We start from the raw sequence: 57,671 nt of genomic DNA, 5'->3' as shown, positions 1-57,671 counted from the left end.
CGATAAATTTACCTAAAGGAAAATCGATCGAAACATCTTTTAAATTGTGTCCGCTCGCTTTAATTATCGATAATTTATGACCATTACCTTTACGCCTTGTTTTTGGCGTTTGGATACTTTTTTTACCATTTAAATATGCGGCCGTAAGCGTATTCGATTTCAGAATTTGCTTCGCCGTACCTTCAGCAACGATCTGTCCGCCATGAATACCAGCTCCAGGACCAACATCAATTACCCAATCAGCCTCCAAAATCATATCCTTATCGTGTTCTACCACCAAAACGGTGTTTCCTAAATCACGTAAGTTTTTCAAAGCATTAATTAAACGTTCGTTATCTCTTTGGTGCAAACCGATACTTGGCTCATCAAGAATGTACATCACATTCATTAACTGCGAACCAATTTGCGTAGCCAAACGAATACGCTGTGCCTCGCCACCCGAAAGCGTTCTTGCCGTACGATCTAAAGTTAAATACGTTAAGCCTACATCGGTTAAAAAACCAATACGGGCTTTAATCTCCTTTAAAATCTCTTTTGCAATTATATTTTGCCTGTCTGATAAACGCTCATCGACATTTTCGAACCATTTAAACAGGTTGTTAATATCCATTGATGACAGCTCGAAAATATTCATGCCATCTACTTTAAAATGCAAACTTTCTTTCTTCAATCTTGCACCATTACACTCTGGGCAGGTTTTCAGTTTGCGGAAAGTATCCATATCATCAACTGCAGATTCGCTTCTCTTTTCGTTCTGCTCTTCGAGCATTTTTATAATCCCATCGAAAGTGATGTTATAATTCTGAACATTCCATTTGTTGTATTCTACTTCAACCTTAATTAAATCGGGCGAACCGTTTAATATAATATTGATGATGTCATCGCTTAGCTTTTCGATTGGCGTTGACAAAGAGAAGTTATATTTTTTGGAAAGCGATTTTAAAACCTGAAACATCCAGGTATCGCGGTATTCGCCTAAGGGCGCTAAGCCACCATTTAAAATGCTCAGTTTTGGATTCGGCATAACCGATTCCTTATCCACTACAAAAATATAACCCAAGCCGTCGCAACGTTCGCAAGCGCCATAAGGCGAGTTAAACGAAAAGCTGTTGGGCTGAGGTTCATCGTAAGAAATACCCGTAGTTGGGCACATTAAAAACTTACTAAAGTGCGCTACATTATTATCCTTATCGCTAATTTTAATAACACCTTTGCCCATTTTCATGGCCGTTTGTAAAGAATCTAAAAGACGTTTCTTATCTTTTTCATCAATAATTAAACGATCGATAACTACTTCTATATCGTGAATTTTATAACGATCGACTTGCATTTTAGCCGTTATGTCTTTGATTTCGCCATCTACACGCACCTTAACATAACCTTGCTTGCGGATTTGCTCAAAAAGCTCGCGGTAATGTCCTTTTCTTCCCTTAACTACTGGAGCAAGGATATTAACAGCAGCACCATCAAACTTTTTATAAATGTTTTGCAGAATCTGGTCTTCGCTCATGCGCTCCATTTTCTCGCCAGTGTTGTAAGAAAAAGCATCGGCAACACGGGCATAAAGCAAACGCATAAAATCGTAAATTTCGGTAATGGTACCAACAGTAGAGCGTGGATTTTTGCTCGTTGTTTTTTGCTCAATGGCAATAACTGGACTTAAACCCGAAACTTTATCAACATCTGGGCGCTCCATACCGCCCATAAACTGGCGACTATAAGCACTAAATGTTTCCATATAGCGACGTTGTCCTTCCGCATAAATGGTATCAAAAGCCAATGATGATTTTCCGCTCCCGCTCAATCCAGTAATTACGACCAGTTGATTTCGTGGAAAACTAACATCAATATTTTTTAAATTATGTACCCTCGCACCATATACTTCTACATCTTTTTGCTCGCCGAGGTCGATAGATTTATTGCTCATATTTGTTGAAAAGTTGGGAAGAAACTTCGCCTTAAAAAAACAGAATTTCAATCCGCAAAAATGCTAAAAATTTTATCAAAATGAAAGTCTAATCCAATCTGTATTAAGGATTAATTGTCATAATGTCGATGTCGGTTTCTAAGAAATCCAGACGATACTCCAAAACGCAAATAGCCATAATGGTCTTTAAAATAAATGTTGTAATTGTCTTCCCCATAATAGCCCGCAGCAGCCATTAAAAACACATTATTCATAAAAGGGAAACTATAATTAAAGGCAATTTCTGCGTTTAATCGTTTTTGAATATTGCCAATATTTTTTTCTGGGATTTTATTTATAGCGTAGCTGAATTCGGCATTCAATCGCCAGGTTTCTTTTTCTTCTTTACGGTTGCCTTTAATTTTCGATTTCTTTTCAATTTCATCATACCGCCTTAGCGAGAAATTATACAACAATCTGGTAAAACCGAAACCATCATCGAGAACTGGCTCGTACCTGAACCATTTATGCCAAAGTAAACCCACACGATGGTTTAAAGAATAATAACTTTCATCTGCTCTTATTGGCCTAAAGTCCCCAAATCGATAAGAAAGCGTTAAGTAATTCGCATTGAAATTGCCCGTTCTGGTGTTAATACTACCGTCCTCATTCCTTGCCGATACATCTTGCCCATTAGAGTGATGTGCAAAAGCGAGTTCTGCATATTTATAATGTTCGGGGTTGGCATTAAGACGGGCATAGCCAGAAAAGCCCAAACGATAACTTGGCGTACGTACACCTGCCGAAAACTCGTTACGTACACGAACCGTAAAATCGGGATTAATAGAAACTGCAACAGGCGATTTATAACTTCCCAGCAACATATATGTTGTAGTTAAGCGACCATTAATAACATATTTTGTGGGTGCTCCAATTTCGCCTCCTGGTGAAGTATAAGCCAAATCGGCGTTTTCTTTATATAATATCGTGAATGCTTTATTTGCAAATTCTCGCTTCCGAATCAGCGAATCCTGATCTGCAACCTGAGCAGAAACGAATAGTACAGCGCAATTAAAAAATAGTAGCGAGAGGAAATGTTTTTTCATTAACCAATAAACGTTGGTTATGGCATAACGGTTTTGTATTTTTAGAATTGATTTTACACAGACGATAATTAAGTTAAACATTTATATTCGTTTATAAATGTTTAAGAAATAATGTAGTTGCGTAAAGCTAGATGTTAGCCGTCAGTTTACAGAACGACAACCCATAGACAAACAATGACAGTAGAATTAATACCCGTAATAGAAATAGGATATAACAATCAGGACGTTCCGACACCTGGCAAATATCCGTATTGGGATTATGCTGAATTATGGGATAAATACAATTCTGACAGTTACAAGAAAGCAGGTTTTAAAGACGAATTAAAACCATATTTAGCGGGTTCATCATTTTACAGACTTTCTGAAATCACAGACAATAATTTGACGAAACTTGTAATTGACCACACTCAAGAAATGAGAGACGGGAAGTACGAACGTGAACAAGCAAGTGCATTATTTGGTGGTTATGTTCTTCGAATTGACGGACACGACAAATATTTTCCACAATGTTGTGGCGACCTTTCGGACATTCATTATTGGGAAAAACTCACAAATGGGAAAGACGGTTTTTATGCGGGACATCCACAACCACAAGTAAAAATTGAGGCTGATAAAATTATACTTGATTTTTCAGTAGATGAGTATGACGAACACTTTGTGCCGACACCAAAAGAAGTAGTAGTTTCACTTGAAATTCTATCTTTAAAGACAGCAATTGAAATTGCAAAAAAAGAGTTAGAAACTTTTGAAATTAGAATTGAAAAAATAAATCGGGACAACAACCTAAATATTGACAAAATATGCGAACTCTTAATATGGAATGACGAAAACTATCTCTAAACAAAACCGAACGGCTAACAAGGGTTTTGCAATAGTGGGGCGAAACTGCAAAGTTCAAGGGTTATTCTTCGTTTCAACTGTTGTACAAAATTGAAGATTTGTGCTTCGATTGCCCCACCATCGCAAAGCCCCGAAACGTTATCCGTCACTTTAAACGACAGACCGAAAATGATTAACTGGCTCAAAGGAAATAAACATTCAAAATATCGAGAAATACTTCTCAATGCTTTTCCACGGACTTTAAAAAAAGACGTAGAAAGCGTATTGAATATCCTACCCTTTGAAGTTAATAATGTAAAATTATCTGACGGGCAATTCCACAATGTAGAAAACTTAATTCATCCAGATTTTCAAATAGTCAATCTTGACGGAGAAGTTTTGAAAATACCTTACAGAGTTTATTTTAATGAACCCGAAATAGAAAAGGAACAAACGCTTACAAATCGACAAAAATTAATTCTTAACTGTATTTTTCTTCGACACCATAATGGATATTTAAGGCAAAGTCGCTTGGAAAAAATTGAAAATAACGAATATTGGTTAACACCTTTCACTTTTCAACTTTTAGGAGAATATGTTCTAGAAATAATAGAAGTATTAGACCACAAGATTGACAACAATAAATTGGAAAATTACAAGCGGTTTGTAAATGATAATCAAAAATATTATCAGCAGACTGAAAGTAGAATGATTAGCTATTGGAATGAATATTACAGGCGTAAATTTCCAAAACTGAAACTTTACATTGGAAGAATTATTTTCGTCCAATTACAAACCAAAGTAATTGGACAAATACTAGACGAAATTATTGAAGTTGGCATTGACAAAAATGAACAGCTTTTTATTAGACCGAAAAGAGAAAGATTTACTTTAATTCACAGAACCGCAACGGAAGTTCATTGGGACTGTGCACTTCCCAAAATTCAGACCATTTAAAAGTAGAATTCTAGACCGAGCGCAGCGAGGCTATTAGAAAAACTATTAATTTTAATTGGTAATATGAAAAGAATCAAGTTTACGGAATCCCAGATTGTAAAAGCAATCAAGGAACATGAAAGCGGCAAAAACGTTCATGATCTCTGCAGAGAGTTAGGAATTAGCACTGCAGCCTTTTACAAATGGCGCCAAAGGTATGGCGGAATGGAAGTCAAAGAACTATCGAAATTAAAGGCGCTGGAAGAAGAAAATGCACGTTTAAAGAAGATGTATGCGAATCTTAGCCTCGTGCATGAAGTTTTCAAGGAGGCTGTAGAAAAAAAGCTTTAACGCCTGACGAGAAAAGGGATCTAGTGGATGAAATGGTAAAAAGGATTAGCCACCGTCAGGCCTGTAAATGCGTTGGATTGAACCGAAGCAAACATTATTATCAACATAAACGACGCGATGACAGTGAAGTAGTTGATGCGCTTTCAGTTCTTGTTGAAAAGCACGTTTCCATAGGCTTCTGGCAGTGTTATTACCGATTGCGTCGAAAAGGGCTTAAATGGAACCATAAAAAGATTTATAGGATTTATACCTCAATGAGGCTTAATATCCGGCGCAGGGCAAAGAAGAGGCTGCCGGAAAGAGTCAAAAAACCCTTATTTGTGCCAGAAACGGTGAATGAGGTATGGTCTATGGATTTTATGAGTGATGCGCTTTGGAATGGAAGGAAATTTAGGTTGTTGAACATCGCTGATGATTACAACAGAGAGATGCTTACTATGGAGATAGATTATTCACTTCCAGCATTGCGAGTTATAAGAGCCTTGGATGAGCTAAAACAATATAGGGGGCTTCCAAAAAAAATAAGAATGGATAATGGGCCGGAGTTCATCTCGCATAAGCTCGATGAATGGGCAAAGGAAAACAATGTTGAACTGGTGTTTATCCAGCCAGGAGAGCCAACACAGAACGCATATATTGAAAGATTGAATGGGAGCATCAGAAGAGAATTGTTAAATGCCTACATATTTCACTCCCTGGATGATGTAAGGGAGAAAGTGGAAGAATGGATGGTGGATTACAATTACCATCGACCACACCAGGCATTAAACTTCAAATCTCCTATAGATCTATTGCAGGAAATTTGAGGACAAAATTATACTTTTGAATGGTCTGAAAAACAGGGGAGCTTACACCGAAACGTTATGGGCGATTTTAGAACGACACCTAAACAATCAAAGATTTGACAAATGAAATTTACATATTTAGCGGACTTGGAGCAGACGAAAGAGTTTTTCAAAAACTTGACTTTTCTGACTTCAAGACAACTTTTGTAAAATGGATTATTCCGAAAGACAAAGAAACTATCGAAAACTATTCGACACGGCTTCTTGCCCAAATCACGACAAAAAAACCGATACTAATTGGACTTTCTTTTGGTGGAATTATAGCGGTTGAAGTTGCAAAACAAATTGAGACTGAAAAAGTGATTTTAATTGCTTCTGCAAAAACTAAAATTGAAATTCCATATTATTATCGTTTCGCTGGACAACTTAGACTTCACAAACTTTTGCCGACACGACTTTTGAAAAGCTCAAACTTGTTTACAAACTGGTTTTTCGGGACAACTTCTACTTTTGACAAACAACTTTTAAAACAAATTCTTATTGACACTAACCCGATGTTTTTGAAATGGGCTATCGACAAAGTTGCAAGATGGACAAACCAAATTCAAATTAAAAATATCTTCCATATTCACGGAACAAGCGACCGAATTTTACCACTGAAATTTGTAAAATGCAACTTAACAATAAAAAATGGTGGACATTTAATGACACTTAATAAATCGGATGAATTGAACAATATTTTAAGACAACAAATTTGACGAACGAAAAAAACTGCGCATAACAAGGGTTTGGCAAAATTTGATGGAAATTCATACAACCCTTTTACTGACGAGAGATGCAAAGTTCGTATAATCGCCACTATGCCTATAAAAACTGTTTGGCCAAATGCTGGAATTTATCTACACCGTTCATATCTTTTAGTAAATTTATCTCGATTTCACCAATCCTCTTAACCCCAGCCTATTTAAAATCAACTAAATGAAAACAACGTTTGGAATACTTTTTATATTAAGCTTATCGCTCCATCTAACCGCACAAAAAAAACCAACACCACAAGATAGCATCCAGGTATTCTACAATGAGCTTTTTTCTACATTAAAAAAGAACTACTTACATAAGAAAACGGTAAACTGGCTAGGTGTTGAAGCCGAAACCAGGCAAAACTTAACTCCGTACGATAACTTTAAAAATTCGCTAAATGAGATAAAACCATTGTTTGATAAAATCGGCGCCACACACTGCAATATTTACTATAAGAAAAATAAATACGCGGCCACAGGAAAAAAAATATCCCTAGATGATTATTCGGAAAAATGGAAAAAGAAATATGCAACTAAACCAGTTTTTGAAGCAAAAGTAATCAACGAAAATTATGGCTACATTTTAATGCCAAACATCTTATTTTTTGATCTCAGCGCAGGCAACATTCATAAGATTGCTCAACCTTTATACGATCAAATTGCAGCTATAAAAACCAAAAACAATCCCGAAGGTTGGATTATTGACCTGCGCTTTAATTCTGGCGGCAACGAAGCACCAATGCTTTTGGCACTATATGATTTTCTTGGCGACAATGAATTATGGGGTTCGCTTGATGTAAATAAAAAGCCAATCAGTAAATCTAAATTTAGTAAAGGTAAATATCAATATAATGGCAAAACTACAGCCTCCATCAATCCTAATGGAGTATTGCTAGATCAAACCAAAGTTGCGGTAATTACAGGCATAACAACCGCGAGTTCAGGAGAAATTACCGCATTGGCATTTAAAGGCAGGCCTAACACAATTTTTATAGGCTCAAATACCTATGGCGCAACTACAGGAAATGTACCCTGGCCTTTACCTTTTGATATCACTATGGCTTTAACTACTTCGTACGACAGCGATCGAAATGGCAATTATTACGAACAGATTATCCCTGATGTTGCGGTTTCGAAGCAAGACAACTTTGATAATTTACTTTTAGATAAAAACATTCAGGAAGCGATAAAATTTATATCGAAAAAAGGATAAAATACTAAAGCTATGCCCGCAATTTTAGTTCCTTGAACTTTTAATCAAAATTATCGAGTTGAATTCTGCTTATCAATGGTGGCATTATTAAGAGCTATATATATGTTTTTTACTATAAGCTAAGCGTTGCTTTTAAATAGGTTATCAATTCCTTTTTTTATCAACAAATATCGATCTAAACCCAAATAGAAAGAGATAATAATGTCCAAATAAAAAAAAATAAAAATAATTACATTTATTGTTGTCGCATATACTATATTTGCGACAACTAAAATAAATAGAATGAGAAAATTAGATTTTGTATCTCTTCAGGTTAGAGATTTAGAAGCATCAAAGTCCTTTTATACAGAAAAGCTAGGTTTTGAATTATCAGAAATGTCAAACCCTCAGGCCTGCGTTTTCAAGTACAACCAAGGCGAGGCAAGCTTTGCAATTCGTACCCCGCTCGAACCATTAGAAGATAAAGATTTGGGCACTGGTGTAGCGCTTTGGTTTGCTGTTAACGAAAATGTAGATGAACTAAAAGAGAAATACATTGCGAGTGGAATAACAACTGCTGGGCCGATATTAGAAACACCTTTCGGTAGAGCATTTCATGTAAAAGACATCGACGGCTATAAACTTACTTTTTTGGAAACAAAATAACACCCAAATTATGGAACGGGAACCAAAATACTGGATAATTGTAGCTTCAAAAGATCATGTAAAAACAGGAATCGCTGAAGGAATTGCACAAACCTGCCATGGCAAGATAGCACCATTAAAAAGAATGAAAAAGGGCGATTACGTAATTTATTATTCTGGAAAGCAAACTTTGAATAGGCCCGAGAAATGCCAGCAATTTACAGCGGTAGGAAATGTTATGGATGATGAAATTTACCAGATTCAGGTTTCGGAAAACTTTTGCCCTTCAAGGCGCAATATCGAATTTATGCCTGGTATAGACGTTTCTATTCTACATTTAATTAATGATTTAGATTTCATCCAAAATAAAAAAAGCTGGGGTTATCCATTTCGATTTGGTTTCTTTGAAATTAAACAACACGATTTCGATCTAATTTCATCACAAATGCTTCAACATCATCATGTCTAAAGAAATTGAATTTCATTTTAAAAGCCCAGGCGATAGCCCAGGTTATTTACTCGGCCAGGTAACCCTATTGTGGCAGCGCAAATTAAAAAAAGTATTGGATCCCTTAGATTTAACTCAAACGCAATTTGTATTGCTGGCAGCATTGGGTTGGTTGTCTAAAAAAAACGATATCGTTACCCAGGTTGATATTGCCAATCAAAGTAATAGCGACAGGATGATGGTATCAAAAGTTTTAAGAGCCCTGGAAGAAAAAGGCTTTCTTTCAAGGCAGGAACATGACACAGATACCAGGGCAAAAACAATTAAACTAACCAGCAATGGCGAGCTTGTTTTGCAAAAGGCAATTATCGCAGTAGAAAACGCCGATTTAGTTTTTTTCGCAACTTTGAATACCAAACTTACTTCATTCAATAGCAATATGATGCAACTGATTAATCAAAATGCCGAGTAAAAGGATTTATTAAATTTATAATTAAAGCGGTTACCAATCTATAGTGGTTCCGTTTTCGGTTGGGTGGCCAGTGCAAACTAAAACCCTACCCCTTTCCAATTCATCATCGGTTAAAACTTCGTTATAATCCATACGAACATTCCCTTTTGTGCAGTTTGCAACGCAAGTGTTGCAAACACCACCTCTACAGCTATAAGGCAATTTGATTTTATTTTCAAGCGCAACATCTAAAATCCGTTTTGGCCACGGAATATCGAGATTATAGGTTTCGCTTTTAAAGTTTAAGATAACCGAATAGGTATTCTGATCTACTACTTTTTCCGTACTATCGTCTTCATCAACTTCATCCTCGGGTAAAACAAAAGTTTCGCGTTTTATCTGCGTAATATCAAAGCCCATCCCCAACAAGGTAATCCGGCATAAATCCATATATATTACTGGTCCACAGGTATAAAATAGCGCATCATTTCTATCAAAAACCAAATGTTCTTTTAGCAGTTTATCAATGTAAAACTTGTTTAACCTCGCGGTCATTAAATTTTTGCTGTTACTAAAAATCCAGATTACTTTTAACCTATCGGGATATTTTGCCTGCCATTCGCTGATCTCCTTGTAAAATAAAGTATCTTCTAAAGAACGATTACTATAAATTAATGTGATTTTTGATCGCTGTTCCGTTACGAGCGCAGTTTTCATAATCGAAAATAAAGGCGTTATACCTACGCCCGCAGCGAAGAGAAAAACATCTCGTTCAAGATTTTCTTGAGGCAAATAACTGAACAAGCCCTGAGGCTCCTGAGCAAAAAGAATATCACCCGCAGCAGTTTTGTGGTGTAATAACCTGGAAATCTCACCATTTTCTACCCGTTTCACAGTAATTGCCATTGGCTCATCAATATCAGGCGAACTATTAAAAGAATATGACCGCCTTATCTCACCATGTTTCCCCTGAAAAATTAGCGATATAAACTGACCAGCAAGGTATTTTGGATAATCACCTTCAACAGCTTTAAGCTGAATGGTAATATTATCGCCTGGCTGCGATGTTATTTTTTCTATTTGCAGTTTATACATATTGCAAAGAAAGGAATTTGAAAGGAAAGGAGAAAAACAAACAACGATAGACTAAAAACGAACAACTACCGTATAAAAGCATTAACCTGTTCCAATGGTAACCCTAGAAAATCACTTACATGATAAACAGTTACCACTTGATTTTTTTTAATACCGAAAGTATCACGGATTTGCTGAAATATGCGCTGACAAGTACGACCACTTTTTCCCGTGATTAATACTAAATCGGATGCATATAGTGTAATTCTTTTCATTGTTTTTTTTGAGTTCTTTAGTTTAACCAAATTCAATAATCCTAAATTAAGCAGTAAATTCTTCTTTTTAAACGAATTACAAAGATTTAGCATACTGTTAAGCAGGGGTAAATACCCTATTGCCATTTTCGTAAAGCTTACCGAATCACCCTTGCCAATTTTAAAAAAAATCACCAGCTAAGTCTATATTTTGAAGTTTACCTAAGCCCATAAAAAACTGAACTCAAGTTAAAAAAACTTTCCTGTTACCTATTTTACATTTTTTTTTTTGCGGTTCTAAACGGTATACGGACGGCATACCGACGGTATATCGAGCGTGAAACGACGGTGTTTTAAACAAATAAAAACGACAAAAGCAGACAAATGTGAGTATTTACGCCAAAACGGTACAAATGCGTCAGGCAATTTTCTGGCTATGCTCACCTTTGAATTGTGGAAGCAATAAAGCAGCTACAGAAATAAATGTTTCACTAAAAATTAAAGAAGATGGCAAAGTCAGAAAACAACGAAGTAATGTTTGGCGCCAGAGGCAAAATTGGCAATCTGGTTGTATTTAAAAATTTCGGCGAAAATCAAACGGTTATTGCAAAGCGAAGAAAAAAGATTATTAACCCCAAGTACACGATTGAACAGGAAAGAACAAAAGAGAAATTTAGAGATGGGGTTGTTTATGCGAAAGGTGTGATCGCCAATGCAGATTTAACAGTAAGATATAAAAGGTTGGCCAAGCCTGGAATTTCAGTCTATAATCTGGCACTTGCCGATTTTTGCAAAGCCCCGCAAATTAAAGCGGTAGATATTTCCGAGTACAACGGATTGGTTGGTGATTATATTAGAGTAAGGGCTGTTGATAATTTTGGAGTTACAGCCGTTAAGGTTTCGATTTATTCTGCATCGGGCAACCTAATTGAATCTGGAACAGCAATTGTACAATTCAATAATCTGGATTGGCGATACAATTGCACCATTGTTAACCCAGATTTTAGCGGTGGTTACCTTCGTGCAGAAGCTTCCGATTTCCCTGGAAACCTAACGGTAGAGGATGTAGAGATAGATTAAATCTCACAAAAAAAGCGTTCCGAATAATCGGAACGCTTTACCAAATGCTCTGTTTTTTATTTACTATTCGGCATTATATGCCAATAACTCTTTCGGTTTTGCATAACCGTAGCGAACAGGATGTTCAATAATCTGTTTCATGGATATTACTTTATAAACATAACCACCTGTTTCGGTGTTAAGTTTCATTTTGTAATAATTGTCTTGATTCTGATTATTAATCTGTTTGCGCAAACGGCCATCGCCAACATTGTATGCCGCAGCAACCAATGTCCAGCTTTCTAAACCAACATACATTTCTTTAATGTATTTGCAAGCTGCAACGGTAGATTTACGCAAATTATAGCGATCATCAGTTCTTCCGTTAACTTTTAATCCGTAAGAACGTGCAGTACCTGGCATAAATTGCCAAACACCAGCTGCGCCTTTTGGAGAAACTCCGCCTTGCATACCCGATTCTACTAAAGCTAAATACTTAAAATCATCAGGAATTCCATAAGCGGCTAAAATTGGCTCAATAATCGGAAACCATTCGGCAGCTTTTCGCTGCAAACGATGGGTTTGCGTATTGCCATAGGTATGAGCTGCAAGGATTTTTTTCATTTTGCGTTCTACCCTTTTATCGCCTAATGGCAAGGTTTCTTCGGCAAAATTTAACTGAGCCATTAAAGATTTTGGTTCTTCCTCTGGTTTTTCAGTTGGGGGTATTGTAGTGTTTAATTTTTCTTCTTTTAAAAGACTTTTTTGTGCTAAGGGCATTTGGTAAGCGAACACTTTTGCCATAATAAATAGTGCTGCCACTACCGAAAATGGTACTATGTGTTTCTTTAACATCTTCCTCCTTTTTTTGGTGAACTTATAAAAAACGTTCGCAAAGGTAAAAAATAATAGTCAGACTACCAAGCAGTTACAGAAATAACCGTAAAAATCGACCCCTAAACCGCTTTAAACGTGGATTTTAAATTTTGATTTTCGAAGCTTTTTCCCTATTTTAGAGGCTATTTTTTGACAAAATTTTATCAGCTCTTCTGATTGTTAATTTCAGCTATTTTACATAAATTTGCAGCCCGCATTTTAGGTGCGGTTAAAAGCGTATCATGATAAATAAAAACAACAGGAACAGTCGGGATGACAAGTCCAAACCGGGAAGCCGAAAAACCGAAGGCAGAAGCAGTGCTGGTGGTTCTGACAGAAAAAGATCAGAAGACAAAGACAGTAAATTCAAAAAATCATCCGATTCTAATACTGGCTTCAGACCTAGAAGCAACGACGGTAAAGATTTCAAATCAAAATCATTCGGAGACAAAAAAGATTTCAAACCAAGAGGCGACAGAGATTTCAAATCGAAAGATGGAGAAGCTAAAGGCTTTAAATTCGGAGATCGTGAATTCAAATCAAAAGATTCAACTTCAAGAGGTAGCGAACGCGAGTTTAAACCAAGAGAAGGTGGCTCAAGAGATTATAAGCCAAGAACTGGCGAGAGAGACTTCAAACCGAGAGAAGGTGGCTCGAGAGATTACAAACCAAGAACTGGCGATAGAGACTTCAAATCGAAAGATGGTGGTGCAAGAGATTACAAACCAAGAACAGGCGACAGAGACTTTAAATCAAAAGATGGTGGTGCAAGAGATTATAAACCAAGAGGAGAAGGCGATTTCAAATCTAAGGATGGAGATTCGAGAAATTTTAAACCGAGAACTGGCGACAGAGACTTCAAACCAAGAGAAGGTGGTTACAAAGATTTCAAATCAAGAGGCGGAAGAAATGACGACTTCAAACCTAGTGCAGGAAGCTCTAGGGATGTAAAACCTAGAGAGGGTGCAGATAGCAGACCTTTCAGGAAACGCGAAGAAATTAAGCCAAGAGATACAGAATTTAACCGCGAGGAAAGAACTGTAATTAAACAAGGCCGCAAAACTAATGAAGATAAAGGCTTAATTCGCCTTAACAGATATATTTCAAACGCTGGCATTTGCTCTCGTCGTAAGGCTGATGAGTTAATTGCAGCAGGTATTATTACCGTAAACGGCGAAGCGGTGACCGAATTAGGTCATAAAGTAGATCCAGCTAAAGATCAGGTTCGTTACAATGGCGAATTGCTTAAACGCGAAAAGAAAGTTTACGTATTATTAAATAAACCGAAAGATTATATTACAACTACCGACGATCCTCAGGAACGCCGTACTGTAATGCAATTGGTAGATAAAGCTAGTCGTGAGCGCATTTACCCAGTTGGTCGCTTAGATCGCAACACAACTGGCTTATTATTAATGACAAATGACGGTGATTTAGCAGATAAGTTATCGCACCCTAAAAACGGCATCACTAAAATCTACAATGTCGAATTAGATAAATCTTTATCACAAGGCGATTTAAACAAAATTCAGTTTGGTTTAGAACTTGAAGATGGTTTAATTAAGCCAGATAACATTTCGTATGTAGCTGGTGGTACTAAAAAAGAAGTTGGCATTCAGATTCATAGCGGAAAAAACCGTATCGTTCGTCGTATTTTCGAACATTTAGGTTATAACGTAGAAAAATTAGATCGTGTTGTTTATGGTAATTTAACCAAAAAAGATTTGCCTCGCGGAAGATGGCGCTATCTTGAAGAACATGAATTAATACAGATTAAACATCTTATTAAATAAATTACTAAAGGCAATCGAAAGATTGCCTTTTTTGTTAGGCGCAATTTTTGCCATATTTGTTATCAATCAAAATCACATCCATGAAAAAGTATAACCTTCTTTTATTACTTATGTCTTTATCTGTAATTGCTTTAGCACAATCTAATTATAACCTTTTAATTGGCACTTACACCAATACTGGAAAAAGTGAAGGCATTTATACTTATAATTTCAACACCATTAATGGTAACACCAAATTAAAACAAGTAACTAAAGATGTTGCCAACCCAAGCTTTTTAGTTCTTTCGCCCGATAAGAAGTTTGCTTACGCAGTTAATGAGACTGGGCCAACAAGTACCGTTAGTGCATTTAAGTATAATGCAGCTACAGGCGCATTTACCTTTTTAAATAAAGTAGATAGCGAAGGTGCCGATCCATGTTACCTAACAGCCGATAATGATAATGTAATTGTAGCAAATTATAGTGGTGGCAGCTTAGCTGTTTTTAAACGCAAGGCAAATGGTTCGCTATCAAATGCAGCATTGGTAATAAAACATACGGGTAAAAGCATCGATACTAAAGGCCGACAAGAAAGCGCCCATGTACACATGGTTAAATTTACGCCAGATAAGAAATTTTTAATTGTAAACGATCTGGGCGAAGACCGTGTATATACTTACAACTATAATCCGAAAAGCAAAGACAAGGTTTTAACCATTAAAAGTGTTTTAAAAACAAATCCTGGCACTGGCCCAAGGCACATTACTTTTAGTCCGAATGGTAAATTTGCATATTTAGCGCACGAATTTAATGGCAGCATTACAGGTTTTTATTATAAAAACGGAACTTTAAACAAAATACAGGAGATTGGTACCGCCCCTAAAGATTTTGCAGGCAAAATTGATGGCGCAGACATCCATGTATCTGCTGATGGAAAATTTTTATACGAAACCAATCGTGGCGATGCTAATAGCATTTCGGTATTTTCTATTCTACCTACTGGGATTTTGAAATTTGTTGAAACGGTAAGCACTCTCGGTAAAGGACCCAGAAATTTCGCCATAGATCCAAGCGGCAAATTCTTGCTGGTCGCACATCAATACACCAATAATGTTGTTATTTTTAAACGCAATGCAATAACTGGCAAACTTACCGATAGCGGAAAAAGAATTGAAGTTGGCGCTCCTGTTTGTCTGGTATTTACAAAATAGTTTTACTTATGGAAAATTTTGATTGGACTAGCTTCACCTTAAAAATAGCGATAAAAACAGATTGTAAAACCATTTATAACGCCTGGACAAAAGCAAGCGAAATAGAAAAATGGTTTTTAAGTGATGCAGAATTTTCTGATGAAAATAATGTTCTGCTAAGCAAAGCACAAAACGCTTTGAAAGGCGACAACTACAAATGGACCTGGTATTTATATGATGATTTAGAAAACGGAAAAATTACGGAAGCTAATAACGTAGATTTTGTTCAATTTACGTTTGCTGGTAACTGTTTGGTTGATATAAAACTAAAAGAACAACACGAATATACAATTGTAGAACTTACGCAGAAAAACATCCCTACAGATGAAAACTCGAAAAGAAACATTCGCTTAGGTTGCCATAACGGCTGGAGTTTTTATCTAATTAACCTTAAATCTGTTTACGAAGGCGGTTTAGATTTAAGAAATAAAGACAACCGCTTTAAGCCAATGTTAAACAATTAATTAATTGCTCTTTAGGTAAAATGCTGTTTAAAAAGAATAATCGCAAAGACAAGCTTTCAATTTGGGTTGTTGTTATAACAATCCTGCTTAATCTGTGCGGGTTTTTAACACCTGTAAGTGCCAATGCCTATTCAAATCACCATAAAGTTCAAACGGAGCTTTTCGAAAGCAGAAAAGCGGCGATAGCGATTAACGAAAACACTTTGGTTTCTGTTAAAAGAAACACATTTACAAAAACTAAAGATAACCTTTACAAACTTTTAACCTATAACAAGCTGATCAAAACGAAGCTTGTTAAATGTGATTACAAAATTTCGTTCCTAAAAATTCCACATACCTTTCAAAACAAAATAATTTCTTTTAGCGAGTCCAAATCAAATGAGCCGCCGTTTTTTCATTCGTAACTAACCGTTTTAAACGGAAATCTTAATAACCTGCATTTTTTTTTTGCAGGTGGGATGTATAGATATGTATTGAAAAATGAGATATTTTAAAAGAACACTACGGTTGGGTGGGCTGATATTATTAATTATGCTTGCCTCAATCGGGTTAGGAGGCGGAGCTCCTATCCCAAGATTGCCCCGAAAAGAAAACAAAATGGAAATTGGTACAGAGGTAAAGGATTCCAAAGAGGAAGTTTCCCATTCACAAAAAACAGAAATAAAATCTTAAATAAAAAAAGACCTGTTTATAGCAGGTCTTTGTATTAATTCTTATAAATCGAACTAAGCAGGTTCTGCAACCTTGGCTACATTACGATATGGATATGAACTACAAATATGGCGGCGTGCAAAACGTCCTGGCGAATCTGCGTTAACCAATTTAACATAAATGTTTTTTGGCACGTCAAAATATTCGTAAGCGCTGCCATCAAAAAACTGAATATTTAAAACAGATTGTTTGTATTCAAAATCTAAAATATTAGAATTTGTAATCGTTTCTGTATAAGTTTCGATATTTTGCTCACGGGTTTCTGGCGCAATGCTAACCAGGAAATGATAAGCCTCGATAATTTCTTTACTTCTCGCCTCTGCTGCTAATTTCTCTTCTTCTACCTGAAATTTATCAGGGTGGCATTCTTTCATCAACGTACGATAAACCGACTTAAGCGCTGCAAGCTCGGCCGTTTTGTCCACGTTCAAAAGCTTTCTGTAATCAACTATTTTTTTCATTTGGCGCAAAGGTACGATTTATAATGATTTGATTTTGAGAAAGTTTTGTTTTAACTAAGTATTTCTTTTCCAGCCATTTGAAAAAATATAATAATTTTTACCAAAAATGCTTTCTAAACCATTTAAACCAAAAAAGTCATCCGAATAACCGAGGGCACTGAAAAAGTCCTTGTTAAAAATGTCGTATTAAATATTGAGAAAAAATGGTAGATAAGGCCTCTTAGAATCCTCTAAATGGAAAATAGAATTTAAGAGATTGCGAATATCATAAAGAAAAGGGCTTATGAATGTTTTATTCCATAAGCCCTTTTTAAATGGCTAGTTTTTCAGTGCCCTCGAATAACCAGATGACTTTTAACTAAAAAATAAATTCTTATTATTTTGCTTGCAAAGAGTTTTCGATCACTTCTTTATAAAAATCTACATAAGAAGGGAGTATTTTTTTCAAATCAAAATCCTGCGCCCTTGTAAATGCATTCTCTTTAAAATACTTCAGCGTTTCATCATTACTTAAAATAGTAATCGCCTTATTTGCCATATCTTCGATATCGCCAACATCGCACATATAACCACAAAAATCATCAATATTTAATTCAGGCAAACCCCCTGCATTCGAAGTAATCGCCGGCACCTTGCAAGCCATAGCTTCCAATGCAGCCAAACCAAAGCTTTCCGATTCAGAAGGCATCAAAAACAAATCAGAAACCGAAAGAATTTCTTCAACAGCATCTTGCTTGCCTAAAAAGCGAACGTGGTCGCTAATCCCCAAAGTTCTGCAAAGCTGTTCGTCATATACCCGCTCAGGCCCATCGCCTACCATTAACAGTTTCGATGGAATTACCGCCTGTACTTTCTCAAAAATGCGAATCACATCGGCGGTACGTTTAACCTTACGGAAGTTAGAAGTATGAATTAAAATACGTTCGTTGTTTGGCGCAATTGCTTTCTTAAAGTGATCTTTAGCCTGTAAACTAAAGCGGCTAAAATCTATAAAATTAGGAATTACCTTAATATCCTTCGTAATTTCAAAATGGCGGTAAGTATCCTCTTTTAAATCCTGCGAAACCGTTGTAACCCCATCGCTCTGATTGATCGAAAAGGTAACCACAGGTTTATAAGTTGGGTCTTTACCAACCAAAGTAATATCGGTACCGTGTAGCGTGGTAACAACGGGAATATGAATACCGTAACTAGCCAAAATTTGTTTGGCCATAAACGCCGCCGAAGCATGCGGAATAGCATAATGAACGTGTAAAACATCCAGCTGCTCGAAACGAACAACATCTACCAGCTTACTTGCCAAAGCCGATTCGTATGGCGCATAATCGAACAATGGATAATCCCTCACCGAAACCTCATGGTAAAACAAGTTTGCCGAAAAGAAATCGAGCCTTGCTGGCTGGCTATATGTTATAAAGTGAACCTGGTGACCTTCATTAGCAAGCGCCTTGCCAAGCTCTGTTGCAACTACTCCACTACCGCCGAAAGTGGGGTAGCAAACAATTCCTATCTTCATTATAAATGTATTGTTGTTATCGCAAATGTAGCCAGTTTTAATCTATAATGCGTGTCGGTTTATTGCAATAAAAAACACCAAATTTGAGTACGCTGCCTTAAATTTTTAGTTTGTTATACCGAGGCTGTCAAAGCAGGGTGTCTCTACATACATTTATTATTTTTTTGAAAAGGAAAAGCAGCAATTTCAATCAGCGTCAGTCCCGTTTTTCGCTTCAAATCCTCATACCCCGCTCAGCCCTACCTTCATTGCGGGTTTTCCGCTACAACCGGGTTTATTAAATTTACTAAGTAGCTTTTTATTTCGGTTCCAGCAAACCAGCCAGATTTTATTAATCGAAATAACAGAAATTTAAAACCGTGATTTTATTATAACAGAAACAACAGGTGAACAATTATTTTATTTCAATATATTAGTTCTATAATCATCAATATGTTATCCCTTTTTACAATTACCTACATCATCTGGATTTTATCAGAAATCGTATTAAACAGACTTCTGCGTTCAAAATCTACAGATAAACAAAATGCCGATCAGCACTCCCTTATCATTATCTGGATAACGGTTGTTATCGCTATTTTCCTTGCGGGGTACATTGCAACAAAATATTATCTGCCCATTCACGAAAACGAACTGATTCGTTATATAGGTTTAGCTTTAATTATTACAGGCGTAATATTCAGATTAATTATAGTTAAATCCTTAGGAAAATACTTCACGGTTGATGTTACCATAAAAAAAGATCATAAACTAAAAAAAGACGGTTTTTACAGCTTTCTACGACATCCATCCTATTTTGCATCATTAATATCCTTTATCGGGTTTGGGTTAAGCCTTAACAATTTGGTTTCACTTAGCCTCGTTACCTTAGCCGCACTAACTTCATTTATATACCGCATTAAAATTGAAGAGAAAGTTTTAATAGCTTATTTCGGTGCAGAATACATTGCTTATCAAAAAACAACCAAAGGTATTATACCTTTTATATATTGAAACCTGTTCATTACTAAGCCAGTAAAACGATCTTTTTAAAGTGTAGTTCTTCTTTGTAAAAATTAATAACCAGCCCAGCTTTAGGCTTGTTAAGAATTAATTGTTCAAACACTTTTAAATCATAATCATTAAGCCGATAAGGAACCGATTTTATCTCAACAATTATATTTTCATTAATTACAAAATCTGCATAGAATTTATGCTGTAAAATAATGCCGTTAAAGTTGAATGCAAATTTTTTCTGTGCCTCATAGTCGAAGCCGTGATATTTCAATTTCGATTCAAAAGCCAATTTATATTCCGAATCGTGCAAGCCAAATCCTAAGTCTCTATGAATTTGTTCGGCAATTTCGGTTAGGATGAAGCATTCTTCTTTAAAAAGAAATTCTTCATCCTGATGGTTTTTAGCCATATTAAAGAAAAGTGAGGGCGTAATAAATCACGCAAATGAGAGCGCGTAATTTTAAACTATTAAATAATATTTTATTTGTAAGTGTAAACTATTTTAGGGCTTTTGTAACCCAGCTTACGTTCTTCGCTTTGAATTTGCGAACGAATGTCTTCCACGCTCGAAATTTGCTTATTAAAACGTTCTAAAGCCTTAAGTGCACTTTCAGCATCGGCTTTCGATTTTTTAGATAGCTTTTCCATGGCTTTTAAATCTACAGAAGAACCTGAAATCGTTTTGGCACTGTGATTACTAACTCGCTCAGCTGATGTTTTTGAATTTCCATTAGCTTCTAACAACTTTAATCTAAGTTTTTCTACTTCAGTTTCTTCTTTTGATTCGGCAATTTTCAATTCTAAAAGCTTAATACTAGCTTTAAGTACGTCAATTCTGTTTGTTAAAATACCAACTGAATCTTTTGAAACTTTCGGCGTGTAAGTTTGCGCATTTACGAACGAGGAAATTACAAGCGCAAAAAGGAAGAATAATATTTTTTTCATAGTAGCATGTTTGGTTAACATAATCCAATATGCATGCCCAAACAAAAAAACCACTGCAAACTAATACAGAGCGGTTTGCAACCTGAAGAAAAAATTAATTGATGAATTTCGAGAAAAAAGCTCCCCGTTGGAAAATGAACTATTTCAGCTTTTTCATTTCGTCCTTTATAACCAGGAGCAATTCGTTAGGCCTTTGAGTACCAATAAAATACTCCAAGCCATCCCGATCGGTTAACACAACGGCGTCTTTACCCGAAGAGTAGAAACGGATGGTTCCTTTTGTATGTAAATTATAAACAGGATTGTTAAAGTAATAGCGACTGTAGATTGCCTTTTTAACCTCGACAACACTATTTAAGTCAATCTTTACTCTTTTGGTTGTCCAAAGTCCATCCAATATTAAACTTCCGTTATCTACAACAATTTTATATTGAATTAAAAAAAGTAACAGCATCGAAACACCAATAATTCCGAAACCAACAACCAAAAACAAATCTTGTGTATTATCTCGATCGCGTTCGTAAACATAAGCTGCAAAACAAAATGCAGCCATAATCAACCTAATGAAAATGCGAACATAATCTCTGCCGATGTATTGTTTTTCGATATATGCGTATCTGCTTTCCACTTAATTTATTTTGAGTTCGAATATAGTAACTTTTTTTGTTGACTTTAATATTTTGTAACGGTTATCCTGTCGCATTCCTGCAATCCAAATCACTTCTCCATTTCCATTAACCAAAATCGGAATATTACTTTTTAAATGCAAAGGCACTTTTTCATCAATAAAGAAATCGCTTATTTTCTTTAAGGTTTGCATTCCAAAGGGAATAAATCGGTCGCCATTTTGCCAATTCCTTATAATTAAAGGAAACAACAAAATATCAGCATCAATAAAAATCTTGTTCTTGCTTACTTCAAATTTTAAATCATCAGAAAAGCTAAGTCCAAATTGATTCCCGTTAAATTCAAACGAACTTTCGTTCGAATGAATAACCCGATGCTCATTTTCTGTAGAAATTATTTTGCTAATAATTAAATCATCGCGATTAATAGTCGCCTGGTGGCTTTGACTTAAAAATTTCACTCCGCTTTGCTTATCTAATGCACTTATAATTTCTGCAACTACAGGCTCAACAAAACCATAAGACTTCAGCAATTCATATAGGAGTAATTTCTGCGGCTTCAAAGTTTTTATACCCTCAATTGAAATGTAAATTCCATCGGGTTTATTTAAAAGCAGTTTTGTTTTAAGATCCTCAACTTGCAAATTCAAAAACGTTTCTATTTCTGCAAAACGATTAATATTTTCGGCGAATGTATGTTCCAGATTAGGATTTATTTGTTGCAAATGGGGAATAACATCTAAACGAAGTTTATTTCGAAGATAATTTTTGCTCGCATTCGAACTGTCTTCAACAAAGTTGATGTTTTCGTGATCAACAAAATGATTGATTTCTTCGCGACTTAAAAAAAGTAATGGCCTGATTAATTTATTTCGTTTAGGCAAAATACCATGCAGTCCGCTAATTCCTGTTCCTCTCACTAAATTAATCAAAACAGTTTCTACCGAATCGTTTTGGTGTTGCGCTAAAGCAATAAAATCATAGCCTTCTTTTACCCTGATTTCTTCAAACCAATTGTAGCGCAAATCTCTTGCGGCCATCTGTGTCGAAATTTTATTTTCAGCGGCATATTTTTTTGTATCAAAATGCGTTACATAAAAAGGCAGATTTAAAGAAAGAGCAAGCATTTTTACAAAGTTTTCATCGCGTTGAGCTTCATCGGCCCTTAAATTAAAATTGCAATGCGCTACACCTACATCAACACCAATAGCTTTAAAAAGATGCAACATTAGTACCGAATCTTTACCCCCGCTAACGGCTAATAGAATTCTGTTATCCTTTTTAAACAGCTCTTGTTGTTCAATAAAATCCTGAAATTGTTTTAAAGGTAACATCCATCAAAAATATTTAATTTTAACCAGTTTCCAACGTTCGGAACAAAAAACTAACTTTGTAGAGTGCAAAAAACATTTATCTTTCTTTTTTTCCTGATTTGCCCCGTATTCTTATTCGGTCAGCAAAAGGGCTCTATCATTAAAATCATTAGCTCTTCTCAAATTACTGGAGATACGAAAAAGAAAGTTTCTTATCTAAAAAACCCTGTTTTCCAGCAGGATAATGCAACATTAAGTTGCGATAGTGCGGTTCTTTATACCGAAAGAAACTATTTTGAAGCCTATAAAAATGTACACATACAGCAGTTAACAACCGATATTTATTCTGATGAGCTGCAATATGACGGGAATAAAAAGCAAGCGCATTTAACGGGTAATGTTCAGATGAAGGACCCTAAATCGCTTTTAACAACGAACGTTTTAGATTATAATACGGCAAGCAAAATTGGAACCTATACTACTGGTGGCAAAATTCAAACCCAGGATGTAACCCTTACAAGCAAAAACGGTTATTATTTTAGTAATAGCAGTGATTCTTATTTCAGGTATAATGTTGTGGTGGTTACGCCTCAAAGCACGATTAAGTCGGATACCATGCGCTACAACCTCGATAGTAAATGGACTTATTTTTATGGACCTACCAACATTAAGGGTAAAGATGATAATTTATACACCGAAAACGGTGCTTATAATACTTTAAGCGAGGATGCTTATTTTGGAAAGAAGAACTTATATAGCCAGGGTACAAAATCATTAAAGGGCGATAGCTTATATTATTTTGGTAAAGTTGGCTATGGTAAAGCGGTAAAAAACATTGTTTTTACCGACAAAAAAGATGGCACCAAAATGTTCGGCGATTTAGGCTATTATTACAAAATAGATCAGCGAACACTGGTAACGAAAAATGCTTTTGTAGACTTTATTTCGGGCGATTCGGTAACGGTTAAAAACAAAAAAATACCCGATACCTTACGCTTGGGCGCCGATACACTCGAAACGCAAATGGTTTTACAAAAAAACTTAAAGCTTATTCCTAAAATTTCGGTTAAGGCAGATAATCAGATTGGCGAAGATGAAGATGAAACCGAAAAGCCAGTTAAGGCAAAACCAGAAGCAAAAGCAGCACCAACAGCAACGGGCAGTACTAAACCACCCGTAAAAAGTGGCAAAGAACCTAAAAGCAAGAAGGACAAAAAGAATTCTGGGAAATCAGATGGTTTACCTGATAATATTCCAGATAGTTTAAAACTTAAGGCAGATTCTGTTGCTAAAAACCTGTTAAAAACAGATAGCCTGCAGAAAATCCTTTTAGTCAAAAAAGTTACCGACTCGGTTGCCAAAACTATGCTGAAAGCTAAAGACAGCTTACAAAAAAAGAAAACTGCAATTACTGATGTATTGAAGAAGACACCAAAACCTGGCGTAGATAGTGTTTCAAAACAGCTAAATAACAATGGAATAAGGGACACCTTAAATAAAACGGTTTCAAACTTAAAAGCAGGCGTTGTAAAACCCGATTCGGTGTTTAACCCCGCCGATACCGTAACTACCCGTGTGATTAGAGCTTATCACAATGTGAAAATTTTCAAAAGTAATATTCAGGCTAAAACGGACAGTTTGTTTTACACTTCGGCTGATTCGACTTTACGTTGTTACGGGAACCCAATTATATGGTCAGAAGGCTCTCAGGTCATTGGCGATACGATTTATGTTCAGTTTAAACAGAATAAGCTAAATAACCTGCAGGCTTTTAAAAATGCTTTTTTGGTTAATACACCCGCAGATTCATTAAGGTTTAATCAGATTAAAGGTCGGTTTATGACGGGCTTTTTTGCCGAGGGTAAGTTAAAAACCTTATTCGTGGATGGTAACGCAGAGAGTATTTATTATACTCAGGATGACAGCACGAAGGTTTACAAGGAAATGAACCAGACTTTAAGTAGTCGGATAAAATTCATTTTTAAAAATAACGACATCGAACATATTGTTTATGTAAATAATATTGAGGGCGCACTTAATCCAGAAAATAAAGTAGAAAAAGATAATGTGCTTAAAGGATTTTCTTGGAAACCGAAAGAAAGACCAAAATCTAAAAAAGAAGCTATTGGTGCATCGGGGAAAGCCAAAGTAAAACCTAAAACTGCGCCTGCTAAAACTGCTATATCAACTGCAAAAACAACCAATTTAAAACCTGCAGCAGTTAAAGCGGCGGATCAAAAACCTGCAACTCCTAAAGTTGTTTCAAAAACAGATTCACTTCCAAATTTTGGAATTAAGCCTATTTTACCTAAGAAAGATTCTGTTAAGGTTGAAAAAATTCCGACTAAGCAATAGATTAAATTTACAAATCGGGTTTCTCCATCATCGAAACGATTAGCAAAGAGCCTTTTATTGCCGAAAAACTTACAAAACCTAGTTTACTTACATTGGTTCAGTAATTCCGCATATATCTATAGTTTACAGATTGAGACCAAATGAAAATAGGCTGGAAATTGTTACTTTTTTGGATAACAGACAAAGTAAAAAGAAGAGTAATCGTTTCCTTTAAAAAATTTATCCTTTTAAAAACGCGATCATCTTTTGCAGTGCAATCGCTCTATGGCTAATTTTATTCTTTTCAGCCATTTCCATTTCGGCGAATGTAATCTGGTAACCGTCAGGTTGAAAAATCGGATCGTAACCAAAACCTTTTGCACCCGATAATTCTGTTCTTATAGTGCCATTGATTACGCCTTCAAATAAATAATTTTCGCCACCACGCATTAAGGAAATCACCGTTTTAAATCTGGCCTTTCTATTTTCTATGCCTTCTAGTTTATGCAAAACCAGTTTAATATTATCCAAAGGATCTCTGCTTCCAGCATATCGGGCAGAATAAACACCAGGTTCACTATTTAAAGCCTCAATTTCAAGGCCGCTATCATCAGCGAAGCAATCTAAATTGTAGTGCGCTACAACATAACTGCTTTTTAATGTTGCGTTACCTTCAAAAGTATCAGCCGTTTCTGGGATGTCGGTAAAACAACCTATATCTTCCAGGTTAAGCACTTCGTATTGGCCACTAAGGCTTAAACGAATCTCTTCTGTTTTATTTTTATTATTCGTTGCGAAAACAAGCTTTTTCATAAAAAATGTGAATGGTTCTGGAAATTTGGCGATTATTTAATCTTCTGGAGATTTCCCCAAAGCGATTTCTTGGCTGACAAATCGCTATCTAAAGGATGAAGATTAGGCGCAAAAATTATCCTCGTTGTTTCATGAACAATAATTTCTCCTGCCCAGTTTAAATTAAGTTGTAAGTGGCTTGCCTCTACCCCAAACGAAAGCATAATTTGTGGTTTAAAAAATTGATGTAATTCCGCGTAAGTTGTTCCCTTATAATTAGCATAATTTAATAAGGCAAAATCGGGTGTAGCTAAATCAACTGCTTTTACAATTTTTCTAAGTAATTCTCTACCTTGTTCTGTGCTCACATCGTAAGCTGCATCGTTTACTAAAATCAATACCGATTTTTTATTTCCTCCTAAAAATTTAAATGCTTTAGGTTGTAAAGGTTCTTCCACAATAGGCAGAATTTCGCCTTTTTGCGCATAACTTTCTGATGGTGGTAACGGTTTTTCGGCAGGAATTACGGTGTTTTCTACTACAACAACTGCTTCTTTTGCTTCAACCTTTGGAATAGAAACAGTTGCAGAAACCGCCTCAGTAACAGCAGGAAGCACGATTTGAACAGATTTATCTTCAACAACGAAAACATCATCTGTAAAAAATAATCGTAAAGCATTCGCATTGTTGGTAACCTGACTTTCCATTCGTATTTTTGCAGTATAATAATTTCTGTTAAAATTAGTTAAATATCTTATAATAGCCCTGCTTATTGTTACTTTTATCCTTTAAAATTTATAGAATATTCTGTGTGAGAAAAGCATATTGCTTATTTGTTTTCAGTTTGTTATGTAGTTCAGCGTTTGCTCAAAACGTGGCCATAATTAACAGTAAACCTTTAAGTAGTAAGGAGTTTATGTGGGCTTATAAAAAAAGTCATAACGGAAACACACCTTCAGATTATAACGACTTACTGGCTTACCTAAACTTATACATTGATTTTAAATTAAAAGTATTGGATGCCCGCGAGATGGGTTTGGATAAAAATGCCACCTACCAGGAAGAAGTTAAAACTTATGAAAGTGCTTTAACTACGCATAAAAAAATAAGCAATTCGGGTAAAGACCATAATTATCTGGTGAATGAATATAAAGAAGGCGTTTTAATGTTTAACGTTTCTGAACAAAAAATTTGGGAAAAAGCACAGGAAGACGAGCAGGCAATTGACGATTTTTACAGAAAAAACAAAAAGAATTACAATAAAGAATTAAGTGAAATAAGAGGCGAAGTTATCGCCGATTATCAACAGAAACTGGAAGAAGATTGGTTAAAAAATCTTCGCGAAAAGTATCTGGTAAAGATTAATGAGAATGAAGTGAAAAAATTAGCGAAGTTATAAATCGCCTTCAATCTGCATTAATTAAACCATTAGTATTAAATTTGAAAATATAATAAATAGAATGAAGAAAGTTTTTTTAGCAGTAACCGCCTTACTGAGCTTGTTTTTAAATACTTACGCTCAACCAGGCAAGCATAATATTGATAAAGTTGCTGCTGTGGTAGGTAATAACATTGTTTTATTATCTGATTTAAATCAACAATATACGCAATACTTATATCAGGGGAATCAACCCAACCCAAGTATTAAGTGTATGATTTTACAACAAACATTAACCCAGAAATTATTGAAACAGCAAGCCGAAATCGATTCGGTTATGGTAGAAGATAATCAGGTTGATGATGAGGTTAACAGAAGAATGCGTTCGATGACTCAACGTGCAGGCGGACAAGAACGTTTGGAGCAATTTTTAAATAAATCATTATTGCAATATAAGGATGAAATGAGACCATCGATTAAGGATGAGTTAATTGCCCAAAAAATGCAATCGAAAATTACCGAACACATTAACGTTACACCAATGGAAGTTGAGAAATATTTCAAATCCTTAGGTGATTCTCTTCCAGAGTTTAATACAGAAGTTGAAATCGGTGAAATTGTTTTAAACCCAAAGCTAACTAAAGCAGAAAAAGAGCGGTTTCATGATAAAATTGAAGCATTACGTTTAAGAATTAAAGGTGGCGAGGATTTTGGTGCTTTAGCTAAAGCTTATTCAGAAGATCCAGGTTCGGTTAGTGATGGTGGCGATTTAGGTTTCTTCGACAGAAGTATGATGGCTAAAGAATTTACAGCATGGGCTTTTAAACTTAAAGCAGGCGAAATGTCGCCAGTGTTTGAAACGGAGTTTGGCTACCATATTTTGCAGGTAATCGAGCGTAGAGGTGAACAAGTTCATGCCCGACACATCTTAATTATGCCAAAAAGTACACAGGCGAGTTTAGATAGAACAAAAATTCATGCAGATAGTATTTACAACAACATTATCGCTAAAAAATTAACTTTTGCAGCTGGTGCAAATTTGTATTCGGATAATAAAGAAACTAAGTATAACGGCGGTATGATGCTTAATGCAGAAAACGTACAGGCACGAACCACATTTATTCCAATTGATAAATTAGATCCATCTGTATTTTTAGTTATTGATACAATGAAAGTTGGCGGTGTTTCTAAGCCCGATTTATTTACGGCTGCTGATGGTAAGCAAGGTTATCGTATTTTATATTTAAAATCTAAAATACCACCACACAAAGCAAATTTAGCACAGGATTTTCCAAAAATTAAGGAGGCCGCACAAAGCGACAAAACAAATCGTACCTTAAGCGAATGGTTTGAGAAACGTCGTGAAAGTACTTTCATTAAAATTGATGATGAATTTCAAGATTGCGACCAGTTAAAAATCTGGACTAAAAAGAATACCGAAACTAAATAACGCCAATGCAGTATAAGAACGAAGTAGAAGCTGTAGATGCTCTTCACCAATCATTTAATAACATTAAAGCTGAAATCAGCAAGGTTGTAATTGGTCAGGACGACATTATAAAATCTGTTTTAATCGCCATATTCAGCAACGGACATTGTTTGTTGGTTGGCGTACCTGGATTAGCAAAAACTTTACTTGTACAAACAGTAGCATCGGTTTTAGACCTCGATTTTAATAGAATTCAATTTACACCCGATTTAATGCCTAGCGATATTATCGGCGCAGAGATATTAGGAGAAGACAGGCACTTTAAATTTATTAAAGGGCCTGTTTTTTCAAATATAATTCTTGCCGATGAAATTAACCGTACACCTCCAAAAACTCAGGCTGCTTTATTAGAAGCCATGCAAGAGAAATCGGTTACCGCTGCAGGGCAAACCCATACTTTACCGAAGCCATTTTTTGTACTGGCCACTCAAAACCCTATTGAACAGGAAGGCACCTACCCGCTTCCTGAGGCGCAATTGGATCGTTTTATGTTTAACATCCAGTTAAATTATCCAGCTTTTGCTGATGAGTTAACAATTGTTAAAAACACTACGAGTAATAAAGCCATTCAGCTTCAAAAAATCATCCATGCAGATGATATTCAATATTTCCAGAAGTTAATTCGTGATATTCCGGTAACGGATAACGTTTTAGAATATGCGGTAAAACTTGCCGCTAAAACCCGTCCGAATAGCGAATTTGCAACTGATGCAATTAATAAGTACATCAGTTGGGGCGCTGGTCCGCGTGCCTCGCAGTTTTTAGTTTTAGGCGCAAAATGTCACGCTGCAATTTCAGGTAAATATGCGCCCGATATCGAGGATGTACAAGCTGTTGCAGAACCAATCCTGCGCCACCGTATTGTGCGTAATTACCGTGCCGAAGCCGAAGGCTTATCTATCGAAAAAATTATTAAAGATTTGTTGTGAAACTGAAATAGTAAGTTAATATGTTAAGATACTCTTTAATCATATTAATTTTCTTGTGCTTCAAAAACGGGTATGGCCAATCAGAAGAAATTTATAGATTAACTTTTTCTGATAAATCAAATTTCAAAATTACTACGGCTTTAGGCAATAAGCAACCTTCACAAATTTATATCATTAACACAACTGAACCGTTTTATTCTAAAAGATTTTGGTTGGATGGAATTAATTTAAAATCAGCAAAAGTTCTTGATGAAATAAAAGATGATGAACATCATCTATATCACAATGTATATTTGTTCAAGGATGAAAAACTAAATTCTAAATTTTCTGATGAGGAGAAAAAATATCTGAGCGCCAAGGCAAAATTGACAAAACCAAAGAAAATTAATTTAAAAGGTACAAATTACTCAACGATCAAATTGTCATCAGAAATAAAGACTTTTTATTTTAAAACATCTGAACCAATTTTCAGCAATGATAGACAATATGCATTCATTAATTTCACCGCATTTAGTTCTAAAAGCAAAAACGAAGAGAACTATTTTTCAGATACATGTGTGATTTATAAGCGAACGAATGGTAAAGGCTGGAAAAAATCGGGCATAGTAGATCGTCTGATTCTTTAGATAAATAAATTCAAATCTTTATAATTTAAACTTTGTTGCTATCTTTACCAGACAATTACAAAGCATAAATCTTAAATCAAAAATATTCGATATGTCAGCTCACGACTCACACGCACCAGTTCAAGAAACAAAAGGTATTTGGGCATTGCCATTAACCGCATGGATTATTGTATTAATTCTTTGCGTTGCATTTACCAGACCAATTTTCAATCACGAAGAACCTAAGTCATCTCACGAAAAAATTGAAGCACCTGCACATCATGAGAAAGCAGAAACTGCTGAGCCACATCATTAAGATAAAATAACATGACATAAAAAAAAGCGCTGATTTACATCAGCGCTTTTTTTTATGCTTTTAAAGCTATTTAATCTGGCTGATTAAATTAGGATAATCCGTAATTACGCCATCAACTCCTAAGTCCATAAAATATTTAATATCCTTAATTGTATTTACCGTCCACGGGATTATTTTAATGCCCATTGCATGGCAGCGATCAACCAGTCCTTTTCCAACTAAAATAGAATATGGGCTATAAATGGTAGGTTTAAACCCAAGCTTCTCAATATAAGTTTCAAAAGGTTCTTTTTCATCAATAAGTAAAGAAGTTTGAATCTTAGGGTATTTTTCATGTAAGTATTGCAAGGTTCTCATATCGAAAGATTCGATAATAACCCTTTTTGCAAGTTTCTTATTGTTAATTACATCCATAATCAAATCGACAAATTCTGCCGGCTCTGGATGAAATTCATTATCGCCGTTTTTAATTGTTTTCGTTTCGATACTATAAACAGGCTTGGCCAGCTTATTTTCCTTTACATACTGCTCAACAGCATCAATGGTTTCAGAAAGTAAAGGCTTGGAAGCTTTATATTTCGTTTGCCCAGGAAAACGATTATGCACTTTACTTCCAACATCAAACTTCCTTATTTCATCATAATTCATTTTATAAATATTGAAGTTCTTTTGATCTTTTAAGGTAATAGCCTTCCCGTTTGGCTGTAAAGAAATTTCGTTATTAAAATAAGGTTCCTGCGATAAAACAACTTGCTTATCTTTCGAAATTACTGCATCCATTTCCAATGTATTTACACCTAAATCCAATGCTTTTAACATGCCTTTAATTGTGTTTTCGGGCATAATGCCACGAGCACCAGCTTTTCCCTGTACATCGAATTTTTGCTTTTGTGCAAATACATTTAAGAACAATAGCGTGAAGAGCGGTAAAAGAAATAATTTTTTATACATGAAACTTGTTTTAAGAATAAACGTAAAATTAGGGATTTACTTATAAAAAAAGGGCTTTCTTTTTACGGAGAGCCCTTTTCAACATTCACATTAAAATATTATCTTTCTGCGGGTACAAAGGCCTGAACAATTAAATTCCAGCTTGCATCGGCAGCTTTTTCGTAAACAAATACATAGTTAAAACTTTCGCGTAAATCTGCTTTGTAATCTACAGTTGCAACACCATAAGTATAAGCAAAATCACTTCCCGCTGCTTTATCAACACCTGTCGTTTTTAAATTGATTTTACCGATCATACCGTTTAAAAAAGAAAGCACTTTTCCTTTTCCTTCAATGGCTTCGTTGCCAGGGAAAAGCAAACGGGCATCGTTAGTTAAAAACCCACCAAAAGCACCAATACCATGTGTTTTAAGGAATGTATTAAGTGTTTTTTCGGTAGTAAGAATAACATCCTTACCTGCCTTTATTTCTTTTTCGTTGATAAAAGTTTTCGGTGCAATGCGTTCTTTAGGCTCAACAAATCTATCTGCAATTTTAGCAAGAGGCTTGTTACTTTCAGTTCCTAAATCGATAGCTAGTTTCCACTTACCGCCTTCAGCCTTCCAGATAGAAAGGTATTGACCATATTTTTTATCGGTTTTACCAACCTGATAAGTTCCGGTTGTAAAACCCCAATCGCCACTTTTTGAAACCCTAGCTAAATTTGGTTCCCAACTTACTTCGTTCATGCCTTTAGTTTGCGCACCATAAAAAGTTTTTGCATTAACAGGGTTAGGCCTGAAAACCAATGTATTTGCCGAAGAATATTCCAGATATGAATCTTTATCCCCGATTTTAGCTATCGATTTTTCGAATTCATTTTCAGCGTTTATAAGCGATTTTGTGGTTCCATCGCTTTTCTGCGCAAAAGCACTTAAAGTTAAAGCAACCGCTATTGTGGTTGAGAATAGTTGTTTCATTTGTGTTTTAATAAGGTATGACGAATATAAAAGTTTCTTTGAAGTGTGTTTGTAAAAGTAATTAACAATTGAACATTTTACTTTTCGCGATAGATGGTTTCGAGAACCGTTTGCCCAGTCGCCTTTAAAGTATTTTTATCAATGTTAGCTAAATTATCTAACTGCGTATGCCAGTTGATGTAAAAACCGCTGTTATCGTTGTAGTGAATAATGTCAATCGATGGAACACCTGCTTTGTTCATCCAGAAATGATCATCAACCAATTTACCACTTTGAATACTTACAAAGTATGATGAATAACCAATTTCGCTTCCGATGTTCCAAACTTTACTTACAACATCTGGTGCGGCCTGACGAGAAATTTCGTCTTGAGTAAACTGAGCGCTTCCACCCCCTACCATATCGAGGTTAATACCATATAGTGCTTTATAGCCAGTAGATATTGCATTTTTTGCCCAAAACTGAGAACCTAAACACCAGGTCGTTTCATCAGGTGTTTCATCATTTGCTTTACCATAATCTTCTAAATCCCATAAAGCAAAATCGACACCCACATTTGGCTTTTTTTGCTGAATTTGACGAGCCATTTCTAAAATTACCGCAACACCACTTCCACCATCATTTGCTGCATCAAAAGCTTTTGTATGGTTTGCGGGGTCTGTATCCTGATCCGAAAACGGGCGAGCATCCCAGTGGGCACTAATCAAAACTCTTTCTTTTTTCTCAGGACTAAAAGATGCCATAATATTTTTCAACTGATAGCTTTTACCGTCGTAGGTAGTTGTTTTCTCCCCTTGAATTTTAACATCAGCACCGAAAGATTTTAGCTTGGCAACCAAATAATCGGCACATTTTTGATGGGCCGCAGTGCCTGGAATTCTTGGTCCGAAATCTACTTGTGCTTTGGTATAGGCAAAAGCAGAATCGGCATTAAATTCTGGCGAAACCAATTTTATTTCTTGTACTGTGGTTTCTTCTGTTGCTTTTTTATCGTTCTTACAGGCCTGAAATCCGATAATTGCAATTAAAGGCAGTATTAAAAGTTTTTTATTCATTTTATTAATTTCCTATAAATTATAGAATTCTGCGCCCTGCTATAAACATTATGCTCCCCATTCGAAGGGGGAATGGGCTACTCCCAAAATTAAAATCGCAATAAGAAACGTAGTTCTAAACTATGCTTTACTCCAGGTTGTACCCTCTTTACCATCCTTGAGCTGAATACCCAATTCCTGTAAACCAATTCTAATTTTATCAGATGTAGCGTAATCTTTGTTTTCTTTAGCTTCTTTACGCAATTCGATAACCATATCTAAAACGCTGTTTAATTCTAAATTGTCTGATTCTTCATCTTTTAAACCTAAAATATCAAAAACGAAATCGTTTATCAAAGCCTTTAATTTCTCCAGTTCAACGGCCGAAATTTTTGCTTTATTATCGTAAACAGTGTTAATAATTCTTACTGCTTCAAACAACTCTGCAATTAAAACAGGACTGTTAAAATCATCATTCATTGCATTTATACAGTTTTCCTTTAATGAATCGATATCAAATTCATTTTGCTCAGAAACTGATAATTTATCCAATAAATTAACCGCAGCCATTAACCTGCGAAATCCTTTTTCCGATGCATCAAGTGCATCGTTAGAGAAATCTAAAGTACTGCGATAATGCGCCTGCATCATGAAAAACTTAACCGTCATCGGACTATAACCCTTTTTCAAAAGCGGGTGGTCGCCTGTAAATAACTGTAAAGGAAGAAATCCGTTACCAGCTGATTTAGACATGCGGGTTCCATTCACGGTTAGCATATTGGTGTGCATCCAAAAACGAGCAGGCTGGTGGCGACTGCAAGCCTCAGACTGGGCAATTTCGTTGGTATGATGCGTTGCGGCTAGATCCATACCACCGCCATGAATGTCAAATTCGGCACCTAGATATTTAGCACTCATTGCAGAACATTCTATATGCCAGCCTGGAAACCCCATTCCCCAGGGCGATTGCCATTGCATCAAAGTTTCAGGCTTTGCCTTAATCCATAATGCAAAATCCAGTCTACCTCGTTTTTCATCCTGTCCACCCAGTTCGCGGGTGTTGTTCAGCATATCTTCGAGGTTACGATTGGTTAAAATGGTGTAATTGTATTGTTTGCTATATTTTTCTACATCGAAATAAACATTGCCCCCAATTTCGTAGGCATAGCCATTTTCGATGATTACTTTAATCATTTCAATCTGCTCAATAATATGCCCTGTAGCGGTTGGCTCGATGCTTGGCGGCAAGGTATTAAACATGCGCATTACATCATGGAAACCTAATGTGTATTTCTGCACAATTTCCATTGGCTCTAATTGCTCCAGCTTTGCTCTTTTTGCAAATTTATCCTCACCCTCATCCCGATCGCCTTCCAAATGCCCGGCATCGGTAATATTACGTACATATCGAACCTTATATCCAGCGTATTTTAAATACCTGAAAATTAAATCGAACGACATAAATGTGCGGCAATTACCTAAATGCACATCACTGTAAACAGTAGGACCGCAAACATACATCCCAACATTGGGCGCATTTAAAGGTTGAAAGAGTTCTTTTTTACGAGTAAGCGTATTGTAAAGCTGTAAGCCAGTATTCATATTGCAAATGTAATATTTACCATCGGAAAGTTCGGAGTTGGTTAATTGTTTAATTGCTCAAAACAATTAATTGACAATTTACAAATCAAATACGCTTTATTTTAATCGAAAAGCAATACCTGTATTTCAGTTTAAGCTTGTTCCTGCTTTTCATTGCAAGCCGCCCCCTTATAAAACCTGCGAAGTAATCAAGCAAACCATAAAAATTAATAATTGTGCTTAAATTGGGGTGCGGGCTTTCCATTGCAATCAGGTTTATAAACAAAAAATTCTGCCGAACACAAAAATGCTCAGGCAAAAAACTCAATTAGAGATTTTGCCTGAGCATAAATTATTGCCTTTAAAGCTTATTTAAGTTTTGCCTTAAAAATCTTTTCCAGTTTTTCTAGTTTCGGCAAAATCACTAATCTACAATATGGCGCATCAGCATTGTTTTTATAATAATTTTGATGATAACTTTCGGCAACATAAAACGGCTTTACAGGTTCGATCGCTGTTACTACTTTCTTGCCATAAGCGTTCGCTGCGTTTAACTCTGCCTTGTATTTATCTGCCAACTCTTTTTGTTCTGGTGTATGGTAAAAAATTACCGATCGGTACTGGGTTCCGCTATCTGCACCTTGACGGTTTAAAGTTGTTGGATCGTGGCTTTTCCAAAAAACCTCCAATAAATCTTTATAAGTAATTTGCATTGGGTTATAGGTAATCTCTAAAACTTCGGCATGACCAGTTAAGCCCGTGCAAACTTCTTCATAGGTTGGATTTGCAATTTTGCCGCCTTCATAACCCGATTTTACGGAAACTACACCTTTCAATTTTTGAAATATAGCCTCAGTACACCAAAAGCAACCCATTCCAAATGTTGCCTTTTCCGTTTTCTTCCCTTGCGCATTGGCCTGGTTTAAGGCCAACACCGATAATAAGATTAAAATTATTTTTTTCATGTTGTGTGTGTGTGATTTTTAAGAATACTGTAGCTAAAGCTATTAACATTCTTCTTACTATATTACGAAATAAAATGACTTAAAGTTTCTCAATAATTAATAATGGATTTTGTGTGACAAAGCGATATTTTGTGGATTTTGCATTCAATGTTAATAACTTAAAACACTGATAATTAAATTAATAAAGCCATAATTACAAGCCTCCAAACACTTATTAACAATTCTTTTTTAAATTCGTAGAACATTAAAATAAAAAATTATGTCTACACCCTATATTCCATGTTTAGATTTAGGTTCATACATCAATGGAACTGAAGAAGAACGCAAAAAGTTTTCTGATGAGCTTGGAAGAGCTTTTAACGATTCTGGTTTTGTAACCATTACTAACCATGGCTTAAGTCAGGAATTGATTGATAAACTTTACACAAACATTCAGTCGGCATTTGCTTTAACAGTAGAAACTAAAAGAAAATACGAAAAACCTGAACTTGCAGGTCAGCGTGGCTACACCAGCGCTGGTAAGGAAACCGCTAAAGGTGCTAAAACGCCTGATTTGAAAGAGTTTTGGCAAATCGGACAGGAAGTTACCGATGGTGATCCAGTTAAAAATGAATACCCAGATAATGAAATCCTAGAAGAATTACCTGATTTTAATAAAGTAACAGGCGATACATACAAAAAACTGGAAGAGAATGGGACATATCTTTTACGTGCCATTGCTACTTATTTAGAATTACCAATTGATTATTTCGACAAGCATGTACATAACGGAAATTCGATACTAAGAGGTATCCATTACTTCCCGATTGAAAACCCTGAAGTTATCCCTGATGACGCTGTTCGTGCAGGCGCACACGAAGACATCAACTTAATTACTTTATTAATTGGTGCTAGTGCCGATGGACTTGAAGTATTAACCCGCAGCAATGAATGGTTACCAATAAAAGCACATCACACGGATATTGTAGTAAATGTTGGCGATATGTTGCAACGTTTAACCAATAATAAATTAAAATCGACTACACACAGAGTGGTAAATCCACCTCGTGAGTTAATGAAGACCTCTCGTTTTTCGGTACCATTTTTCCTGCATCCGCGTAGCGATATGGATTTAACGAGTTTACCATCTACAATCGATGCAGAACATCCTAAAGCTTACAGCGATATGACTGCAGGTGAATATTTGGATGAAAGATTAAGAGAAATTGGATTAAAGAAATAAAAGCTTGAATAAGTTGAAAGTATAATGTTAAAAGCATCAGCAAAAGTTGATGCTTTTTTTTGTCCATACAAAAAAGCTGATGATTTAACATTATTTTTATTTTCGAACATTAAATTTACTACATGAAAAAAAAATATCTATTAGCCCTCTTATTATTTATTGGAATTAATTCTGTTTTCGCTCAAACTAAAAGTATCGAAGATTTGTACTGGGATTATACAATGGTTAGGATGGCGCCAGCAAAGCGAGCAGAAGCGATTGATTTAGGCTTATCGCTACTAAACAGAAAAGCCGAACTAAAGACAAAGCAAATTGCTAACGTTACTTATCATTTAGGCAGACTTTACGAAGAAAGCAATCAAATGGATAAAGCCGTTCCGTACTACGAAAGCAGCATTAAGTTAACGCCAGGCTATTACGTACCCTATTTGGCTTTGGGCAGTTTTTATGCTAAAGATTGCAAGGAAATGGCTGTAAAAATGAATCAGGCGGCCAGCGCTAACGACGCTGCATTGCACAGCAAAATACTCGAAGACTATAAAAAATTAGCCTTTAAAACGGTTGCCTATTTGGAAAAATCTTATGCCTGCGATCCTGATGAAACAACTAAAGGTATAATAACTTATTTGTATCAGACATCCAAAAATACAGAAGCCATTAAAAGTTTCGACACCAGAATTAAGCAACTCGAGCAAGGATGCATCACCCTGCTTGATGACGAATAAATAAAGATCTTATTGCGAGGAGGGGGTGGCAGCTTCGATAACCTAGAAGAACCCCTAAAATAGGTCAGCCTTTTAGGGTCCTTCCAGTGTTCAACTCCATATCAAGTCCATGTCAAGTCCATGTTTTGCGGTAAAAACATGGACTTGTTTTAGATTAAATTAAAATTTGGTGCGGCGATGGTATGGCGCAGCTATATTTAAGCCAAGACTAGGCAAGCCTTAAGCAGTGCCGATTACTTTTTGGACTCATCAATTGCCTTGTTTACTACATCCTGTATGCGACCTCGAATTTTTAAATCAGAGAGCTTGTTGCTTACCGATGGATTAACTCGGTTCGAAAGGAAAACATAAACCAAACCACGAGATGGATCAACCCAAATACAGGTTCCTGTGTAGCCCGTGTGCCCATAGGTTTGTGCTGATGCCAAATCAGATGGGTAATGTTTGGTGGTATCCGGATCCCAACGATCGAAACCTAAACCACGACGACTCACAGCTGATTGCTTAGAGGTAAACATATCTACCGTAGACGCTTTGAAATACTCTTCTCCACCGTAAGTACCACGATTTAAAAGCATTTGATAAATTATAGCTAAATCGTTAGCGCTCGAAAATAAGCCAGCATGGCCAGATACTCCGCCTGCCAGGGCCGCACCCTGATCGTGCACATAACCGACTAACAATGTTTTTCTGAAATACTTATCATCTTCCGTTGGAATAATCTGCTCAGGCTTGAAGCGATTTCTAGGTAAAAACCCTGCGGTTTGCATACCTAAAGGTTTGTAGAAATTTTCGTAAGCATACTGATTTAAAGGCTCCTCGCTAATGTGCTCTACAATATCTTTCATCACATACATACTGATATCGCTGTAAATATATTGCCCACGAGTCTTAATCGGCGAATTAAGCATTTTAGGCCACATAAAATCTTTAAAAAAGCCTTTTTTAATGTAATAGTTATCGGCAACCTTGGTTGGAAATGCCGCAGAAGAATCTCTGCTGTAATCTCCTGTTTTTACATAATCATGAAATGGAATGTATGGAATAAATCCTGCCTGATGCAACATGACTTCACGAACCTGAATGTTATTCATTGGCGTGGTACGGGCTTTTGGAATATATGCGCCGATATTGGTATCCAGCTTCAATTTGTTTTCTTCGAAAAGGCGCATAACGGAAGGCGTGGTAGCCGTTACTTTGGTAACCGAAGCCAAATCAAAAATATCAGTAACCTTATCTGGCAAAGTAGAATCATAAGTATGGGTTCCGTAAGCTTTATTAAAAATCACCTTACCATCTTTTGCAACTAAAACCACTAAACCTGGGGTCGCTTTTTGACTAATGGCTTCTGCCGCAATCCCATCAATTTCCTTAAAACTATTTGAATTTAAACCTGCATCTTCAGGTACAGTATATTTCAACCTTGTTGCCGAAGTTGTAAAACCAGAGCCAACGGTATATTTTGCAGAATAAGCTGTTGTTAGTTTATTTGTAGCCGCTATACCACCAAAAATATACTGTGGCACAATTGCTGCAGCATCGATAGAATTCTGGGCAGTCCAAACAATCGGGGTATTTAAAACATCAAAAGATTTTAAACCCGTACCATTTCCAAAAAAAGAAACGATAACTGTTTTGTTCTTACTAAGGCTGTTTATGAAGTTGATGTATTTTGCCTTATTTATATTCTCATCATCAATAGCAATTAAAATCGTATTAAAATACTTCAACTCATCCTCTAAATCATTCAGATTTACGCTGTCTTTATAAGAATCGGCGGAGAATGAGGTGATTTTATCGTACTTATTAGCCAAGCTATCGAAAACCGAGCTATAGGCAAAGCTTAAACTTACTGATGCAATATTTTTTTTATCGAGTTGTTTTAGTGGTACGATTGCATCCTGATTATTTAATAAAACAGTGGTTTTTGATATTGTATTGGCAATGGAAAGTTTCTTTTCATTTGCTGCATGATCTTGCGCACAGGCCATCAAACATAAAACGTTAAGGAAACAAGCCGCAGCCAGAATGATTAATCTACTTCGCTTCATATACTTTTTCTCCGTTCAAATAGGTTTTTAAAACTTTGGTTTTTAATATGTTTTGTGGTGATGATTTTAAAATATCGTTATCTAAGATTACAAAATCGGCAAGTTTTCCTTTTTCCAAGCTTCCCTTTTCATTTTCTTCGAAGTTAGCTTTTGCCGCCCAAATGGTCATGCCTTTTAATGCTTCTTCTGGCGTTAGGGCATTTTCTATCTGAAAACCACCTTTAGGAAATCCTTTTGCATCTTCTCTAACCGTTGCTGCATAAAACGTTAATAATGGATTAATGTTTTCTACTGGAAAATCAGTCCCTAATGGAATCCATCCGTTTTGTTTTAGTAATTGCTTGTAAGCGTAAGCACCTTTTAATCTTTCGGCACCCAATCTTTGTCCTGCCCAATACATATCTGAGGTTGCATGTGTAGGCTGCACTGATGGAACAATACTCGCCTGACCAAATAAGTCAAAATCATTTGCATTAACAACCTGGGCGTGTTCAATTCTCCAGCGTTTATCGTTTTTGCCCTTTAAAATTTTATTGTAGATTTTCAGCATAACCCGATTGGCCGAATCACCAATTGCATGTGTACACATTTGAAAATTATGTTCGGCAATTTTTATTGCAACTTCTTCAAAATGCTTTTGGTCGCTTAGCAAGAAACCTGTTTTCTCTGGCACATCGGTATAAGGTTTTAACAAACAAGCCCCACGAGAGCCTAAAGCACCATCAGCATAAACCTTAAAAGCCCGAACATTTAACCGATCGGTTTTAATGGCACCACGTTTAAAAAGGTAATCGTAGTTTTGAGGTGCATCAGAAAGCATTACATATAAACGCATTTTAAGTTTGCTTTCTTTTTGTAGTTTCTCAATAAAATCTACAGCCTGAAAAGGCAAACCACAATCATCTATAGTAGTTAAGCCCGCAGCAAAACAATTCTTCTGTGCATCTATAAAGATCTTTTCTGCCAACTTTGCATCAGGTTCTGGAATTTTACTTTCTACCAACCCTACTGCATTATCAATTAAAACACCAGTAAGTTTTCCGTTTTGAGTAAGCATATCGCCACCTGTTAACTGCTGCGCATTTTTAATTCCAGCATCATCAAAGGCTTTTTGATTGGCAATAGCGGCATGGCCATCAATACGCGTTAAAAAAACGGGGCGACCTGGAAACAGTGCGGTTAACTTTTCATTTGTTGGAAAAGCTTTATCTTCCCAATCATTTTGATCCCAGCCATTACCGATTAACCAACCGTTGGGGTGTGTTTTGGCAAAATCGGCTAAGCGTTGAAGCACCTCAGCCCAAGATTTTGTTTCACGTAAATCGGCCGTTTGCAGGCTTTGTCCGTAACCGTAAAAATGTGCGTGTGCATCAATAAAACCTGGATATACCGTTTTGCCTTCTGCATCAATTTCTTCAGTTCCTTTGAATTGTTTCTTAATCTCATCGCTTGTACCAACCGCCAGTATCTTACCATCTTTTACAGCTAAAGCCTGAACAGTATCGAAAGTAGAATTAACGGTGTAAACCCTGGCATTGTAAACGATTAAGTCGGCCTGCTCTTTTTTGCTACACGATGAGAAAAAAGCCAATGCAACTAGTGCGTAGAGAAATGATTTCATAACGATAAAGATAGAAAATTGAAATCATTTCGGCTTGTAAATTGAGCTTTACAAAATGAATTTCAAAACCTCTGAGGTTTTGAAATCAGAGATAATATTTCAGTCCCTATCGTAGAAAAGGAATCGCTGGCTGATAGAAAAGTTTTTTATTATTAACAGAAAGAAAAGTATTAATAATAATTAGAAGAAAATTAATGGCATACAATCCTAATATACTGATGATCATACTTTCGGGACCGCCCAATCTTCCAAAGTGAAACATTTTTTGAGAAATCAACAAAGCGTATATGATTACTAAAGCAATGCACCACGTAATTTGAAAATTCAAAAGCTTTTTACTTGCCGCATCAAATGAATCATCTCTTTTTAGCACCCATAAAATCAGCGGAACAACAAACCCTAAAAGTGGAAAAAATATATAACTCAGTGCTGATAAATTTAAAACTGGAAGAAAGTATTTATCCTTACTCAAAGGTATGGAAACCAAATCCTCTGGTTTTAAATTAAATACCCCTGCAACCCTAATTAAAGTATCGCCCCGAGGTTCAGTTTCGCCTAATTCTATTCGCTGAATAGTTCTTAAACTTAAGCGTGCTTTTCTAGCAAGCTCTTCCTGACTAAACCCGTTAACATTTCTTAGTTCTTTAATTTTTTGAGATAATTCCATAGTAGAAGCGTTTCACAAATGTAAATCTATAATTTAATTTTAGTTGCGACATGTTTACGACATTGTCACGCCATATCAGTTTATGGCTTTTAATTACAGTCATTTATCTGTTGAGTTTTAAACAAAACACATTCATTAAGCTTATTTTGCATAATTTAGCGAATTCACATTGCCATATTACATGACTGATATTATTCACCTGTTACCCGATGCTGTTGCCAATCAAATTGCTGCTGGAGAAGTTGTTCAAAGACCTGCCTCTGCGGTAAAGGAATTACTAGAAAATTCTATTGATGCCGGTGCCGATAAAATCCAACTGGTTATTAAAGACGCGGGTAAAGCACTAATTCAGATTGTTGATAATGGTTGTGGCATGAGCGTTACCGATGCCAGAATGTGTTTTGAACGCCATGCAACATCCAAAGTAAAAAAGGCCGAAGACTTATTTGCCATTCGAACAATGGGGTTTCGTGGTGAAGCTATGGCTTCTATCGCTGCAATTTCGCAGGTTGAAATGAAAACCCGCAGGCATGAAGATGAAATTGGCACCTGTATAACCATTGAAGGCGCACAAGTTACTGCTCAAGAGCCTGTAGCGACCTCGCCAGGCACTCAAATTTCAATCAAGAATTTATTTTTTAATACGCCAGCCCGAAGGAATTTCTTAAAAAGCAATCCAGTAGAAATGCGCCATATTCTTGACGAATTTCAAAGAGTTGCATTGGCTCATCCTGCCGTTTTTTTTAGTTTACATCACGATGGAACGGAAATTTTTAACCTTCCAAAAGGAAATTTAAAACAACGTATTGTTCATCTATTCGGTAACAACTACAACGAGCGTTTAGTTCCAGTTGAAGAAGATACAACTATTATTAATCTTAAAGGATATATTGGAAAGCCAGCTTTCGCCAAGAAAACCAGAGGAGAACAGTTCTTTTTTGTAAACAACAGATTTATTAAAGACCCCTACCTCAATCATGCAGTAAGTTCCGCTTTTGAAGAGTTGTTGCCTGATGACAGTTATCCGCTTTATGTATTATTTATAGAAATAGATCCTTCAAAAATTGATGTCAACGTTCATCCAACGAAAACAGAAATTAAATATCTGGATGAAAAATCCATTTATGCCATTCTTAAATCTGCTGTAAAGCGCTCGATTGGCAGATACAATATTTCGCCAACTTTAGATTTTGATCAGGAAACAGGTTTCAGCAATATGATTTCGCCAAAAGCGGTAGAAGATATTGTACCGCCCAGCATAAATTTCAATCCAGATTTTAATCCTTTTGCTACTGAAACAACTTCCGTTTCAGGCTATGCCTCATCACCAAGAAATTACGATGCAAAACCAAGCGCAAAAAACTGGGGTTCGTTATATGAAATTACCGAACAACCTGTTGTAGAGCAGACTTCATTTTATGCAGATGATGCTATTTTAGAAACCAAGCAAAAACAATATATGCAATTGCATAATCGTTATATCGTTTCTCAAATCAAATCGGGTTTAATGGTTATCGATCAGCAAATGGCGCACGAACGCATCCTTTACGAACGTTTTCTCGTACATCTTGATGATAGAAAAGGCGCTTCGCAACAAAGTTTATTTCCACAAACCATAACGCTTAATGCCAACGATTTTGAATTGGCTAAAAGCCTGCTCGATGATATTAAAAGCTTAGGTTTTGATGTTCGCGAGTTTGGGAAAAACACATTGGTTGTAGAAGGTATTCCTGTCGATTTAGGAAGTTCAAACATTAACGAAACTCAATTGTTTGAACAGCTTATTGAAGGTTTTAAAAACACACAGCAAGAATTAAAGTTAACGAAACGCGATCGCCTGGCTCGAAGCCTGGCTAAAAATAGTGCAATAAAAGCAGGAACAACTTTAGGGCAAGAAGAAATGAATACATTGATTGATGAGCTTTTCGCATGTAAAACCCCTAACTTTAGCACCAGTGGAAAACCAATTATCCAAACGATTACATTAGCTGAACTGGATAAAAAATTTGAAAAGTAATTGGAAGCGGAAGGAAGAAAAAGAAAGCGTAGCAGGTATCAAGCATCAAAACCAGAGCGAAAAGCTGAAAGAAGTTAATGAAAAACCCAAAAGCAATAGAATAATAAATAAATGAATAACATACATATACCACCTGTTGTAAAAAACCTTTTAATTATTAATATTTTATTTTTTGCAGCTACCTGGTTTTTTCAACAGAAAGGAATCCGTTTAGATAATATACTTGCGGTTTATTATTTCGACTCTCCAAATTTTAGATTTTGGCAACCGCTAAGTTACATGTTTATGCATGGAGGATTTGCCCACATATTCTTTAATATGTTTGCTCTATATTCTTTTGGAAGCTTGTTAGAAACGAGATGGGGGCCTAAAAAATTCATTATTTTTTATCTGATTACTGGATTGGGGGCTTTAGCCTTGCAATGGGCGGTACAAGCTTTTGAAGTTCACCAGTTAATCGGGCAGTTTACTTTATTTGAGGGTTGGCAAACAAAAATTACAAGTCAGGCACAGGCAAATACGCTCGGCTCCATTTATTATGGAGGCATGTTAGGTGCATCGGGTGCTATATTTGGCTTATTGGTTGCCTTTGGTATGTTGTATCCAAATGCCGAATTGTATATTATGTTTATCCCCGTTCCAGTTAAAGCAAAATACATTATCCCCGTTTATATTTTAATAGAATTATCTCTTGGGGTTGCTCAGTTTGAAGGCGATTCAATTGCCCATTATGCCCACTTGGGGGGGGCATTAATTGGCTTTATTTTAGTTAAAATATGGAAGGATAAACAAACAACATTCTACACTTACTATGAATAACAATATTTTTAAAGATTTAAGTTCTAAAGTATTCCGTTCGGGTAATCCGTTGTTTTTTTATATCGGGATAAATACCATAATCTTTCTTTTAACTGCCGTAATTGCTGTATTTGCCTTTTTAACCCGAAGCAATATCGATGTTTATGAATTTGTAAGAAACTATTTAGGTTTACCTGCAGACTTAAGCAAACTGCCAGAGCGATTTTACACTGTTTTTACCTACATGTTTTTTCACGATGGATTTTTCCATTTCTTTTTTAACATGCTGGGTTTATTTTGGTTTGGGCAAATTTTTATGAACTTTTTAAAGAGCCGCCAATTCCACTTCGTGTTTATTGCTGGCGGGTTAGCAGGTGCTTTATTTTTTATTGCAGGTTTAAACCTATTCCCTGCATTTTCAGATAACCTTGGCGGAATTACTGTTATTGGCGCTTCTGGTGCTGTAATGGCTATTATTGTTGCAACGGCAACCCTTGTACCGAACTATGCTATTTTCTTAATGTTTTTAGGAGAAGTAAAAATAAAATACTTAGCCATTGCTTATTTCGTTTTAGATATTCTGGCACTTGGCTCTATAAATGCAGGCGGAAGCTTTGCGCATATAGGTGGTGCAGTTTTAGGTTTTGTATTTATTAAGAGCTTACAAGGTGGTCGCGACTGGAGTAAAATTTTCGAGAAAAAATCAAAACTAAGGGTTGTAAAAAATGAGCAACCAATTAAAAAGCCTACTTTTAAGGGCGTTTCGCAAACAGAGATTGATGAGATTTTAGATAAGATATCTACATCAGGCTATGATAAGTTATCCGCAACTGAAAAAGAAAAATTGTTTAAAGCTAGTAAAGATTAAATGCCAAAGCCTAAATCAAAATATACTTTTTTTGATAAAATATTTTTGCCCTTAACCATTGTTGCGGCAGTTTGTTTGCTATTGGGAACCATTGCAGGTGGGGTTGATCCACGTACAAATATTTTATTTGCATACTTTGCCTTAGCCTATCCCTATTCCCTGCTAATTAACATTTTCTTTTCAATTTGGTGGGCGTTAAGAAAAAGATGGGCTTTCGTTATTGTTATTGTTTGTTTAGTTGGCATTGGATATAAAACCTTACATGCAACTTTTGGCTTTGGTGGCATTGAAGGCGAAAGCCAAAAAACCGAAGGCTCTATTAGAATGATGACCTACAATGTGCACAGCTTTAAACTTTTCGGAGAAAACAACACCATCCCAGCAAAAGAAAAAATGCTGAAGGTGGTTAAAGACCAAAACCCAGATATTATTTGTTTTCAAGAATTTTATACCAGAAAAAAAGGCCAGTTTAATACCATTGATAGTTTAAAAAGATTGTTAAAAACCGACTATTATTATTTTCAACCTGCAGAAGAAAACGATTATGATGCTTTCGGTTTAGCCATATTTTCTAAATATCCGATTAAAGAAAAAGGTAAAATTATTTTTGATGCCGCTGGCGATAATATGAGTATTTACGCTGATTTAGATATCAGCGGAAAACCTTTAAGGATTTTTAATGTACACTTTCAATCGATCAGCTTTAAACCACAAGACTATCAGTTTCTTGATCAGTTAACTCAAAAAACAAGAGGCAAGCTGTATGCATCGAAAAGAATTTTAGTCATGCTAAAACGAGCATTTATTAAGAGAAGTGAACAAGTTGATATTATGAAAAAAGAGATGGCAAAATGCAGTACACCATATCTTATTGCCGGCGATTTTAATGATACGCCAGCATCATACGCAGTTAATCAAATTACCAAGGGCTTAAACAATACTTTCACCGAAAAAGGCTCGGGGTTTGGCAAAACATATAACGGTAAGTTCCCTAATTTTCAAATCGATTATATTGCAACAACAAAAGATTTAGAAGTTATAAATTATCTAATCCCAAAGGCAAAGCTCTCCGATCACTTTCCTGTTAGGGCGGATTTGAAGTTTAAAGATTTTTAAATTCATTACTATCCTTTGTGATAGCAGGCCGCTTTCTTACCATACATCAACAATCGACTTTAATATATTTCAGATATTTGTTTCATTAATTGAAATAAAAAATATCCGAAAATATGAGTTTATTAGAAGCTTTAAACTGGCGTTATGCCGTTAAGAAAATGAATGGTCAACCTGTTGAACAAGAAAAGGTAGATCAAATTGTTGCTGCTGCACATTTGGCCCCAACTTCATCAGGTTTGCAACCATTTAAAGTTATTGTGGTTACTAATCAAGAATTAAAAGAGAAAATTGCTCCAATTGCATTCAATCAATCTCAAGTTATAGATTCATCTCACTTATTGGTTTTCGCAGCGTTCGAAAATTATACAGAAGAAGGCATTGATGCCGTTTTTACCCGTATGAATAGCGAACGTGGCTTACCAGAAACAGGTACAGATGCTTACAAAGCTCAACTAAAAGGTATGGTTTTATCTAGAACTGCAGAAGAAAACTTTAACCATGCGGCTCGTCAGGCTTATATTGGTTTTGGTGCTGCAATTGCACAAGCTGCCTTATTAAAAGTAGATTCTACACCAATGGAAGGATTTAATGGTCCTGCACTTGATGAATTATTAGGATTAAACAAACAAGGTTTACGCAGCGTGACCTTATTGCCTTTAGGCCATCGTGATGAAGCGAATGACTGGTTAGCAAACCTTAAAAAAGTACGTACACCTTTAGAAGAATTTGTTATCGAATACAAATAAAAAATTCAGCAGATAAAGTATAATCGATTACCTGTTCTATTAAGTTAGAACAGGTTTTTTTATGTAAAAAAATGTTAAACACAATCACAAACTATGCGCTCTATTTATAATTAGATATATTTACCGTCTTAGTAATTAATTTCCTGTTCATGAAGATTTTTAGACTTTCATTAATATTAGTTTCATTTTTATCCATATTAAACTTTTCTGCATCGGCACAAACAGATACAGTAAGCATTAACACTATAATTAGTAAAACAAACAAGGTTTTGAACGATTATCCTGCAGAGAAAGTTTATCTCCATTTCGATAAACCTTATTATGCAGTTGCAGATACTGTATGGTTTAAAGTTTACCTTACCGAAAATCAAAACTTTCTATCTGGCATTAGTAAAATCGTTTATGTTGATGTGATAAACCAACGTGATTCGTTAATTCAAACCTTAAAATTACAGGTAAACGGCGGTACGGCAGAGGGTAATATTCCATTATCAATGGATCACTATAAACAAGGCAATTATCATTTCAGAGCCTACACCATGTGGATGCTAAACTCTAATGATCCTGCTTACTTTAATAAAACTTTTTACATTGGAGAAGCCATTGACAAAGAATTAAAAACTCATATCAGTTATAAAAACTCATCAACCGATAAGCAAGAGAAAATTGATGCCCGTGTTCAATTTAAAGACGCAAACAATAAACCATACGCCAATAAGAACGTAAACTGGCAAGTTATTACGAGTTATACCGTTATTGCCAAAGGAAGGGGCACAACGGACGCTAATGGTTTTCTTACTATTAGTATGACTGCCAACCAAAAAGCTGAATATCAATTACAAAAAGGCGAGCTGATTACCAGTATCAATACAAGCGAAAAAGACATTATTAACAGCACCTTTCAACTTAAAAATGCCATTATCAATAAAGATTTTCAGTTCTTCCCCGAAGGCGGAAATTTAGTTGCAGGCTTAGCAAATAAAGTTGCATTTAAAGGCGTTAAAAGTGATGGTTTGGGCATCAATGCAAAAGGTACAGTTAGCGATAGTGATGGAAAGCAAGTTGCAACATTTAGTGCTCAACGTTTAGGTATGGGCAGCTTCATGTTAACGCCCGAGGCTGGCAAAACCTATAAAGCATCTATAACATTTGCGGATGGTTCAACGCAATCAGCTAATCTTCCAGCTGCTGTAGAATCTGGCATTTCGATCGTTATTGATAATACAGATGCAGAAAATGTAGCTATTAAAATTGCCTCTAACGATGCTTTCTTCGAAAAAAACAAGGGCAAAAAATTCTATTTAATTGCGCAAAGTAAAGGTGTTATCTGTTATGGTGCGCAAACAATCTTAGCAAATAAAGAGTATAACACAACAGTACAAAAAAACAAATTCCCCTTAGGTATTGCTCAGTTTACCTTGTTTAACGAAAGCGGTAAACCGTTAAGCGAGCGTATCGTTTTTGTACAGCATAATAATAATTTAGCCCTGGCTTTAACCAGTCCTGTTGCAACCTATGGCAGCAAGAAAAAAGTGAAGATAAATTTAAACGCAAAAAAGGATGGCCTACCTGTTGAAGGTACTTTTTCTGTATCGGTAATCGACGAAACCAAGGTACCTTTTAATGAAGATGGCGCTTCGACAATTTTAACAGGCTTGCTTTTAAATAGTGATGTTAAAGGATATATAGAAAGACCTAATTATTATTTCACGCCAGGCGATGCAAAGAAAGCGGCTGATTTAGATGTGCTTTTATTGACTCAGGGGTATAGAAATTATTCTTACACGGACATTATTCAGGATAAAAAGCCTACAATAAATTTCCTTCCTGAACAAGGCATTGAGTTTTCGGGAATTTTAAGAATGAGTAATGGTATTCCAGTTAGAAAGGGCGCATTACTTTTAACTATTCCTGATAAAAGAATTAACATGGAAGGTACAACCGACCCTGTTGGAAATTTCAAATTCTCGAATCTGGTTTTTACCGACTCGTCTAAAGTAACCATTACCGCAAAATACAATGTCAACTATAAGAATATGACTTTGAGTTTGAATGGCGCTCCAACGCCATCTGTAAGTAGAAATTTTAGCGCTGCTGATGAAGTATTAAACATTGACAGTACACTTACAACCTATCTTGATAATAGCAAAAAACAATATTCTTACTTACACACGCTTAAGGAAGTAACCGTTAAAGGAGCTGCAGTACCTAAGGTGAGCCACAAAGACTACCCTGCTCTGACTGGGCTAAGTCAAATGGCTGATCACGAAATTTCTGGAGATAGGTTAACAGGCTGTTCTTTAATCATTAGCTGTTTGCAAACCATGGCTATGGGAACCACCTTTATTGATAATAATTTTTATGTAACCAGAGATTATAACCAGGGTAAAAAAATACCAATGGGAATTTTTATCAACGGTATGATGATGGATGTTAATCAATTAAATACCATTGATGCAAACAATATTGAATCTGTAGAAGTGTTTTTAAGAGATGAACTTGGATTAGTTAACCGAAATAATAACATTAATGGTGTAATTGTAATTAATCAGAAAAAAGCACCTAAAGGAACTAAAATTTCAAAATCTGAGTTAATGGATATGCTTCCTAAATATTACGAGTTAACCTTTACCCCACAAGGCTACAGTAAAGCAAGGCAATTTTATATGCCAAAATACGACGTTCCAGCAAATTTAAACCGTAATGATTTACGCACCACAATTTATTGGAACCCGCAGGTTATAACCGATAATACAGGTTCAGCTTCCTTCGATTTTTTCAATGCCGACGGTAAAGGTCAATATAAAGTAGTGGTAGAGGGTATTGATGCTAACGGGAATATTGGTCGGTCAGTTTTCAGATATACTGTAAAATAATAGGCAACAAAATAAAGCGTTTGTATTAAAATTATTTTGTCATTCTGAGCTTGTCGAAGAACGCTTTAAATTATTATTGAGGCATTTCGACAGGCTCAATGTGGCAAGTTTTTCTAACTAGATAAATAATAAAGCCTCTATTTTCCTATACCTGATGCGGCAAGGCTTCGCCCTTCAAACCTGCAATAACGTTTTTAGCCACAAGGTTAGCCATTGCACTTCTGGTTTCTTCTGTTGCCGAACCAATGTGAGGCAACACCGCAACGCTTTCCATACTTAATAATGGATTATCTGCCTGCATAGGTTCTGGATTGGTAACATCCAAACCTGCACCCCAAATTATTTTCTCTTCCAAAGCTTTAATTAAATCGACTTCATTATGAATGCCGCCTCGTGCTGTGTTAATAAAGATGGCATTTGATTTCATCTGTTTAAAACTTTGTAAGTCGAATTTATCCTTTGTTTCGGGTGTTAAAGCAGTATGTACGGAAAGAACATCGCTTTGAGCAAGTAATTCCCCGTAAGAAACATACCTTGCACCTATTTCTTTTTCTGCTTCAGTATTTCGATTTCTGTTGTGGTAAATTACCTGCATTTGATAAGCGCCAATACACTTCTTCGCCATTTCCAGACCGATCTTGCCCATTCCAAACACCCCTAAAGTTTTACCGTTTAGCTCAATGCCCAGTTCTGGCGTTGGCTCGTAGTTTTGCCAATCGCCTTTTATAATTTTTTTATGCAAATAAAAAGCCTTTCGCGATACGGCGAGCATTAACAAAAAAGCGGTATCGGCAGTTGCCCCGCTTAAAACACCTGGTGTATTTCCTATCGGGATATTTAATTTCTTAGCTTCTGCAACATCAACATTATCGAAACCGACAGAATGCAAACCAATTACTTTTAGGTGGCTACAAGCATTTAAAAAAGCTGCATCTATTTTATTGGGACCAACGCTAACCAATGCATCAAAATCCTGACAAGTAGCGATCAATTCATCAGCGGTAATTTGTCTTGGTTCAGTCCACTTTGTTATGGATATATTATTTTCTTCTAATAACTTGAGGCCGCTTTCGGCTATGTTGCCGCTTATAAAAACTTTCATCTAATGATAACAGGTAAGGTTTAACTATGTTTCGTTAAGGCACAACTATGCTTAATCTTTGATTCGTTTGAGCACTAAAATAACCCAAGGCACCGTTCGAAATATTAGAAGTAGGATTGGCTGGTGTTGTTCCCTGGTTTGGACCCCTACCCGATTGCTGACTTAAAGCGTACCAGTAGTTAAAAATATTAGCATCGATACAGTGCATATCTACAGCTACCTTATCGCCAGTTAACAATCCCTCATCATCGTCGTCATTTTTAGAGTAGAACAACTGTAAACGCAAATTATTTCCGTTGGTTAACCGATCATTATTTACATAAACCCGATCCGATTGAAGATCGTTAACATACATATTGAAATGATAATAGTTAGCTTCTCCTGCTGGATCTAATACATAAGCTGCAATTGTTTTCCTTTCATTATTAAAAAAGGTATTTACAACAACACCAATCGAATCTAACCGAACCGCAGTTGGCATTTTAGAAATTGCAGTATATGTTTTCCCTTCAACTACTGCCTTCATGGTATAAGTTACCCCTGCTATGCCACGCATTCGCAAAGCATATACCCCAGCAGCATTTTCTGTAAAATTATAGTTGTTACCTCTCGAATCGCTTACAGAAACTGTAGCTCCAGAAACAGCTGGAAAAATGCTCTGGTCATCGTAAGAAACAGATTTACTTATTTTTATTACCTGATCTCCAATTTGATTGGTGATAACCCCCTCAATAACCAGTTGCGGTTCGGCATTGTTGGTATCAATTTCTATAATTTTCTTACACGATGTAAAGAGCAAACACGCAAGCGAGCACAATATTATGAGTTTCTTCATCTTTTAAAATTTAAAATTCCAGGTTACCGATGGGATCAAACCGAACAAGGAGGTTTGCTCTGCAACTGTTTTGTTTGGATTATTGGGATCGTTAATAAATTCGATTGAATAAGGATTTTTTCTAGCCAAAGCATTGTAAACTCCAAAATTCCAGCTCGATTGAAATCTACCCGTTTTTTTCCCTTCTAATGTAGCACTTAAATCCAAACGCATATTATAAGGCATTCTACCTGCATTTCTTTCTGTGTAATAATAAACTGTTTGGTTATTAATTCTGTATTTACCTGCTGGAAAAGTGACCGCATTACCTGTGCTGTAAATAAAACTCGAAGAGAAAGTCCAGCGTTTGTTTAAATTGTAAATACCAACCACCGAAATATCGTGTGTTCTATCTTGCCTTGCAGGGAAATAATTTCCGTTGTTAAGCGCTGCAAATTTTCGTTCTGTGCGTGATAAAGTATAACCAACCCAGCCGTTAAGTTTGCCAAATTTCTTTTTGAAAAACAATTCCAAACCATAGGCTCTGCCTGTACCGTAAAGCAGTTCTGATTCTACATTGGAATTTGCCAGCAACTGTGCTGCATTTTTATAATCGATTTGATTTTGTAACCATTTGTAATAAACCTCGCCCGAGAATTCATAGTTATTTTCCTGGAAATTTTTGAAATAACCCAGCGCTACCTGATCTGCAATTTCGGGTTTAATGTTATTGCTGCTCAAAACATATTGATCGGTTGGCGAGCTTGATGTCGCATTTGTTAAAATATGGATATTCTGTGTGTTGCGATTATAAGATGCTTTTACAGAGTTTTCATCATTAAAAAGATAGCTTAAAGAGAAACGAGGCTCAAGATTGAGGTAATTTTTGTAAAACCGCCCGTTTTCTGCCCTATCTGTAGCTGTAATATTTCCCGCAGGATCATAGGTACTAAAATTACCTGGGCCAAGCAACGAAAATGCAGCCAATCTAACACCATAAAGGAAATTAAGCTTTTCAGTAACTGCCCATTCATCAGAAACATACGCGGCTGTTTCCAGTCCGTATCGTTTTTCTTGCGTTAAAGGGTTAACCTGCGATTCCTGGCTTGTTGTAATGTCGATAGGTGAAATACGGTGATGCGTTGCATTTAAACCAAAACGAAGTGTATGCTTATTACTGAAATATTGGAAATCTTGCTTCAAATTAAAATCGCGAACTAATGAAGTTGCTTTAAAATTTGTAACATCATTTAACAATTGAACGGTGTAATTGTAGTTGTTATAAATTAGTGAGGTATTAGAAAAAAGTCTATCGTTAAAAATGTGATTTAAACGCAAAGTGGTGGTTACGTTTCCCCAGTTATTTTCAAATAAATCCTTAACGCCAATATTATCTTTACCAAAATACCCAGAAAGATAGATGGTATTTTTGTCATCAATTTTGTAGTTTGCTTTTGCGTTAATATCGTAGAAATTCAAGGTACTTCCATTTATGGCCGAATCGGGCGAAAGCCTTAAAAATAAATCGATATACGTTCTACGAAAACTTACCATAAAAGAGCCTCTGTCTTTAACGATCGGTCCTTCGGCTTTAAGTCTTGATGCAATTAATCCAATTCCACCCTGAAATTTAAATTCTTTGTTATTCCCATCGTCCATTTTAACATCTAAAACAGATGATAAACGACCTCCGTACTGTGCTGGCATTCCACCTTTGTACAAGCTAACATCCTTAATCGCATCGGCATTAAAAGTAGAAAAGAAGCCCAATAAATGCGAAGAATTGTAAACAACGGCTTCATCCAAAAGAATTAAATTCTGATCAGCAGCACCGCCACGCACATAAAAACCTGTATTTCCTTCGCCGCCTGATTTAACACCTGGCAATAACTGAATGGTTTTTAACACATCCTTTTCGCCCAAAAGAACAGGTATTGAGTTTAGCGATTTCATATCAACCCTTTCCAGTCCCATTTGTGCACTTTTTACGTTCTCGTTTTTCCGATTTTTTGCGCTTACCGTAACCTCTGCCAAATCGTTTGCCGTTCCTAGTTCCTGATTAAGTTTGGTATCCTTATTTAAGCTGATATTTTTTGTAACGGGAAGATAGCCAGCATAGCTGATTACGACAGTATAATCGCCTTCAGACTGCGTTAAAGCATAATAGCCATACGCATTTGTAAGTGTACCTACCGAAGTTTTACCAGATAATTTTACTGTTGCACCGATTAAGGTTTCGCCAGTTGCTGCATCGCGAACCGTGCCACTTAAATTAAATTTACTTTGAGCTAAAACGACCTGGCTAGATAAAAAGAAAAGCAATAGAGATAAGCAAAATTTTAGGGGCATAGTGGCTAGATCTTTTAAATTATTGAAGCCAAATGTACGAAATACAAGTTCTTTTATATTAGACTGTAAAGCTTTTAACAGGATTGATACTTTAACGAAAACTATTTAGCTGGGTAAATACCGATGTGGTGCGAACGCAATAAATAAGGATTAACATTTTTATTACCAGCCGTTTGAAATGAAATTAGTTTGGACGCCTGCATTGGCATATGGCAATCGATACAATTGGTTTTTAAAACACCTTTTGCCAAGGTAGTAGCAGTATGCTTTTGAGTTTGATGACAACTTATACAACGTTGAGAATAAATAGCCATATTACCCTTAATACTTTCGTGAGAATTATGGCAAGACTGACAGGTCATTTCGCTTTTTTGGTAACATAACGTACCTTGAAGCATTGCTGTTTGATTGCCATGAACATCGGGGTTGCCGCCTCCAAAAGAGACGAAATCCTGTGAATAATAATCAGCAAGCTTATCGCCTGGCTGGAAATTAAAAACAGACTGAACAGTTGTAAGCGTATTTCCAGAATGACAAACGCCACATGCATCCATTTTTTGCTTGCGGCTTAGTGTGTTGTAAATGGTTATAAATTTTGCTTTTTTTTCTTTCGGGTTTTCTAAATGAAAAACTGCGTGTTGTTTTCCCGGCCCGTGGCAACGCTCACAATCTATTCCATAAATCAGTGAACCTTTTTCCATTTCTTCATCCATGGCTAATGCCGAAACCTGTTTTACGCTCGTTTTAACAAAAGAACTGTGGCATTCCAGGCACCTACTGGTAACCTGCCGATCGAAGTACATTGCATTTTTAGGGAAACCCGGGCTATTTGCCCAGGTTTTTATTTCAGAGAAATGAGAAAGCGGTAATTGAAATAATTTTTTGTCTTTCCAATAGGCATAAGTAAAAGCCTTTTCGCCAGAACCAAAGGCTACATCGAATCTTTGGGATCTTATTTCCTTTCCATTAACATAAGCAACCTGATAAATTCCGCTATCTCGTTTTTCAACCTTGATTTTCATAATCTGGTTAAAAGCAAAAGAATTCGAATCGTTTGCCAGCAGCTTTAATAAATTCTTATTAACAACAGGACTAGAGGTTAGGCCATGTGAATTGTGAGCAAATGACTCACCTATGCTGGTGTGGCACTTAACACAAGTAGCCGCACCCGTATAATTTTCGCCTCTTATATCGGCTGGTATTTTATCTGCAATACTCATACACCTGGAAAGGGCAACAATTACTACAGCGATAATACCGATAATTAGAAATATGCGTTTATAGCCTTTTAACACCTAAAGTTTTGTTAGTTATTTTACGAATTGAATATAACTAAAATTATAACCTCCTGTATCGGCAATAATTTTTATTACTTGTTTACCTGCATTTAAGGCTATATTTTTCACTTCGAATGGAATAAACTTTTTTGCTCCACCAGAATTAGGTACAGCAATATCTTTAGCTACAACTTTACCATTTACAACAATAGATATTTTTCCATCGCCTTGCGCTGAAGCGGTATTTAATTTTAAGGTATAAATTCCCTTTTTCGCCACTTTTGTGGTGTACTGTAGCCATTCTCCGCTTTCGATATTGGAAACATAATACTTTTCGTATTTTGTAGAATCCATTTGTATATCTACGCCATCGTTTCTATACATGCGTCCACGATTTCCAGCCGTTCTTTTATTTGTAGCAACATGATAATCGGCCACATCTAGATCGAAATAAGCTTGGTTATTTTTACCTAAATCGTAATCGACAGCATAAATTATCGAACCTTCTTTTACCAGGTTTGCTTTAAATTGCTTGGTTTCATCGCTGTGTGGCTGGCGAATCATTGCATCGATTACATCTTTATGGATAATTGTATTTTCCAATCTGGTGTGAACGGCAAGTTCCATTAAACCGCTGTACACATTACTTTCTTTAGGTTTATTTCCACCATTATTCATGTAATTTACTACGCTATTATAATTGAGGTTAGATTTTATCTCCATTGGATTATTAAAACCAATCTTTTTTAATGGCCACCAAGCCCAACCAATATTGTTTTTTTCGAAAAGGCTAATGGCATCCGTAAACCATGTATTTGAATTTTCGCCTGTTTCACCTACCCAGATAGGTGCGTTTTGCTCCTCTCTGGTTTTAATCATGTGTGCAATAGAAGCCTGGTCGTTATAATTCCAGTATTTATGAAAACTTATTGCCATATTATTATCCCAAAGCGGGAAAACGCCGTTGTAATTATTTCCCCAACCGTTTCCTTCGATAATAATCATGTGTTTTTGGTCGACGGCACGAATGGCTTTTGTTATATCAACCATGAGTTTTTTTAATGGTGCATTAATCTTTTCCTGTGTTCCGTTTTTATCTGCTGTCGGATTAGAGAAACCATAATTCGGCTCGTTAATAATGTCGTAGGCTCCAATCCATTCTTCGTTTTTATAGCGTTCTGCCAGCTTTGCCCAAAGTGCAATTGTTTTTTGCTGATTAGCTTCACTTTCCCAAAGCATTGGTTTTGATGCATCCCGATCTGAAATATTGGTATCATTTCCTTGTCCGCCTGGCGCTGCATGTAAATCTAAAATCAAATACATTTTATTGGCC

52 protein-coding genes (2 of these 52 running past the window's edge) are annotated in these 57,671 nt (G+C 36.0%); 27 read left to right on the top strand and 25 right to left on the bottom strand.

Translation table 11 applies throughout. The annotated features are described in order from the left end of the window. Both uvrA and ABD692_RS11025 read right to left on the bottom strand, forming a co-directional pair. Positions 1 to 1,927, bottom strand: the 5' portion of a protein-coding gene (gene uvrA / locus ABD692_RS11030; RefSeq protein WP_344766951.1) for an excinuclease ABC subunit UvrA. Its footprint begins 917 nt before the window's first position; the window shows 1,927 of its 2,844 coding nt (coding positions 1-1,927); its start codon is at positions 1,925 to 1,927; its stop codon lies beyond the left edge, outside the window. 110 nt (positions 1,928 to 2,037) lie between these two features. Beyond that, on the bottom strand, positions 2,038 to 3,093 hold the full coding sequence (locus tag ABD692_RS11025) for a hypothetical protein (RefSeq protein WP_344766948.1): 1,056 nt from the start codon (positions 3,091 to 3,093) through the stop codon (positions 2,038 to 2,040). A gap of 93 nt (positions 3,094 to 3,186) precedes the next feature. Here ABD692_RS11025 and ABD692_RS11020 point away from each other — a divergent pair, with 93 nt between their 5' ends. From ABD692_RS11020 to ABD692_RS10985, 8 genes are all read left to right on the top strand, one after another. Beyond that, positions 3,187 to 3,852: a hypothetical protein gene (locus ABD692_RS11020; RefSeq protein ID WP_344766946.1), complete on the top strand. Its 666-nt coding sequence runs from the start codon at positions 3,187 to 3,189 to the stop codon at positions 3,850 to 3,852. Positions 3,853 to 4,020: 168 nt separating this feature from the next. Next, positions 4,021 to 4,788 carry a hypothetical protein gene (locus tag ABD692_RS11015; RefSeq protein ID WP_344766944.1) on the top strand — a complete coding sequence of 256 codons (768 nt, stop codon included), beginning with the start codon at positions 4,021 to 4,023 and terminating at the stop codon, positions 4,786 to 4,788. Between the two features lie 63 nt (positions 4,789 to 4,851). Further along, positions 4,852 to 5,924 (top strand): IS3 family transposase gene (locus ABD692_RS11010; protein ID WP_344766942.1). Its coding sequence is split into 2 segments (ribosomal slippage): positions 4,852 to 5,113 and positions 5,113 to 5,924, totalling 1,074 coding nucleotides; the frame shifts between segments, so codons are not numbered across the junction. A gap of 95 nt (positions 5,925 to 6,019) precedes the next feature. Further along, positions 6,020 to 6,661 (top strand): alpha/beta hydrolase, encoded by a 642-nt coding sequence (locus ABD692_RS11005; RefSeq protein WP_344766940.1) that lies wholly within the window; start codon positions 6,020 to 6,022, stop codon positions 6,659 to 6,661. A 220-nt stretch (positions 6,662 to 6,881) separates the two neighbouring features. Next, complete coding sequence (locus ABD692_RS11000; protein WP_344766937.1) at positions 6,882 to 7,916, top strand: S41 family peptidase; 1,035 nt, start codon at positions 6,882 to 6,884, stop codon at positions 7,914 to 7,916. A gap of 282 nt (positions 7,917 to 8,198) precedes the next feature. Beyond that, positions 8,199 to 8,561, top strand: a complete 363-nt coding sequence (locus tag ABD692_RS10995) for a VOC family protein (protein WP_316756289.1) — start codon at positions 8,199 to 8,201, stop codon at positions 8,559 to 8,561. Between the two features lie 10 nt (positions 8,562 to 8,571). Next, positions 8,572 to 9,009, top strand: coding sequence for an EVE domain-containing protein (locus ABD692_RS10990; protein WP_344766934.1), 438 nt, complete (start codon positions 8,572 to 8,574; stop codon positions 9,007 to 9,009). Beyond that, positions 9,002 to 9,460 carry a MarR family winged helix-turn-helix transcriptional regulator gene (locus tag ABD692_RS10985; protein WP_316756287.1) on the top strand — a complete coding sequence of 153 codons (459 nt, stop codon included), beginning with the start codon at positions 9,002 to 9,004 and terminating at the stop codon, positions 9,458 to 9,460. The genes ABD692_RS10990 and ABD692_RS10985 overlap by 8 nt, the downstream gene beginning before the upstream one ends. Before the next feature lie 30 nt (positions 9,461 to 9,490). On the opposite strand, the gene ABD692_RS10980 is transcribed toward ABD692_RS10985, so the two are convergent. After that, positions 9,491 to 10,534, bottom strand: a complete 1,044-nt coding sequence (locus ABD692_RS10980) for a 2Fe-2S iron-sulfur cluster-binding protein (RefSeq protein WP_344766930.1) — start codon at positions 10,532 to 10,534, stop codon at positions 9,491 to 9,493. Positions 10,535 to 11,274: 740 nt separating this feature from the next. Here ABD692_RS10980 and ABD692_RS10975 point away from each other — a divergent pair. Further along, positions 11,275 to 11,847: a hypothetical protein gene (locus tag ABD692_RS10975; RefSeq protein WP_344766928.1), complete on the top strand. Its 573-nt coding sequence runs from the start codon at positions 11,275 to 11,277 to the stop codon at positions 11,845 to 11,847. A gap of 63 nt (positions 11,848 to 11,910) precedes the next feature. Here ABD692_RS10975 and ABD692_RS10970 read toward each other — a convergent pair whose 3' ends face one another. Next, a complete protein-coding gene (locus tag ABD692_RS10970; protein ID WP_316756278.1) occupies positions 11,911 to 12,681 on the bottom strand; it encodes a lytic transglycosylase domain-containing protein in 771 nt (256 codons plus the stop codon). 263 nt (positions 12,682 to 12,944) lie between these two features. Between ABD692_RS10970 and ABD692_RS10965 the strand changes: the two genes are divergently transcribed. The 3 genes from ABD692_RS10965 to ABD692_RS10955 all read left to right on the top strand — a co-directional run bounded on the left by ABD692_RS10965 (position 12,945) and on the right by ABD692_RS10955 (position 16,188). Further along, complete coding sequence (locus ABD692_RS10965; protein WP_316756276.1) at positions 12,945 to 14,495, top strand: pseudouridine synthase; 1,551 nt, start codon at positions 12,945 to 12,947, stop codon at positions 14,493 to 14,495. An 80-nt stretch (positions 14,496 to 14,575) separates the two neighbouring features. Continuing rightward, the gene (locus ABD692_RS10960) at positions 14,576 to 15,685 is read left to right on the top strand and encodes a lactonase family protein (protein WP_344766926.1); all 1,110 of its coding nucleotides are present in this window, start codon (positions 14,576 to 14,578) and stop codon (positions 15,683 to 15,685) included. A gap of 8 nt (positions 15,686 to 15,693) precedes the next feature. After that, the gene (locus ABD692_RS10955) at positions 15,694 to 16,188 is read left to right on the top strand and encodes an SRPBCC family protein (RefSeq protein WP_344766923.1); all 495 of its coding nucleotides are present in this window, start codon (positions 15,694 to 15,696) and stop codon (positions 16,186 to 16,188) included. A 725-nt stretch (positions 16,189 to 16,913) separates the two neighbouring features. On the opposite strand, the gene ABD692_RS10950 is transcribed toward ABD692_RS10955, so the two are convergent. After that, positions 16,914 to 17,360: a KTSC domain-containing protein gene (locus ABD692_RS10950; RefSeq protein WP_316756270.1), complete on the bottom strand. Its 447-nt coding sequence runs from the start codon at positions 17,358 to 17,360 to the stop codon at positions 16,914 to 16,916. 376 nt (positions 17,361 to 17,736) lie between these two features. After that, entirely contained in the window at positions 17,737 to 18,876 is a 1,140-nt protein-coding gene (gene bshA, locus ABD692_RS10945; protein WP_316756268.1) for an N-acetyl-alpha-D-glucosaminyl L-malate synthase BshA, read from the bottom strand. Between the two features lie 432 nt (positions 18,877 to 19,308). Between bshA and ABD692_RS10940 the strand changes: the two genes are divergently transcribed. Further along, on the top strand, positions 19,309 to 19,869 hold the full coding sequence (locus tag ABD692_RS10940; protein WP_344766920.1) for a methyltransferase family protein: 561 nt from the start codon (positions 19,309 to 19,311) through the stop codon (positions 19,867 to 19,869). A gap of 13 nt (positions 19,870 to 19,882) precedes the next feature. Here the strand turns inward: ABD692_RS10940 and ABD692_RS10935 are convergent, their stop codons facing one another. From ABD692_RS10935 to tilS, 4 genes are all read right to left on the bottom strand, one after another. Continuing rightward, complete coding sequence (locus ABD692_RS10935) at positions 19,883 to 20,281, bottom strand: GxxExxY protein (RefSeq protein ID WP_344766918.1); 399 nt, start codon at positions 20,279 to 20,281, stop codon at positions 19,883 to 19,885. Positions 20,282 to 20,352: 71 nt separating this feature from the next. Further along, positions 20,353 to 20,817, bottom strand: coding sequence for a hypothetical protein (locus tag ABD692_RS10930; RefSeq protein ID WP_344766916.1), 465 nt, complete (start codon positions 20,815 to 20,817; stop codon positions 20,353 to 20,355). 139 nt (positions 20,818 to 20,956) lie between these two features. Next, positions 20,957 to 21,445 (bottom strand): hypothetical protein, encoded by a 489-nt coding sequence (locus ABD692_RS10925; RefSeq protein WP_316756263.1) that lies wholly within the window; start codon positions 21,443 to 21,445, stop codon positions 20,957 to 20,959. Further along, on the bottom strand, positions 21,446 to 22,777 hold the full coding sequence (gene tilS / locus ABD692_RS10920; RefSeq protein WP_344766913.1) for a tRNA lysidine(34) synthetase TilS: 1,332 nt from the start codon (positions 22,775 to 22,777) through the stop codon (positions 21,446 to 21,448). A 63-nt stretch (positions 22,778 to 22,840) separates the two neighbouring features. On the opposite strand from tilS, the gene ABD692_RS10915 reads away from it, so the two are divergent. Further along, the gene (locus ABD692_RS10915) at positions 22,841 to 25,111 is read left to right on the top strand and encodes an OstA-like protein (protein ID WP_344766908.1); all 2,271 of its coding nucleotides are present in this window, start codon (positions 22,841 to 22,843) and stop codon (positions 25,109 to 25,111) included. A gap of 219 nt (positions 25,112 to 25,330) precedes the next feature. On the opposite strand, the gene rdgB is transcribed toward ABD692_RS10915, so the two are convergent. Then, positions 25,331 to 25,903, bottom strand: coding sequence for an RdgB/HAM1 family non-canonical purine NTP pyrophosphatase (gene rdgB, locus ABD692_RS10910; protein WP_344766906.1), 573 nt, complete (start codon positions 25,901 to 25,903; stop codon positions 25,331 to 25,333). A gap of 32 nt (positions 25,904 to 25,935) precedes the next feature. Further along, positions 25,936 to 26,589, bottom strand: a complete 654-nt coding sequence (locus ABD692_RS10905; protein ID WP_344766904.1) for a hypothetical protein — start codon at positions 26,587 to 26,589, stop codon at positions 25,936 to 25,938. A 167-nt stretch (positions 26,590 to 26,756) separates the two neighbouring features. On the opposite strand from ABD692_RS10905, the gene ABD692_RS10900 reads away from it, so the two are divergent. The 5 genes from ABD692_RS10900 to ABD692_RS10880 all read left to right on the top strand — a co-directional run bounded on the left by ABD692_RS10900 (position 26,757) and on the right by ABD692_RS10880 (position 30,599). Continuing rightward, positions 26,757 to 27,281, top strand: coding sequence for a hypothetical protein (locus tag ABD692_RS10900; RefSeq protein ID WP_316756252.1), 525 nt, complete (start codon positions 26,757 to 26,759; stop codon positions 27,279 to 27,281). Positions 27,282 to 27,342: 61 nt separating this feature from the next. Continuing rightward, a complete protein-coding gene (locus tag ABD692_RS10895) occupies positions 27,343 to 28,710 on the top strand; it encodes a peptidylprolyl isomerase (RefSeq protein ID WP_316756250.1) in 1,368 nt (455 codons plus the stop codon). A gap of 5 nt (positions 28,711 to 28,715) precedes the next feature. Next, complete coding sequence (locus ABD692_RS10890; RefSeq protein ID WP_316756248.1) at positions 28,716 to 29,678, top strand: AAA family ATPase; 963 nt, start codon at positions 28,716 to 28,718, stop codon at positions 29,676 to 29,678. 20 nt (positions 29,679 to 29,698) lie between these two features. Next, on the top strand, positions 29,699 to 30,304 hold the full coding sequence (locus ABD692_RS10885) for a hypothetical protein (protein WP_344766900.1): 606 nt from the start codon (positions 29,699 to 29,701) through the stop codon (positions 30,302 to 30,304). A 91-nt stretch (positions 30,305 to 30,395) separates the two neighbouring features. Further along, positions 30,396 to 30,599, top strand: a complete 204-nt coding sequence (locus ABD692_RS10880; RefSeq protein WP_344766898.1) for a hypothetical protein — start codon at positions 30,396 to 30,398, stop codon at positions 30,597 to 30,599. A gap of 66 nt (positions 30,600 to 30,665) precedes the next feature. Here the strand turns inward: ABD692_RS10880 and ABD692_RS10875 are convergent, their stop codons facing one another. The 5 genes from ABD692_RS10875 to msrA form a co-directional block, all read right to left on the bottom strand. Beyond that, positions 30,666 to 31,550 (bottom strand): glycerophosphodiester phosphodiesterase family protein, encoded by an 885-nt coding sequence (locus tag ABD692_RS10875; RefSeq protein WP_344766896.1) that lies wholly within the window; start codon positions 31,548 to 31,550, stop codon positions 30,666 to 30,668. Positions 31,551 to 31,648: 98 nt separating this feature from the next. Continuing rightward, positions 31,649 to 32,509 carry a nuclear transport factor 2 family protein gene (locus ABD692_RS10870; RefSeq protein ID WP_344766894.1) on the bottom strand — a complete coding sequence of 287 codons (861 nt, stop codon included), beginning with the start codon at positions 32,507 to 32,509 and terminating at the stop codon, positions 31,649 to 31,651. A 77-nt stretch (positions 32,510 to 32,586) separates the two neighbouring features. Continuing rightward, positions 32,587 to 33,564, bottom strand: a complete 978-nt coding sequence (locus ABD692_RS10865; RefSeq protein ID WP_316756238.1) for a M28 family peptidase — start codon at positions 33,562 to 33,564, stop codon at positions 32,587 to 32,589. Between the two features lie 120 nt (positions 33,565 to 33,684). Next, positions 33,685 to 35,145 carry a cysteine--tRNA ligase gene (gene cysS, locus ABD692_RS10860; RefSeq protein WP_344766891.1) on the bottom strand — a complete coding sequence of 487 codons (1,461 nt, stop codon included), beginning with the start codon at positions 35,143 to 35,145 and terminating at the stop codon, positions 33,685 to 33,687. A 347-nt stretch (positions 35,146 to 35,492) separates the two neighbouring features. Next, positions 35,493 to 36,089 (bottom strand): peptide-methionine (S)-S-oxide reductase MsrA, encoded by a 597-nt coding sequence (gene msrA, locus ABD692_RS10855; protein ID WP_316756234.1) that lies wholly within the window; start codon positions 36,087 to 36,089, stop codon positions 35,493 to 35,495. A 259-nt stretch (positions 36,090 to 36,348) separates the two neighbouring features. Between msrA and ABD692_RS10850 the strand changes: the two genes are divergently transcribed. Continuing rightward, the gene (locus ABD692_RS10850; protein ID WP_344766886.1) at positions 36,349 to 37,311 is read left to right on the top strand and encodes an isopenicillin N synthase family dioxygenase; all 963 of its coding nucleotides are present in this window, start codon (positions 36,349 to 36,351) and stop codon (positions 37,309 to 37,311) included. A 122-nt stretch (positions 37,312 to 37,433) separates the two neighbouring features. Then, positions 37,434 to 38,036, top strand: a complete 603-nt coding sequence (locus ABD692_RS10845) for a tetratricopeptide repeat protein (RefSeq protein ID WP_344766884.1) — start codon at positions 37,434 to 37,436, stop codon at positions 38,034 to 38,036. Positions 38,037 to 38,269: 233 nt separating this feature from the next. Here ABD692_RS10845 and ABD692_RS10840 read toward each other — a convergent pair whose 3' ends face one another. From ABD692_RS10840 to ABD692_RS10830, 3 genes are all read right to left on the bottom strand, one after another. Beyond that, a complete protein-coding gene (locus ABD692_RS10840) occupies positions 38,270 to 40,087 on the bottom strand; it encodes a serine hydrolase domain-containing protein (RefSeq protein ID WP_344766882.1) in 1,818 nt (605 codons plus the stop codon). Then, positions 40,074 to 41,708 (bottom strand): amidohydrolase, encoded by a 1,635-nt coding sequence (locus ABD692_RS10835; RefSeq protein WP_344766880.1) that lies wholly within the window; start codon positions 41,706 to 41,708, stop codon positions 40,074 to 40,076. The genes ABD692_RS10840 and ABD692_RS10835 overlap by 14 nt, the downstream gene beginning before the upstream one ends. 106 nt (positions 41,709 to 41,814) lie before the next feature. Beyond that, complete coding sequence (locus ABD692_RS10830; protein WP_344766878.1) at positions 41,815 to 42,375, bottom strand: helix-turn-helix domain-containing protein; 561 nt, start codon at positions 42,373 to 42,375, stop codon at positions 41,815 to 41,817. A 181-nt stretch (positions 42,376 to 42,556) separates the two neighbouring features. Between ABD692_RS10830 and mutL the strand changes: the two genes are divergently transcribed. From mutL to ABD692_RS10800, 6 genes are all read left to right on the top strand, one after another. Beyond that, positions 42,557 to 44,392, top strand: a complete 1,836-nt coding sequence (mutL, locus tag ABD692_RS10825) for a DNA mismatch repair endonuclease MutL (protein WP_344766872.1) — start codon at positions 42,557 to 42,559, stop codon at positions 44,390 to 44,392. A gap of 111 nt (positions 44,393 to 44,503) precedes the next feature. Next, positions 44,504 to 45,211, top strand: a complete 708-nt coding sequence (locus ABD692_RS10820; RefSeq protein WP_316756221.1) for a rhomboid family intramembrane serine protease — start codon at positions 44,504 to 44,506, stop codon at positions 45,209 to 45,211. Next, positions 45,204 to 46,058: a rhomboid family intramembrane serine protease gene (locus tag ABD692_RS10815; protein ID WP_344766869.1), complete on the top strand. Its 855-nt coding sequence runs from the start codon at positions 45,204 to 45,206 to the stop codon at positions 46,056 to 46,058. Before ABD692_RS10820 ends, ABD692_RS10815 begins: the two co-directional genes overlap by 8 nt. Next, positions 46,059 to 47,174, top strand: a complete 1,116-nt coding sequence (locus ABD692_RS10810; RefSeq protein WP_344766866.1) for an endonuclease/exonuclease/phosphatase family protein — start codon at positions 46,059 to 46,061, stop codon at positions 47,172 to 47,174. It begins immediately after the preceding gene. Positions 47,175 to 47,287: 113 nt separating this feature from the next. Beyond that, on the top strand, positions 47,288 to 47,920 hold the full coding sequence (locus ABD692_RS10805; RefSeq protein WP_344766863.1) for a nitroreductase family protein: 633 nt from the start codon (positions 47,288 to 47,290) through the stop codon (positions 47,918 to 47,920). Positions 47,921 to 48,069: 149 nt separating this feature from the next. Beyond that, complete coding sequence (locus ABD692_RS10800) at positions 48,070 to 50,796, top strand: Ig-like domain-containing protein (RefSeq protein ID WP_316756212.1); 2,727 nt, start codon at positions 48,070 to 48,072, stop codon at positions 50,794 to 50,796. A gap of 145 nt (positions 50,797 to 50,941) precedes the next feature. On the opposite strand, the gene ABD692_RS10795 is transcribed toward ABD692_RS10800, so the two are convergent. The 5 genes from ABD692_RS10795 to ABD692_RS10775 form a co-directional block, all read right to left on the bottom strand. Continuing rightward, positions 50,942 to 51,898: a 2-hydroxyacid dehydrogenase gene (locus tag ABD692_RS10795; RefSeq protein ID WP_344766859.1), complete on the bottom strand. Its 957-nt coding sequence runs from the start codon at positions 51,896 to 51,898 to the stop codon at positions 50,942 to 50,944. A gap of 34 nt (positions 51,899 to 51,932) precedes the next feature. Further along, entirely contained in the window at positions 51,933 to 52,733 is an 801-nt protein-coding gene (locus tag ABD692_RS10790; RefSeq protein WP_344766857.1) for a DUF4249 domain-containing protein, read from the bottom strand. A gap of 3 nt (positions 52,734 to 52,736) precedes the next feature. Further along, positions 52,737 to 55,061: a TonB-dependent receptor gene (locus tag ABD692_RS10785; protein WP_344766855.1), complete on the bottom strand. Its 2,325-nt coding sequence runs from the start codon at positions 55,059 to 55,061 to the stop codon at positions 52,737 to 52,739. A gap of 101 nt (positions 55,062 to 55,162) precedes the next feature. After that, on the bottom strand, positions 55,163 to 56,356 hold the full coding sequence (locus ABD692_RS10780; protein WP_344766853.1) for a multiheme c-type cytochrome: 1,194 nt from the start codon (positions 56,354 to 56,356) through the stop codon (positions 55,163 to 55,165). 15 nt (positions 56,357 to 56,371) lie between these two features. Beyond that, positions 56,372 to 57,671 carry the 3' portion of a cellulase family glycosylhydrolase gene (locus tag ABD692_RS10775; RefSeq protein WP_344766851.1) on the bottom strand. The gene runs 485 nt beyond the window's last position, so the window shows 1,300 of its 1,785 coding nt (coding positions 486-1,785); its start codon lies off the right edge, out of view — the gene reads right to left on this strand; its stop codon occupies positions 56,372 to 56,374.

Origin of the sequence: Pedobacter ginsengiterrae (assembly GCF_039537385.1) — a bacterium.
Taxonomy (GTDB): domain Bacteria; phylum Bacteroidota; class Bacteroidia; order Sphingobacteriales; family Sphingobacteriaceae; genus Pedobacter; species Pedobacter ginsengiterrae.
This window is presented reverse-complemented; position numbering and strand designations above follow the sequence as displayed.

What these genes read in the sequence shown, in the direction of transcription:
- ABD692_RS11025 (WP_344766948.1), bottom strand. Translation starts at nt 3,093, where the DNA reads ATGTTTAACTTAATTATCGTCTGTGTAAAATCAATTCTAAAAATACAA.
- ABD692_RS11020 (WP_344766946.1), top strand. Translation starts at nt 3,187, where the DNA reads ATGACAGTAGAATTAATACCCGTAATAGAAATAGGATATAACAATCAG.
- ABD692_RS11015 (WP_344766944.1), top strand. Translation starts at nt 4,021, where the DNA reads ATGATTAACTGGCTCAAAGGAAATAAACATTCAAAATATCGAGAAATA.
- ABD692_RS11000 (WP_344766937.1), top strand. Translation starts at nt 6,882, where the DNA reads ATGAAAACAACGTTTGGAATACTTTTTATATTAAGCTTATCGCTCCAT.
- ABD692_RS10995 (WP_316756289.1), top strand. Translation starts at nt 8,199, where the DNA reads ATGAGAAAATTAGATTTTGTATCTCTTCAGGTTAGAGATTTAGAAGCA.
- ABD692_RS10990 (WP_344766934.1), top strand. Translation starts at nt 8,572, where the DNA reads ATGGAACGGGAACCAAAATACTGGATAATTGTAGCTTCAAAAGATCAT.
- ABD692_RS10985 (WP_316756287.1), top strand. Translation starts at nt 9,002, where the DNA reads ATGTCTAAAGAAATTGAATTTCATTTTAAAAGCCCAGGCGATAGCCCA.
- ABD692_RS10980 (WP_344766930.1), bottom strand. Translation starts at nt 10,534, where the DNA reads ATGTATAAACTGCAAATAGAAAAAATAACATCGCAGCCAGGCGATAAT.
- ABD692_RS10975 (WP_344766928.1), top strand. Translation starts at nt 11,275, where the DNA reads ATGGCAAAGTCAGAAAACAACGAAGTAATGTTTGGCGCCAGAGGCAAA.
- ABD692_RS10970 (WP_316756278.1), bottom strand. Translation starts at nt 12,681, where the DNA reads ATGTTAAAGAAACACATAGTACCATTTTCGGTAGTGGCAGCACTATTT.
- ABD692_RS10965 (WP_316756276.1), top strand. Translation starts at nt 12,945, where the DNA reads ATGATAAATAAAAACAACAGGAACAGTCGGGATGACAAGTCCAAACCG.
- ABD692_RS10960 (WP_344766926.1), top strand. Translation starts at nt 14,576, where the DNA reads ATGAAAAAGTATAACCTTCTTTTATTACTTATGTCTTTATCTGTAATT.
- ABD692_RS10955 (WP_344766923.1), top strand. Translation starts at nt 15,694, where the DNA reads ATGGAAAATTTTGATTGGACTAGCTTCACCTTAAAAATAGCGATAAAA.
- ABD692_RS10950 (WP_316756270.1), bottom strand. Translation starts at nt 17,360, where the DNA reads ATGAAAAAAATAGTTGATTACAGAAAGCTTTTGAACGTGGACAAAACG.
- bshA (WP_316756268.1), bottom strand. Translation starts at nt 18,876, where the DNA reads ATGAAGATAGGAATTGTTTGCTACCCCACTTTCGGCGGTAGTGGAGTA.
- ABD692_RS10940 (WP_344766920.1), top strand. Translation starts at nt 19,309, where the DNA reads ATGTTATCCCTTTTTACAATTACCTACATCATCTGGATTTTATCAGAA.
- ABD692_RS10935 (WP_344766918.1), bottom strand. Translation starts at nt 20,281, where the DNA reads ATGGCTAAAAACCATCAGGATGAAGAATTTCTTTTTAAAGAAGAATGC.
- ABD692_RS10930 (WP_344766916.1), bottom strand. Translation starts at nt 20,817, where the DNA reads ATGAAAAAAATATTATTCTTCCTTTTTGCGCTTGTAATTTCCTCGTTC.
- tilS (WP_344766913.1), bottom strand. Translation starts at nt 22,777, where the DNA reads ATGTTACCTTTAAAACAATTTCAGGATTTTATTGAACAACAAGAGCTG.
- rdgB (WP_344766906.1), bottom strand. Translation starts at nt 25,903, where the DNA reads ATGAAAAAGCTTGTTTTCGCAACGAATAATAAAAATAAAACAGAAGAG.
- ABD692_RS10905 (WP_344766904.1), bottom strand. Translation starts at nt 26,589, where the DNA reads ATGGAAAGTCAGGTTACCAACAATGCGAATGCTTTACGATTATTTTTT.
- ABD692_RS10895 (WP_316756250.1), top strand. Translation starts at nt 27,343, where the DNA reads ATGAAGAAAGTTTTTTTAGCAGTAACCGCCTTACTGAGCTTGTTTTTA.
- ABD692_RS10890 (WP_316756248.1), top strand. Translation starts at nt 28,716, where the DNA reads ATGCAGTATAAGAACGAAGTAGAAGCTGTAGATGCTCTTCACCAATCA.
- ABD692_RS10885 (WP_344766900.1), top strand. Translation starts at nt 29,699, where the DNA reads ATGTTAAGATACTCTTTAATCATATTAATTTTCTTGTGCTTCAAAAAC.
- ABD692_RS10880 (WP_344766898.1), top strand. Translation starts at nt 30,396, where the DNA reads ATGTCAGCTCACGACTCACACGCACCAGTTCAAGAAACAAAAGGTATT.
- ABD692_RS10875 (WP_344766896.1), bottom strand. Translation starts at nt 31,550, where the DNA reads ATGTATAAAAAATTATTTCTTTTACCGCTCTTCACGCTATTGTTCTTA.
- ABD692_RS10870 (WP_344766894.1), bottom strand. Translation starts at nt 32,509, where the DNA reads ATGAAACAACTATTCTCAACCACAATAGCGGTTGCTTTAACTTTAAGT.
- ABD692_RS10865 (WP_316756238.1), bottom strand. Translation starts at nt 33,564, where the DNA reads ATGAATAAAAAACTTTTAATACTGCCTTTAATTGCAATTATCGGATTT.
- cysS (WP_344766891.1), bottom strand. Translation starts at nt 35,145, where the DNA reads ATGAATACTGGCTTACAGCTTTACAATACGCTTACTCGTAAAAAAGAA.
- msrA (WP_316756234.1), bottom strand. Translation starts at nt 36,089, where the DNA reads ATGAAAAAAATAATTTTAATCTTATTATCGGTGTTGGCCTTAAACCAG.
- ABD692_RS10850 (WP_344766886.1), top strand. Translation starts at nt 36,349, where the DNA reads ATGTCTACACCCTATATTCCATGTTTAGATTTAGGTTCATACATCAAT.
- ABD692_RS10845 (WP_344766884.1), top strand. Translation starts at nt 37,434, where the DNA reads ATGAAAAAAAAATATCTATTAGCCCTCTTATTATTTATTGGAATTAAT.
- ABD692_RS10840 (WP_344766882.1), bottom strand. Translation starts at nt 40,087, where the DNA reads ATGAAGCGAAGTAGATTAATCATTCTGGCTGCGGCTTGTTTCCTTAAC.
- ABD692_RS10835 (WP_344766880.1), bottom strand. Translation starts at nt 41,708, where the DNA reads ATGAAATCATTTCTCTACGCACTAGTTGCATTGGCTTTTTTCTCATCG.
- ABD692_RS10830 (WP_344766878.1), bottom strand. Translation starts at nt 42,375, where the DNA reads ATGGAATTATCTCAAAAAATTAAAGAACTAAGAAATGTTAACGGGTTT.
- mutL (WP_344766872.1), top strand. Translation starts at nt 42,557, where the DNA reads ATGACTGATATTATTCACCTGTTACCCGATGCTGTTGCCAATCAAATT.
- ABD692_RS10820 (WP_316756221.1), top strand. Translation starts at nt 44,504, where the DNA reads ATGAATAACATACATATACCACCTGTTGTAAAAAACCTTTTAATTATT.
- ABD692_RS10815 (WP_344766869.1), top strand. Translation starts at nt 45,204, where the DNA reads ATGAATAACAATATTTTTAAAGATTTAAGTTCTAAAGTATTCCGTTCG.
- ABD692_RS10810 (WP_344766866.1), top strand. Translation starts at nt 46,059, where the DNA reads ATGCCAAAGCCTAAATCAAAATATACTTTTTTTGATAAAATATTTTTG.
- ABD692_RS10805 (WP_344766863.1), top strand. Translation starts at nt 47,288, where the DNA reads ATGAGTTTATTAGAAGCTTTAAACTGGCGTTATGCCGTTAAGAAAATG.
- ABD692_RS10800 (WP_316756212.1), top strand. Translation starts at nt 48,070, where the DNA reads ATGAAGATTTTTAGACTTTCATTAATATTAGTTTCATTTTTATCCATA.
- ABD692_RS10795 (WP_344766859.1), bottom strand. Translation starts at nt 51,898, where the DNA reads ATGAAAGTTTTTATAAGCGGCAACATAGCCGAAAGCGGCCTCAAGTTA.
- ABD692_RS10790 (WP_344766857.1), bottom strand. Translation starts at nt 52,733, where the DNA reads ATGAAGAAACTCATAATATTGTGCTCGCTTGCGTGTTTGCTCTTTACA.
- ABD692_RS10785 (WP_344766855.1), bottom strand. Translation starts at nt 55,061, where the DNA reads ATGCCCCTAAAATTTTGCTTATCTCTATTGCTTTTCTTTTTATCTAGC.